Source organism: Spirochaetota bacterium, from assembly GCA_040756435.1.
GTDB lineage: Bacteria > Spirochaetota > UBA4802 > UBA4802 > UB4802 > UBA4802.
The window spans coordinates 1-57,671 of sequence record JBFLZD010000002.1; the positions used below are offsets into that span (position 1 = coordinate 1).

50 protein-coding genes (1 of these 50 running past the window's edge) are annotated in these 57,671 nt (G+C 38.1%); 14 read left to right on the top strand and 36 right to left on the bottom strand.

Going from position 1 to position 57,671, the window contains the following annotated elements; all coding sequences use genetic code 11:
* On the top strand, positions 1-886 hold an 886-nt coding region (locus AB1444_00870), incomplete at its 5' end, for an RluA family pseudouridine synthase (GenBank protein MEW6525200.1).
* Positions 855-1,379 (top strand): DUF4416 family protein, encoded by a 525-nt coding sequence (locus AB1444_00875; GenBank protein ID MEW6525201.1) that lies wholly within the window; start codon positions 855-857, stop codon positions 1,377-1,379. The genes AB1444_00870 and AB1444_00875, both read left to right, overlap by 32 nt.
* A 3-nt stretch (positions 1,380-1,382) precedes the next feature.
* Here the strand turns inward: AB1444_00875 and AB1444_00880 are convergent, their stop codons facing one another.
* The 4 genes from AB1444_00880 to AB1444_00895 all read right to left on the bottom strand — a co-directional run bounded on the left by AB1444_00880 (position 1,383) and on the right by AB1444_00895 (position 7,312).
* Complete coding sequence (locus AB1444_00880; GenBank protein ID MEW6525202.1) at positions 1,383-2,447, bottom strand: tetratricopeptide repeat protein; 1,065 nt, start codon at positions 2,445-2,447, stop codon at positions 1,383-1,385.
* A gap of 461 nt (positions 2,448-2,908) precedes the next feature.
* Positions 2,909-4,450, bottom strand: a complete 1,542-nt coding sequence (locus AB1444_00885; GenBank protein MEW6525203.1) for an ATP-binding protein — start codon at positions 4,448-4,450, stop codon at positions 2,909-2,911.
* Positions 4,451-4,947: 497 nt separating this feature from the next.
* Positions 4,948-6,147, bottom strand: coding sequence for a hypothetical protein (locus tag AB1444_00890; protein ID MEW6525204.1), 1,200 nt, complete (start codon positions 6,145-6,147; stop codon positions 4,948-4,950).
* A gap of 535 nt (positions 6,148-6,682) precedes the next feature.
* Positions 6,683-7,312, bottom strand: a complete 630-nt coding sequence (locus AB1444_00895; GenBank protein ID MEW6525205.1) for a TetR/AcrR family transcriptional regulator — start codon at positions 7,310-7,312, stop codon at positions 6,683-6,685.
* A gap of 485 nt (positions 7,313-7,797) precedes the next feature.
* Between AB1444_00895 and AB1444_00900 the strand changes: the two genes are divergently transcribed.
* Complete coding sequence (locus AB1444_00900) at positions 7,798-10,368, top strand: PQQ-binding-like beta-propeller repeat protein (GenBank protein ID MEW6525206.1); 2,571 nt, start codon at positions 7,798-7,800, stop codon at positions 10,366-10,368.
* Positions 10,369-10,381: 13 nt separating this feature from the next.
* Complete coding sequence (locus AB1444_00905; protein ID MEW6525207.1) at positions 10,382-13,033, top strand: cation-translocating P-type ATPase; 2,652 nt, start codon at positions 10,382-10,384, stop codon at positions 13,031-13,033.
* A 27-nt stretch (positions 13,034-13,060) separates the two neighbouring features.
* Here AB1444_00905 and AB1444_00910 read toward each other — a convergent pair whose 3' ends face one another.
* Complete coding sequence (locus tag AB1444_00910; protein MEW6525208.1) at positions 13,061-13,711, bottom strand: response regulator transcription factor; 651 nt, start codon at positions 13,709-13,711, stop codon at positions 13,061-13,063.
* Positions 13,712-14,109: 398 nt separating this feature from the next.
* On the opposite strand from AB1444_00910, the gene AB1444_00915 reads away from it, so the two are divergent.
* Entirely contained in the window at positions 14,110-15,486 is a 1,377-nt protein-coding gene (locus AB1444_00915; protein MEW6525209.1) for an MFS transporter, read from the top strand.
* Between the two features lie 174 nt (positions 15,487-15,660).
* The gene (locus tag AB1444_00920; protein MEW6525210.1) at positions 15,661-16,776 is read left to right on the top strand and encodes a TIGR00341 family protein; all 1,116 of its coding nucleotides are present in this window, start codon (positions 15,661-15,663) and stop codon (positions 16,774-16,776) included.
* 389 nt (positions 16,777-17,165) lie between these two features.
* Here the strand turns inward: AB1444_00920 and AB1444_00925 are convergent, their stop codons facing one another.
* Complete coding sequence (locus AB1444_00925) at positions 17,166-18,341, bottom strand: acetyl-CoA C-acetyltransferase (protein MEW6525211.1); 1,176 nt, start codon at positions 18,339-18,341, stop codon at positions 17,166-17,168.
* A 268-nt stretch (positions 18,342-18,609) separates the two neighbouring features.
* Here AB1444_00925 and AB1444_00930 point away from each other — a divergent pair, with 268 nt between their 5' ends.
* Together AB1444_00930 and AB1444_00935 are read left to right on the top strand one after the other, a co-directional pair.
* Entirely contained in the window at positions 18,610-19,737 is a 1,128-nt protein-coding gene (locus AB1444_00930) for a sialidase family protein (protein MEW6525212.1), read from the top strand.
* Between the two features lie 144 nt (positions 19,738-19,881).
* The gene (locus AB1444_00935; GenBank protein ID MEW6525213.1) at positions 19,882-21,186 is read left to right on the top strand and encodes a DUF5982 domain-containing protein; all 1,305 of its coding nucleotides are present in this window, start codon (positions 19,882-19,884) and stop codon (positions 21,184-21,186) included.
* A gap of 273 nt (positions 21,187-21,459) precedes the next feature.
* On the opposite strand, the gene AB1444_00940 is transcribed toward AB1444_00935, so the two are convergent.
* Positions 21,460-22,311, bottom strand: coding sequence for an SGNH/GDSL hydrolase family protein (locus AB1444_00940; protein ID MEW6525214.1), 852 nt, complete (start codon positions 22,309-22,311; stop codon positions 21,460-21,462).
* 190 nt (positions 22,312-22,501) lie between these two features.
* Between AB1444_00940 and AB1444_00945 the strand changes: the two genes are divergently transcribed.
* A complete protein-coding gene (locus tag AB1444_00945) occupies positions 22,502-22,951 on the top strand; it encodes a hypothetical protein (protein MEW6525215.1) in 450 nt (149 codons plus the stop codon).
* A gap of 26 nt (positions 22,952-22,977) precedes the next feature.
* Here AB1444_00945 and AB1444_00950 read toward each other — a convergent pair whose 3' ends face one another.
* The 5 genes from AB1444_00950 to AB1444_00970 form a co-directional block, all read right to left on the bottom strand.
* On the bottom strand, positions 22,978-24,252 hold the full coding sequence (locus AB1444_00950) for an O-acetylhomoserine aminocarboxypropyltransferase/cysteine synthase family protein (protein ID MEW6525216.1): 1,275 nt from the start codon (positions 24,250-24,252) through the stop codon (positions 22,978-22,980).
* Between the two features lie 13 nt (positions 24,253-24,265).
* On the bottom strand, positions 24,266-25,180 hold the full coding sequence (gene cysK, locus AB1444_00955; protein ID MEW6525217.1) for a cysteine synthase A: 915 nt from the start codon (positions 25,178-25,180) through the stop codon (positions 24,266-24,268).
* A gap of 23 nt (positions 25,181-25,203) precedes the next feature.
* A complete protein-coding gene (locus tag AB1444_00960; protein ID MEW6525218.1) occupies positions 25,204-25,638 on the bottom strand; it encodes an Rrf2 family transcriptional regulator in 435 nt (144 codons plus the stop codon).
* Positions 25,639-25,827: 189 nt separating this feature from the next.
* Positions 25,828-26,259, bottom strand: coding sequence for a PaaI family thioesterase (locus AB1444_00965; protein ID MEW6525219.1), 432 nt, complete (start codon positions 26,257-26,259; stop codon positions 25,828-25,830).
* A gap of 200 nt (positions 26,260-26,459) precedes the next feature.
* A complete protein-coding gene (locus tag AB1444_00970; GenBank protein ID MEW6525220.1) occupies positions 26,460-27,056 on the bottom strand; it encodes a transposase in 597 nt (198 codons plus the stop codon).
* A 578-nt stretch (positions 27,057-27,634) separates the two neighbouring features.
* Here AB1444_00970 and AB1444_00975 point away from each other — a divergent pair.
* Positions 27,635-28,750 (top strand): methyltransferase, encoded by a 1,116-nt coding sequence (locus tag AB1444_00975; GenBank protein MEW6525221.1) that lies wholly within the window; start codon positions 27,635-27,637, stop codon positions 28,748-28,750.
* A 1-nt stretch (position 28,751) separates the two neighbouring features.
* Here the strand turns inward: AB1444_00975 and AB1444_00980 are convergent, their stop codons facing one another.
* The 3 genes from AB1444_00980 to AB1444_00990 are packed head-to-tail and all read right to left on the bottom strand — an operon-like array spanning position 28,752 to position 30,323.
* A complete protein-coding gene (locus AB1444_00980) occupies positions 28,752-29,306 on the bottom strand; it encodes an energy transducer TonB (GenBank protein MEW6525222.1) in 555 nt (184 codons plus the stop codon).
* Positions 29,290-29,718: a biopolymer transporter ExbD gene (locus tag AB1444_00985; GenBank protein ID MEW6525223.1), complete on the bottom strand. Its 429-nt coding sequence runs from the start codon at positions 29,716-29,718 to the stop codon at positions 29,290-29,292. The genes AB1444_00980 and AB1444_00985 overlap by 17 nt, the downstream gene beginning before the upstream one ends.
* Positions 29,715-30,323: a MotA/TolQ/ExbB proton channel family protein gene (locus AB1444_00990; GenBank protein MEW6525224.1), complete on the bottom strand. Its 609-nt coding sequence runs from the start codon at positions 30,321-30,323 to the stop codon at positions 29,715-29,717. Before AB1444_00990 ends, AB1444_00985 begins: the two co-directional genes overlap by 4 nt.
* A gap of 581 nt (positions 30,324-30,904) precedes the next feature.
* Here AB1444_00990 and AB1444_00995 point away from each other — a divergent pair.
* Positions 30,905-31,147 carry a helix-turn-helix domain-containing protein gene (locus AB1444_00995; protein MEW6525225.1) on the top strand — a complete coding sequence of 81 codons (243 nt, stop codon included), beginning with the start codon at positions 30,905-30,907 and terminating at the stop codon, positions 31,145-31,147.
* 6 nt (positions 31,148-31,153) lie between these two features.
* On the opposite strand, the gene AB1444_01000 is transcribed toward AB1444_00995, so the two are convergent.
* The 4 genes from AB1444_01000 to AB1444_01015 form a co-directional block, all read right to left on the bottom strand.
* Complete coding sequence (locus AB1444_01000) at positions 31,154-32,167, bottom strand: hypothetical protein (protein MEW6525226.1); 1,014 nt, start codon at positions 32,165-32,167, stop codon at positions 31,154-31,156.
* Complete coding sequence (locus tag AB1444_01005; protein MEW6525227.1) at positions 32,168-32,632, bottom strand: hypothetical protein; 465 nt, start codon at positions 32,630-32,632, stop codon at positions 32,168-32,170.
* Positions 32,633-32,722: 90 nt separating this feature from the next.
* Entirely contained in the window at positions 32,723-33,277 is a 555-nt protein-coding gene (locus AB1444_01010) for a DUF4325 domain-containing protein (protein MEW6525228.1), read from the bottom strand.
* 4 nt (positions 33,278-33,281) lie between these two features.
* Complete coding sequence (locus AB1444_01015) at positions 33,282-34,163, bottom strand: ATP-binding protein (protein MEW6525229.1); 882 nt, start codon at positions 34,161-34,163, stop codon at positions 33,282-33,284.
* Positions 34,164-34,356: 193 nt separating this feature from the next.
* On the opposite strand from AB1444_01015, the gene AB1444_01020 reads away from it, so the two are divergent.
* Positions 34,357-35,136 (top strand): hypothetical protein, encoded by a 780-nt coding sequence (locus AB1444_01020; protein ID MEW6525230.1) that lies wholly within the window; start codon positions 34,357-34,359, stop codon positions 35,134-35,136.
* Here AB1444_01020 and AB1444_01025 read toward each other — a convergent pair.
* Positions 35,133-36,713: a SpoIIE family protein phosphatase gene (locus tag AB1444_01025; GenBank protein ID MEW6525231.1), complete on the bottom strand. Its 1,581-nt coding sequence runs from the start codon at positions 36,711-36,713 to the stop codon at positions 35,133-35,135. The genes AB1444_01020 and AB1444_01025 overlap by 4 nt on opposite strands.
* Before the next feature lie 625 nt (positions 36,714-37,338).
* Between AB1444_01025 and AB1444_01030 the strand changes: the two genes are divergently transcribed.
* The gene (locus AB1444_01030) at positions 37,339-37,818 is read left to right on the top strand and encodes an SPFH domain-containing protein (protein MEW6525232.1); all 480 of its coding nucleotides are present in this window, start codon (positions 37,339-37,341) and stop codon (positions 37,816-37,818) included.
* Positions 37,815-39,656 carry an ABC-F family ATP-binding cassette domain-containing protein gene (locus tag AB1444_01035; GenBank protein MEW6525233.1) on the top strand — a complete coding sequence of 614 codons (1,842 nt, stop codon included), beginning with the start codon at positions 37,815-37,817 and terminating at the stop codon, positions 39,654-39,656. Before AB1444_01030 ends, AB1444_01035 begins: the two co-directional genes overlap by 4 nt.
* Positions 39,657-39,821: 165 nt before the next feature.
* Here the strand turns inward: AB1444_01035 and AB1444_01040 are convergent, their stop codons facing one another.
* The 16 genes from AB1444_01040 to AB1444_01115 form a co-directional block, all read right to left on the bottom strand.
* Positions 39,822-40,211 carry a response regulator gene (locus AB1444_01040; GenBank protein MEW6525234.1) on the bottom strand — a complete coding sequence of 130 codons (390 nt, stop codon included), beginning with the start codon at positions 40,209-40,211 and terminating at the stop codon, positions 39,822-39,824.
* A gap of 12 nt (positions 40,212-40,223) precedes the next feature.
* Positions 40,224-42,173, bottom strand: a complete 1,950-nt coding sequence (locus AB1444_01045) for a cache domain-containing protein (protein MEW6525235.1) — start codon at positions 42,171-42,173, stop codon at positions 40,224-40,226.
* Positions 42,174-42,353: 180 nt separating this feature from the next.
* Complete coding sequence (locus AB1444_01050) at positions 42,354-42,755, bottom strand: response regulator (GenBank protein ID MEW6525236.1); 402 nt, start codon at positions 42,753-42,755, stop codon at positions 42,354-42,356.
* A 24-nt stretch (positions 42,756-42,779) separates the two neighbouring features.
* The gene (locus tag AB1444_01055) at positions 42,780-43,310 is read right to left on the bottom strand and encodes an NADH-quinone oxidoreductase subunit B family protein (GenBank protein ID MEW6525237.1); all 531 of its coding nucleotides are present in this window, start codon (positions 43,308-43,310) and stop codon (positions 42,780-42,782) included.
* Between the two features lie 2 nt (positions 43,311-43,312).
* Positions 43,313-43,858: a 4Fe-4S binding protein gene (locus tag AB1444_01060; GenBank protein MEW6525238.1), complete on the bottom strand. Its 546-nt coding sequence runs from the start codon at positions 43,856-43,858 to the stop codon at positions 43,313-43,315.
* A 24-nt stretch (positions 43,859-43,882) separates the two neighbouring features.
* Positions 43,883-44,782, bottom strand: a complete 900-nt coding sequence (locus tag AB1444_01065) for a complex I subunit 1 family protein (GenBank protein MEW6525239.1) — start codon at positions 44,780-44,782, stop codon at positions 43,883-43,885.
* Positions 44,783-44,794: 12 nt separating this feature from the next.
* On the bottom strand, positions 44,795-46,468 hold the full coding sequence (locus AB1444_01070) for an NADH-quinone oxidoreductase subunit C (protein ID MEW6525240.1): 1,674 nt from the start codon (positions 46,466-46,468) through the stop codon (positions 44,795-44,797).
* Between the two features lie 28 nt (positions 46,469-46,496).
* Entirely contained in the window at positions 46,497-48,356 is a 1,860-nt protein-coding gene (locus AB1444_01075) for a proton-conducting transporter membrane subunit (GenBank protein ID MEW6525241.1), read from the bottom strand.
* Positions 48,346-48,849, bottom strand: a complete 504-nt coding sequence (locus AB1444_01080) for a hydrogenase maturation protease (protein MEW6525242.1) — start codon at positions 48,847-48,849, stop codon at positions 48,346-48,348. Before AB1444_01080 ends, AB1444_01075 begins: the two co-directional genes overlap by 11 nt.
* Complete coding sequence (locus AB1444_01085) at positions 48,846-49,679, bottom strand: FAD/NAD(P)-binding protein (protein ID MEW6525243.1); 834 nt, start codon at positions 49,677-49,679, stop codon at positions 48,846-48,848. Before AB1444_01085 ends, AB1444_01080 begins: the two co-directional genes overlap by 4 nt.
* Before the next feature lie 9 nt (positions 49,680-49,688).
* Positions 49,689-50,741, bottom strand: a complete 1,053-nt coding sequence (locus AB1444_01090) for a 4Fe-4S dicluster domain-containing protein (GenBank protein MEW6525244.1) — start codon at positions 50,739-50,741, stop codon at positions 49,689-49,691.
* A gap of 1 nt (position 50,742) precedes the next feature.
* On the bottom strand, positions 50,743-52,713 hold the full coding sequence (locus tag AB1444_01095) for a molybdopterin-dependent oxidoreductase (protein ID MEW6525245.1): 1,971 nt from the start codon (positions 52,711-52,713) through the stop codon (positions 50,743-50,745).
* A 198-nt stretch (positions 52,714-52,911) separates the two neighbouring features.
* Positions 52,912-55,764 (bottom strand): PAS domain S-box protein, encoded by a 2,853-nt coding sequence (locus AB1444_01100; protein ID MEW6525246.1) that lies wholly within the window; start codon positions 55,762-55,764, stop codon positions 52,912-52,914.
* The gene (locus AB1444_01105) at positions 55,761-56,816 is read right to left on the bottom strand and encodes a hybrid sensor histidine kinase/response regulator (GenBank protein MEW6525247.1); all 1,056 of its coding nucleotides are present in this window, start codon (positions 56,814-56,816) and stop codon (positions 55,761-55,763) included. Before AB1444_01105 ends, AB1444_01100 begins: the two co-directional genes overlap by 4 nt.
* The gene (locus tag AB1444_01110) at positions 56,809-57,306 is read right to left on the bottom strand and encodes a hypothetical protein (GenBank protein MEW6525248.1); all 498 of its coding nucleotides are present in this window, start codon (positions 57,304-57,306) and stop codon (positions 56,809-56,811) included. The genes AB1444_01105 and AB1444_01110 overlap by 8 nt, the downstream gene beginning before the upstream one ends.
* Before the next feature lie 134 nt (positions 57,307-57,440).
* On the bottom strand, positions 57,441-57,671 hold the final stretch of the coding sequence (locus AB1444_01115) for a M23 family metallopeptidase (GenBank protein ID MEW6525249.1). 738 nt of this gene lie beyond the right edge of the window; only the last 231 of its 969 coding nucleotides appear in the window; its start codon lies beyond the right edge, outside the window — the gene reads right to left on this strand; its stop codon occupies positions 57,441-57,443.

A 57,671-nucleotide genomic window follows, 5' to 3' on the forward strand; every position in this document is an offset into this window, starting at 1 on the left:
AGGCCGTTTTACTTATCTTTCTCGCTCACGATGGCAAAAAGAAATCAAAAGCGGTAAAATATATGTTAATAATATACCGATAACTATCCCTCATTATATTGTATATCAGCACTATATCATTGAATACAAACGTCACTCCGTTGAAGAACCCACTGTTGACCCCACGTACACCATACTCTATGAAGATGACTACATCATCGCAGTTAATAAAAGCGGCAATCTTCCCACTCACCCTGCTGGCAAATATTTCCACAACACTCTTACCATGCTATTGTGGTCTAACACAGGCATTCAGTGCATGCCGCTCAACCGCTTAGATCGCGAAACATCGGGCGTGGTAGTGCTTGCCAAAAGTGGTCGCATTGCGTCAGCATTTTTACAATACTCAAATACTATCTCCAAAATATATTATGCGATAGTTATCGGTAATTGTTCCTTTTCCAGGCTAACAGTTGACACCCCAATAGGAATATCACAGGACTCACGTATCCGAAAAAAGCGCACAGCGTATACAAATGCACAGTGGCACGCAGTTACCCATTTCACCGTCATTAAGCACTATCATGATTACACACTCATTAAAGCAGAGCCCCAAACAGGCCGCACTCATCAGATACGTGTACATTGTGAACACATAGGCCACCCAATAGCTGGCGATACAATGTACTGTAGCCGTGATAATGATTTCATTGAATACATACAATCACAAGGCAACATAAAGCGCCCATTTCCTCGCTGTGCCCTCCATGCACGCATGTATCGCTTATACCATCCATTTTTGCAAAAGATGATTGCAATAAAAGCACCATTGCCCCAGGATATGCGTACATTTTTATTACAATTAGAGAGCGCCGATGGCTCAACCAACAATACCACCAAAAGCTAAACTGTTCATAGGGCTATTAACCGCCCGTGATGATGTTTTGTTTCATACCATAAACATACTACAAAAGAAATATGGCACCATTGATCTGCAATCAAACCCAATACCCTTTTCGCATACTGATTACTATAGTACAATTGGTAAAAATTTATTCAAGGTATTCATAAGCTTTGAAAAACTTATCAACAGGGAAGATATAGCAAAAATAAAATTATTTACCAATAAGGTAGAAAATAAATTTTTACACAATGGCAACCGCACCATAAATATTGACCCTGGCTATCTTACCCTTTCCAATGTTTTTTTAGCATCATGCAAGGATTATTTTCATCGAGTGTATATAGGCAAAGGTGTGTATGTGGAAAATGAATATCGTTATGTGGCAAAACATTACCAGCCCTGGGAATGGACATATCCCGATTACCGCAAAAAGGAATACCTCCAATTTTTTGAAACATTGCGTTCAATCTATTATGAACAGATTAAGCAACGATAATGTTTAGTATAACATAAAATCAACAGGCGGATCAATAATTGCATATTGAAAAAATTGTAAAAGCTGCATAGCAACATCTTCTACATTTTCTACAGTGCCAAGTGTTGCAGTAAGCATGTCTTTTCCTGCCTGTGCATTCTTTTTACCTGCACACAGTGCCCTGAGCACAGCAGCAAAGATATTATTATTTTGTATCTTCAACACACTGTTACATGCTGCTAGCGCTGCGTCGTAATCTTTTAGTGTAAAGTGTTCATATGCTAAAAGCATCAGGGCTTCAACATGTTTTTTGTTCTTCTGTAAAGCTTTAGTACAATCAGCAATACACCCATTATGGTTACTCAGAGCAAAATACGCACTGGCTCTGTTGTAGTACACTCTGTCTTCATCCAGCCCCAGTTGCAATGCCCTCCCCCAGTATTCCACAGCTTCATCATATTTTTGCTGCTGATACATGCTGCACGCATACACATCACATCCGCGGGCAAAGTTTGGCTTGTCGTCTATGGCTTTGTTAGCCCACGCTGCTGCATGTACATAATCCAGGTTATGATAGTACAAAAGCGCAATATTGTAACTTATAAACGCGTTATAGGTATTAGTTCTATGAGCCAATAAAAAGTGCGATAGTGCCTGCTGCCATTGCCTGCGCACAGCATACACATAGCCAATAGCATTCAGTGCGCGCGAATACGCTGGCTCCAACGCAAGTGCAATGTAGAGATTATTCAAAGCATCATCAGGTTTGTTTTGATTAATATTGTTTATGGCTGCAAAATAAAAAATTTCTTTAACTGGTGGATATTTTTTTGTATACTCATCAATATGTTTGTTCATAAAGCTATAGTACCCATTCAGATACAATGTGTTAATGGTTGCCAGAAGATCCGTCATGCCTATATAATCAACTGAAGCCTTAATCACTTCACCACGCGGTATAGCAAGCACCTCGTCCCTCCGTATGGCAAATGTATTGCTATCATTGCCTATGATTAACATAATTATTGTACAAAATAACCTGATCAACTTTGCATTAACTATTTTATACATCCTAATGTCATTATGCATTGAAAAAGAATCCCTCTTAAAAATACAATTTTAGCTTTTCATTTTCTGATCATTTATTACCAATGAATCTAAATACCACAATTAAAAATTCTTTATTTTATTTCAAACGATATTTATTACTTTAGCATTCCCACTGCATAATGTTTTCATTTCAATTGAACTACTATATTCTTTCTCTATAGACAACTCTTTTAAAAAACATTTTACACACAGTTTCCACTTACTTAAAAGTACTGGTAACACAAAATCATTATACAAAAAGGCAAATCTTACCATAGAGATCAAAAAGATTAAAGCTGAGTGGCATTTGGAGATTCAAAAAGTCCGGATTGAGATTCACATAGTAAAAATCTGATATTTTGAAGTGGCACCCTGGATTGCTCCTTACCCAGACTCTTACTATTGTTGGAATCATTGCCGGTTTGTTCCAGGTGTTAAAGTGAATCATTCATAAGAAATACCTACATCCTCTCCCACTGATAAAACACGATATTCCGTTGCTCTTTGCTAAACTCAATCCCTATGATATATATTTCACTGCTATTATTTTTATATTTCTCATAATATCGTTTCTCTTTTATCTGCTGTAAGGCTTTCCCTTCTCCCTTGTCTTCCACAACCTTAAATTCCACAATATATGCCCTATTGTTCCACAATACCGTTAAATCAATCCTCCCCGTAGTGGTGGTATCCTCCGCTACCACGGTTAATCCTGCTCCATTCAATAATGCATATACTACCGAGGCATAGTACCCTTCATACTCCTGTATGTTATTCTTACGGTACCAATCCACAGGAAAACTTGCAAAAAAACTATAGAGTATATCCTTTATTTTATCGATATTGCCCTCGCGTAAAGAAAGTAGCAAATCTATTTTTGTTCCATCTTTCTTAACAGGATCAGGAGTTAAATAGGTTAAAAAAGCATCATTGAAACTTTTCCGTACCTCCAAATTTGGATATGTTAACACATATATTGTGTTGCTATCTATCCGCAATACATCCTTTATGGTAAGATACCCCGATTGAAACAAAAGATTTTCTGGAAATATATAATCTATATCAAGATTGGATAGTAGTTCCTCACCTACTTTGAGCTCCTCCAATTTTGGCACATAATACGCATTCTTCTGAAATAGCTTTATCAAAAATGTTGGTGTCCCTGTCTCAAACCAGTACGGCCTAAACATCTTCTTGGAAAATAACAGCAATATGTCAAAAGGATTGTACACTCGTTCACCAAGCCAGCTATACCCGTTATACCACACCTTTAGGGCTTCTTTATCAAAATCCTTTACCCTGTTTTCAAAAACAGTCTCAAGCTCACTCTGAGTATACCCACAAAGCGTTGCAAAGTCAGGATCTAATGTGATGTCATTTAATTGATTTAATCCGCTGAATATCGACACCTTTGAAAATCGCGATACCCCTGTTAAAAATACAAGCTTTATATATGCATCCAGCGGCTTTATGACGCTATATAGATTCTTCAATACATCCCGTATGGCAATAGCCTTTTCTATATTATCTATCCTGTCAAGTATTGGCTTGTCATACTCATCTATTAAAATTACTACCTTATGCTTATAATGCGCTTGCGCTTTCAGTATCAAATCCTCAAACGCTGTCCTGTAATCATCATCAACATTTGCGCTTATCCCTAAATTTTCAAAATTACGTCCAATTTGAACCTTTATCCATTTCTCCAATGTACCAGCATCATCAACTAACCCGCCTCCAAAATCAATATTCAGTACAGGATAGGTTTGACTCCAATCCCAATTATCATACAAATACAGCCCTTTAAAAAGCTCACGCTTCCCAAGGAATGCTTGCTTTATGGTATCAAGAAACAGGGATTTACCAAAACGCCGGGGACGGGAAAGAAAATAATATTTGCCCTCATTTGAAAGTTTTGCCACAAAGTAAGTCTTGTCCACATAGTAATATCCACCAGTGGCTATCTCCTCAAAGCTCTGTATTCCAATGGGCAGTTTCTTCATATCTTCTTCCCTGGTAATTTTTGTCTATAGTATTATTAATTGCTATAATTGTCAATCGTAAAGAGTAACGGATTGTTGTTTTGAGATTGCTTCGTCACTTCGCTCCTCGCAATGACATGGTGGTCGGGATTGACACATGCTTTCGCCACTCGCAATAACAGTTTGCCGTAGTTTCATTGCGAGCATAGCACTTGTCCTGAGTGCTTCGACAAGCTCAGTAACCGATTGTTGAAGGGAAGCAATCCCAATACCATGAAAGGCAGGATTGCTTTGCCCCTATTGCTTGGGGACTGGCAATGACATGGGAGGGATAAGAACCATCCCTGGTCAGTGTGGTAATCCTTAAATACCGGTATTGCTGGTTTTAGTTGTTTTTTTATGCGACAATTTATTTCACATTAACATTAATTGTAATTGCCCATAAATTAATTTTTTTAAAAAAAAAGAGGTGTCTTTTATGACACCCCTTTTTAAGATCTCTGGTTTCTTTTAAATAATTAAATGAATATCTGGCACTGTACTGTTACCTGCTTATTTTTGAAATCATCGGTTTCATCTTTTAACTGCTGGGCGTATTCAACCTTAATATTGGCATTGTGGCCTTTAATGTAGTAGTTTAGTCCACCTGCAATCTCCGAAACCTTACCATCTACCCCACCAACTTCAATCTTTTTATAGTAATACCGAGCAACTGGCTGCCATGTGCCATTGATAAGGAATCCACCTTCAGCAAAATACATCTTCAGTTTTTCCGGATAAATTGTAGTACCACCAACTGTAACTGATGAAAATGGAGTGTTTTTTACATCAACGTATGCACCCTGCAGTGTTAACACATTATTTGCTGCAATAGGATGGTCAAAATAAAAATCCACTGTCCAAGCAGTATAGTCTTCATCTTTTTTATTCAGATCACCTGTATATGTAAAAGCATCGTAAGCATCCTTTTGATAATCCAAACCAAAGCCAAAGCTTATAATGCTCTTTTTGCCCAAATAGTTGCCACTGTAGAAAAAGCCATCCTCAGCATCTTTTAAGTTTATCTGTACTCTACCGGTTATTCGTGGCATATCATTTTTATTTAAGGTATACCGATACACATTTGGAGTTAATGGATTAGAGTCATCATCCCAGGTAATCTGTGTCCTATCCTTTCCATCCCATACACCAATGCGGTAATCAACAAGGCCATTTGCAAGCAATCCTCTGAATTCAATACCGGTATCACGCCATACATTGCCTCCAACAGGAACTACTGCAGCGGTATAATCAGCACACAATAATGTGGCAGCCGACTGCCTGTCATGATGCATAAAGGGAAGTAGTATGTGGCCAAAAGCAATCTTTAATTCTTTTGCAATGGTAAAATCAATGTAAGCATCCTGTGTATAAAGATTTTTACCAGTGTTATTATCTTCAAAATTTGGTGCATCAGTTTCCATGAAGAACTCAACACCCTGAGCAGCCTGACCCTTTACAATAACGCGTGAGCGGCGTATCTTTGCGTCTTTTGACCAGTAATCACTTTCAGGATTACCATCTTTGTAGAGTGAATATGCCTGTACCTGTAATAAATAGTGCAGCTCTAAATACTGATCGTCCCCAAAAGTAAACTTTGCAATGCTATCTGCCGCAAAAGTAGGCGCTGCCAGACCAACAACCAGCGCAATCGCAACCAAAAGTTTTGAAAGCTTCATAAAAAATCCTCCTAAAAATTTTTGTTAATGTTACCGTAAAAAGTAAGTATTTAAAACAAATTTTTGCTTATATATATTTAATATTTATTTTTTCAATAACTTTTTTTTAAAATATGCATGCATACAATCTTTTAAATATTCATATTTATGTAAATAAAAATCCCAAACTGCATTATTTTTCTTTGTTGCTTTGGGTTGTATTTTTTAACATTACCATTTTTTATTTAAAACATCTGAGTGTATGTACTTGCAAAATGTGTATACATCAAGCTCTTGTGCAACATAATAACAATTAAATATGCACTCATTATAATCCTGTTCACAATCATCTTTACAATACCCATAGTCCGGCGAACTTATATTATATTGTAGTTTACAATATTGCTCACATTCACCATAACGGTCAGCACATATCTTTGCACACCGCTCAGCATCAGGGTTGCTTTCACAGTGCAAAAGAACACTACACAATGAAATTACAAAGCATAACACTGCCAAGCGTCTCATATCTACCTTACCAAAAGTAAGTTGTATTTTAATGGATTATCCCCTTTACTACCGCGTCCATCATCTGTGTAATCAATTCATCCACAGTATACCCTGTGAATGCTGTACTCTTTTTTACCTCCAGAATTAGAACACCGTCAATCATTCCCCACAGCGTTACCGCTGTTTTTAATGGATCGATTTTTTTTAATTCACCTTTGTGTATTCCTTCTTCAATCACAAAAGCCACAATTTTTAATAAAGCTAAAGTGCGCTCTTTTAGCTCTTTTACCAAACGAGTGTCATAAAAAAATTCTGAATTCCCTAAATGCAAAATTTCGGTAATATAAAAATAATCGGTATAATCCTTAAAAAATGATACATACGCACGTGCCAGTGCATAGAGTCTATCAATGGAGCTTTTCCCTGCAGCCTGTAAGGCATCCTGCAATAGTTTTTCTAAAATATCGATGCCATCCTGATTCAACTGGCGGTATATAGCAATCTTATTGGCAAAATAAAGATAAAAAGCTGCTGGACTCAATTGTGCCTTTTTTGTTATCATTTCCACAGTAGTACCCTTAAATCCATTTTTTGAAAACAAATGCAATGCAGCTTTTTTTAGTTGCTCCTTCCGGTATTCTTTTTCACTTCCTGTTCGTGCACGCTGTTTTTTCATTTTATTTAACTATCGCAAAATTTAATCAAGTTATTTCCACCATGATTGGAAAACCATTGCATACCGTAAGTTTTAAAAAATTGAGCCAGTTATCATACCATGAGAATTCAGGATCTCTCAATGAAAATATTTAGATTGTGTTTATTATAGTGCAAATATGAAATACTCCCATAATGATATATACCATTATTAAATAAATAATATTATTAAAAAATTTTCCAAAAACTTCACTATTGTGCATTATTGTTACTATGTTCATAAATTCTACGAATGGGTATAAACAGCAAAAAAAATCAATAATAAAGCAAATTATCTATTGACAAAATAAATAAATGAATATTTAGTTATTTTGATAAGCGTTTAATTATTGAATAGCCATACCATTACTATTGTATTTTCAGAATGAAAGTTTTTGGGTATATTGTTCAGGTCGTGAGTATCAATAAATTTTTGATAATACACTTTATATTTAAAAAGGTTATCTCATGAAACTATCGTACACATTCAAAAAGCGTCATATTCTATACCTTCTTGTTTTTATGGCAATTCTCTACTACTTTTTTGCAACGTATCCTTTTGGCAGCTATCAGGTCTATCCTGAAAAACTATCGCCAAAAAATAAAGGCTACTATGACATTCCTCTTGACCCTAAAAGTCCCTGGCCAAAATTCAGGGCAAACAGCCTGCAAAATGGAAGAAGCGCTGTAAAACCAACGTATACCCATACACTGCGTCCATGGGTATTTAAAACAGGCAAAGGTATATTCAGCTCACCGGTTGTTGATGCTGACGGTACCGTATACATTGGCTCTGCCGATCATTACTTCTACGCTATACGTGAAAACGGCTCACTCAAATGGAAAATAAAAACAGGCGAGATCATTGATTCATCAGCGCTCCTTGATGACAGGGGATTTGTATATGTGGGCAGTGGCGATAGTTATGTGTATTGTATCAACAGTGAGACAGGCACCATTGTATGGAAACACAAAGCGCATACCGTACAGGAAGTGTGGGAAGAATTTAAGATAAAAACATACAACGTCAACTGGTTTGAAGGCAATATTGGCATGCTTCCTGATGGCAGCATCATTGCCCCTAACGATAACTATCTGGTATACCTGATTGACCGCCAAAACGGCAAACGAATAACACAATTCCCTGCCAATGAAATGATATGGTCGCTTCCTGCGGTAAACACAAAAACAGGGAAGATGTTTTTTGGCACTCAGTTTATGGCACTCAAGAATATCTATTGTTATAACTATCGCACACAAACCATAGAATGGACAAATGGTGGGCTTGGCTCTAACGCTGCATCACCGCTGCTTACCAACACTCACAAGAAAGGCCTTGTCATTGTAGGAGGTTATGATGGTTATGTGCGGGCATATGCGCAGGATAGTGGCAAACAGGTATGGAAACAGGGCCTGCGTGACCATATCTATGCAAGTGCTGCTCAGCTTTCAAACGGGCTTATCATTCAACCTTGCGCAGATGGCACCATCTATGCACTCAATCCGCAAAACGGTAGCATAGTGTGGGCATTTGACACATTGGAGCCCATACGTTCATCAGCAGCCATTGATGGCAATGACACAATATATGTTGGTTCGGGCGAAGGCAAGCTTTTCTGCCTTAATCCTGATGGTACATTGCGTTGGTCATACCTGTGCATTGATGAAGACCGCAATGATTTAAACAGCTCTCCTGCACTGGGACCAAACGGTGTATACATTGGTGGTGAAAACGGGGGCGTGTTTTTTATTCCCTATGATTATCCTTTGCACCATGCTAATAGCGATACAAACTGTTATACTGGTAAAAGTGAAGCACTCCCTGACGATGGCCCCTTTTTAGTATATACCACTAATTTTGGCAAACTGTTACCTCAACCGCCTGCTACCATTGATGCTAATCAGCCACTTGCTTTCACCCTCTTTGTGCGCAAAAACGGTGACACACTCAAATCAGCCATTGATAGGGATTCTTTAACAGTAGCAGTTACAGGAAAACCCAGATATCGCATTGATGTTTCTGCCAACAAACAGTTTTTTGTAATAACCCCACAGGAAACGTGGGTTAACCAGAATGGTGGCACCATAACCATTTCTATTAAAGGAAAATACATTACTGGCATGAACCGGTTTGGGCTCAAGTTTTTTGGAGGGAGTACAGCAGGCACTTTTGATGTTTCGTATTCATTTGCGATAGCTCCGTACAAAGGTGTTTTGCCATATAGGTATCCACAATTCATTGGCCAACCTCAGACAGTGTTTGAATTCAAACGATTAGCTGCTCCAAACCCTACCATGCTTCCTTCATGGAATCAGATTGGTTTTGATTCGCTCCATTATGTTGGCGGTATTGTCAGCAAAACCACCGGTGGGCTTATTGTGTGGGTAGTTGGTGGAAGACTCAAAGATGGCAAAACGGTGGTGGACCCCAGTCTTGAAGCACGCTATCCATTATATTTGCACAGTGAAGGAAGGTGTGTAACTCTCTACAACTACGATGGATTCAAGATTAATTTTATTGGTTCATGGGATATGCCCTTTGGGATGTATCGTTTATCAACAACAGCCAATCACTTAACAGGAACTATCGCACAATCCCCAGCATTAGTAGCTATAGCACTGGGTGATGAGATTGAATTTTATGGGCGCTTTCTTAAACTCATGGGCATGACCGAATTTGATACAGGCCACATGGCGGTATTTGGTGGCTGTAACATGAGTCTGCATGGCAGCGGTATTGCTACTATGCCACAGGGTGTTGGTACTGTACACTTTGAAGCAGGCAAAACGTATATAAAAGCATTATTGAAACATTCTGGCTTAAAGAAGAATGAGCACGTTTATAGCATTATGGTTGTTGATGTTAAAACGGGAAATCCACTACCACTGTATTACACCAAGCGCACCAACGTTAAGGATATAGACAATATTGTACAGGAAATTTCCGTTGAATTTGACAAAGGCCAGGTGAATGGGAAGGTGAAAGCATACTGTATTGTGGACACCTATCCGGTTGCCTGGCAAATATTGCAATTATAGAAAGGAAAGACGTATGAACTGGCACACAATGCCTGTTGAAGAAGTATTCACTTCCTTAAAAACTTCAGATAAAGGAATTACCCAAGAAGAGGCCCAATCCCGCCTTAGTACCTATGGCTTTAATGAATTAAAAGAAAAAAAGAAAATAACGCCGTTAATGATGCTCCTACACCAATTTACTGATTTCATGATACTGGTATTGATAGCAGCGGCTTTGCTTTCAGGGTTTTTAGGTGAGATTTCTGACACTATAGCCATTATAGTTATTGTAGTGCTCAATGCTATCATAGGTTTTGTGCAGGAATATCGTGCTGAAAAGGCCATGGAAGCATTGAAGAAAATGTCGGCTCCTATGGCAACCGTCATACGTGATGGAACCCCTGTAAATATCCCTGCCCGCCAAATCGTTCCTGGTGATATCGTTTTACTGGAAGCAGGTAAGATAGTCCCTGCTGATTTGCGGCTCATAGAAGCTGCCCAGTTAAAAATTGAAGAAGCAGCATTAACGGGTGAATCAGTTCCTATTGAAAAACAAATACAGCCAATAAATGAGATAAATCTACCATTGGGTGACCGAAAAAACATGGCATATAATGGCACAATTGTTACCTATGGAAGGGGAAGTGGTGTTGCCGTTGCCACAGGAATGAATACTGAATTAGGCAAAATTGCAACAATGCTGCAGGAAGAAGAAGAAGTAAAAACACCATTGCAAAAGCGGTTAGCAGTATTTGGCAAAAAACTTTCCATAGCAGTTCTGGTTATCTGTGCAGTTATTTTTGGGGTGGGACTTTTACGTGGCGAAGAACCACTGCGCATGCTTTTGACTGCAATTTCACTTGCCGTTGCAGCAATACCCGAAGCACTTCCTGCAGTAATCACCATTTCGCTTGCTCTGGGCGCTCGAAAGATGGTAAATCAAAACGCTCTTATCCGCAAACTTCCTGCTGTAGAAACTTTAGGTTCGGTCACATATATTTGTTCAGACAAGACAGGTACGCTTACACAAAACAAGATGACTGTTGAAACTATTTTTGTTAATAACACATTATTTACTACAACGCAATCACTTAAGGACAACCACAGCAAAAGTACACAGTTATTTTTCTTTGCCCTGGCTCTTAATAATGATGCCATACGCGATGCATCTGGCGCACTGTTAGGGGATCCAACCGAAACCGCACTGTATCACTTTGCCTATACCAATTTGTTTGATAAAGCTTTACTGTCGCAAACGCTTCCCCGTGTAGCAGAAATACCTTTTGATTCTGAAAGGAAGTGCATGACCACTATTCATCAAAACACAAGCAAGGAAGTAACCCAATCATCGTATATAGTATTTACCAAAGGAGCCATTGATACCATCATAGATATAACCAACACCATGATGATTCATTCAGAGATAGTACCCATCAATAAAGATGAAATTTTAAAAGTGGCTGAACAACTCTCTGAGCAAGGACTACGGGTGCTGGGAATTGCATCAAAATTTGTTGATACTCTTCCTTCTTCAATATCTCCGGACATCGTTGAATCAAATCTTACTTTGTTAGGGCTTGTTGGTATGATTGATCCTCCCCGACAGGAAGTACAACACGCTGTGTCTGAATGTAAATCAGCAGGTATCAAGCCAGTTATGATTACCGGTGACCATCCACTGACAGCAAAAGCCATAGCAGAGCGCCTTGGCATTATTGATGAAAATCGTCCGCATATTATAACAGGTAAGGAATTGCAGGAGCTATCGTTTGAAGAATTTGAACAAAAGGTAGAATATATAAGTGTTTATGCAAGGGTTGCCCCAGAACAAAAGCTAAAGATTGTAAAAGCATTACAGGATAAAGGTCAATTTATTGCCATGACTGGTGATGGTGTCAATGATGCACCCGCTTTGAAGCGCGCAGATATTGGTGTTGCAATGGGAATTACAGGAACTGATGTTTCAAAGCAGGCGGCACATATGATTTTGCTTGATGACAATTTTGCAACCATTGTGAAAGCAGTCAAAGAAGGTAGAAGGATATTTGACAACATCAGAAAATTTATAAAATACACTATGACAAGCAATTCAGGTGAAATATGGACAATATTTTTAGCTCCATTTTTTGGCTTACCCATACCACTGCTTCCTATACACATTTTATGGATAAATCTTGTTACCGATGGGCTGCCCGGGCTTGCTTTGGCTTCTGAACCTGAAGAAAAAGGAATCATGCAACGCCCACCACGTCATCCGCAGGAAAGCATTTTTGCTCATGGACTTGGTGCTCACATACTATGGGTGGGAATGCTCATGGGAATTGTTTCTATTATTACACAAGCACTTTCCATTAAATCATGGAATGCTCACTGGCAAACCATGGTATTTACAGTGCTCTGTTTAAACCAGATGGGACATGTGCTAGCTATACGCTCGGAAAAAGAGTCTTTATTTACGCTTGGCATTTTATCAAACAAACCACTGCTGGGCGCTTTTATACTTACTTTTGTGCTGCAAATGGCAACCATATACGTTCCCTATCTCAATGGGATTTTTAAAACACATCCATTAACTTTTGAGGAATTGAGCATAACACTTGCATTATCATCAGTGGTATTTATTGCCGTGGAAATTGAAAAAATTTTTAAACGTAAAAAAAGTACAAGGGGCGATAGAAACTTATAAAAAAATTACTGGTTTCATTATCTATAATTAAATCATTGCCATGTAGTACGCATACTTGATAAGACCAACATGGCTGGTGATACCCAATTTTGCCATGATGTTTGATTTGTGGTTGCGTACAGTTTTTTCGCTAATTCCAAGCATGTTAGCAATGTCTTTTGTTGAATACTCTTTTGCAATAAGCTGCAAAACTTCTTTTTCCCGCTTTAAAAGAGCACATAGTCTTTTTGATGTTTTGTTTTTTACCAATATATCTTCAAGCACTTCATCAGGCAACTGTGGTGCATAAAAACTATTATGAACCATAACATGAAATATTGCAGCCACCAGATGTGATATTGCAATGGATTTTGACAAAAAAGCTGAAGCTCCTGCTGCCAGGGCACTTGCAGCAAGCGAGTCATTAAAATAACCTGAAAGAATGATAATTTTTACAACAGGCATTACTTTTAATATATATTTACTGGCTTCAATGCCATTTTCATTTTTAAGTCGCACATCAATAATCAGCACATCAGGTTTTGTTGCTTTGATATTTTCAACAGAAGAGGATATGTTTTCAGATGTGCCAACAACACTAATATTATCAACAAGCTCTAAGCTCTGAGCCAGGGTATCCCGTACAAGGTTTTCATCTTCAATAATAAAAACCTTTATAAGCTCTGGTACAATTGCCATATAGTTAATCCATTTTTTCTATATATTGTGTTTTATTATACATCATAGCCTGTTTTAGTCAATAGGCAAATGTCCTAAATTATTGCTGTTTTTTTATCAAAATTAATCATTTTTAGTGTTATACGTCATTTTTTTATTTTTTCTACTTTAAAATGCTTATAATTCTGGTAAAAATCATAAAATCTATTCACTCAATAATTCATCAAAAGTAACCAATAATTATATATATTCTTTATGCTTCACGTAATTTTGCTATAATTTGATAAGATATAATAATACACTATTGGCACAAGGGTAGTTTTAAAATAGCTCATTTTTCTGTGATAGAATAATGACAAGCTATTTATAATGCTCTCAATATGTTTTAAAATTTTTAAAAAATTGATACAGGTAGATATATGGAACGTGTTGCTACTAATAGAAAAGCAGCATTAGCTGTTACCACCTTAGGATCATTTCTCACATCATTTATGGGTTCTTCAATAAATGTTGCTCTTCCTATTATAGGGAAAGAATTTGCCATAGATGCAATCGTGTTAAGCTGGATTGCAACATCATATCTTTTATCTGCAGCCATGTTTTTAGTACCTTTTGGGCGAATTGCCGATATCTACGGCAGGAAGAAAATCTTTACCTACGGCATCATTCTCTATACTTTTTCATCTTTCCTTACGGCAATTGCACAATCTGCCTTCATACTCATTCTATTTAGAGTACTTCAGGGAATAAGCGGTGCAATGATATTCAGCACAGGAGCTGCCATGCTCATATCAGTATTTCCTCCCCAGCAGCGTGGCCGGGTACTTGGTATTAATGTATCTGCCGTTTACATAGGGCTTTCAACAGGCCCTTTTTTAGGGGGCATTTTAACACAACATTTAGGATGGCGCAGCATATTTGCAATAAGTGTAGTAGTAGGTGTGGCGATAGTTATGTTACTATATTCAAAACTGGAAGGAGAATGGATCGAAGCTCATGGTGAAACATTTGATTTCACTGGATCGCTCATCTATGCTATTGCGTTAACCATGTTGATGTTTGGGTTTTCATCACTTCCGTCGGTATTTGGAATAATTATGATTGTAGCAAGTATTGCTTGCATTTTCCTTTTTATAAAATGGGAGATAAACACTCAACATCCTGTTATTGACATGAACCTTTTTAAGAATAATACTGTTTTTACATTTTCCAATTTTGCAGCGTTAATTAATTACAGTGCAACATTTGCTGTAACATTCATTGTCAGCCTTTATCTACAATACCTTAAAGGTATAAGCCCGCAAAGTGCAGGGATTATCCTTATTTCTCAGCCTGTTACCATGGCTCTGTTTTCACCTATAGCAGGGAGAATGTCTGATAAAATTCAGCCTCAGGTTATTGCTTCCTTTGGCATGGCATTTACCACCATTGGGCTTGGACTGTTAACACTGTTACACTCTGATACATCAATAGCATTTGTTATTATGAGCTTAATTTTCATAGGCTTTGGCATAGCCCTTTTTTCTTCTCCAAATACCAATGCTGTCATGAGTTCGGTACATAAAAAATATTACGGAGTTGCTTCTGGTATATTAGGAACAATGCGGCTAACGGGGCAAGCTTTCAGTATGGGCATTGTTACATTAATTCTGGCATTACATATGGGGAGAGTACAGATAACCCCACTCTACTTTGATAGGTTCTTGCAAAGTTCAAAAACAGCATTTATACTGTTTACAGTGCTATGCTTTGTTGGCATATTTGCATCACTTGCACGGGGTAAGATACACAGATAGCTATTGTAGCCTGCATCATGATATATTTTTTACACCAAAGCCTGTACTAAAAATTTGAATGATGCAATATCACAACACTCTTTATCTTTTTATTATTTGATTTAATCAATTGTTTTCAGCATTATTTGTTTTACATTATTTGTTAAACCTAATTCGAGCTTTCGGAGATGAATTATGAAAAAACAAAATAATGAATTAAATCCTGAAAAAGTTAAAGATTCACTTCCCCAGAAATTTAAAAGTATGGTTGATACGGTCATCAAACCCGAAGAACGTACCATGCGCAATTATGTTAACATTAATTTCTGGCGAACAAAATATGATGAATATAAAAAAATTCGTGAAAAAGAAAAAGAAGACTTTGATGTATATGAATCTCTTTCCCATGGTGCCCGACCAACCATTGAATACTATCTTTTAACAATTTTATCATGCCTTATTGCAACAGCCGGTTTGATGCAGAACTCTCCAGCCGTTATTATTGGTGCAATGATTGTTGCACCGCTTATGACACCAATATTATCTTTTTCATTGGGAGTTATTTGGGGTGACACACTGCTTATTAAAACATCCTTTGGTTCAATTGTAAAAGGTACACTATTGGCAATATTTATATCTGGCACATTGGCATTTTTTGTTCCTATTGCCGAATATACCAGTGAGATACTTGCACGCACAAAACCAAATCTTTTTGATATAGTAATTGCCATTTCATCAGGCCTTGTTGGTGCATATGGCAATGCAAATAGAAAAATCAGCAATACTCTTGTTGGAATAGCTATTGCTGTGGCCTTAATGCCGCCACTATGCACCATTGGCATTGGAATTGGAAATTTTGACTGGCATATTGCTCGTGGGGCACTCATTCTGTTTTCAATCAATTTGATATCAATCTCACTGGCTGGTGCAATTATATTCTGGATTATGAAAATACACCCAATATCCAAAGAGGAAAAGGCAAAAGTTACAAGAAGAGCTCTGTCACAGATAATTATTTCAGTTATACTGTTAACCATTATTTCAATTCCTGTAGGTATTTATACTTACAGGACATTTGTACTGGAACATGCAAAAAAGATGGTATGGGAAACAGCAAAAAAATATTTTGGCACAGACGTTTTTGCCGTTCAATTTGATGAAAACCAGGGAAAACTTGATGTAATTATTATAGTGCTTTCACAACAAGATGATGAATCGCTCAAACAGATGCAGAGAATAAAATCACTTTATCCCGATTTTGGTACAGTTAAAATCAAATTCATTAAAACTGCATCCAGTATCAACGATTAACCTTTTCAAGTAAATACAATGTACATTCATAGTTTTCACAGTTTTGCTTTCAACTAAAAAAGGGGGTCCTAAAAAACATCTCTTTGCGATGACTTTTGCCCTCCTGTCATTGCGAGGAATGTAGTGATGAAACAATCCAATACAACCTGATTGCGCGTGCCATATGCACGTGGTAGCATCACTTCCTGTCATTGCGAGGAGCCTCTTGGGCGACGAAGCAATCTCGTCTTTCATTATTTGGGATTGCTTCACTTCGACAAATGGTTGCTGAGCTCGTCGAAGCACTCAGTGCAAGCACTACGTTTGGAATGACTTTGCACCCGCGTCATTGAGATCCCCACTGTTTGTTTTGGGACACCCTCTTTTAATGTTAGAATTATCAACAGTTACTATCGCTCAACTGTTACTGCTACTCCCTGTCCACCACCTATACACAATGTGGCTATTCCCTTTTTAGCATTACGCTTAATCATTTCGTGAATGAGTGTAGTTAAAATGCGCGCACCGCTTGCCCCAATGGGATGACCAATGGCAATTGCACCACCATTGACATTAACCTTTGATACATCCCAACCCATTTCTTTATTAACCACAACAGCCTGTGCCGCAAAGGCTTCATTTGCCTCTATCAAATCTAAATCCTGAACTTTCCAGCCAGCTTTTTGAAGGGCTTTTTTACTTGCTGGTATTGGGCCCGTCCCCATAATGGATGGTTCCACACCAGCTGAAGCGTACGACGCAATTCTGCACAATGGGGTAATGCCAAGTTCCTTTGCTTTATCAGCCGACATGACAACCGCTGCTGCAGCACCATCGTTAATACCCGATGCATTGCCTGCTGTCACAACACCATCCTTTTTAAACGCTGGTTTTAATTTTGCCAGGGCATCCAGTGTTGTACCAAAGCGGGGATGTTCATCAGTATCAAAATATGTTTCTCCTTTTTTATCCTTGATTGGAACTGGAACTATCTCATCTTTAAAACGTCCTGATTTTATTGCTGCTTCAGCTTTTTGCTGACTACCCACTGCAAACTCATCCAATTCTTCACGGGTTAAGCCCCACTTTGCTGCTACATTTTCGGCTGTTATACCCATATGGTATTGATTGAATACATCCCATAACCCATCTTTTATCATGATGTCTATCAATACGCCATCATTCATGCGATATCCCCAGCGCGCCTTCTGAAGAGCAAATGGAGCATTGCTCATGCTCTCAATGCCACCTGCCACAATAATATCAGCATCACCTGCCTTTATAATTTGAGCAGCCAAACTAATAGCCCGTAATCCAGAACCACACACTTTATTAATGGTCATGGCAGGCACTTCCTGTGGAATACCTGAATAAATTAACACCTGTCGTGCAGGATTCATTCCCTGTGCAGCTTGCAACACATTTCCTAAAATAACGTTTTCTACCTGCGCTGGAGTAATACCTGCCCGTTTTATGGCTTCCTTAACTGCAACAACCCCCAATTCCACAGCAGTCACGTCTTTCAGTGCACCCCCAAACGTACCAACAGGAGTGCGAACTATTGATGCTATAACCACATCCTTCATACAGACCTCTCTTATAATAATTTTATCATATAAATTATACTATAATTTTAACAAATGATTGTTCATATGGTGTAATACTAATAAATAGCAGTTTACTTGTAAAGAAAAATAACATTGACAGTAGAACATTAGTATGTTAGAGTAAGCACTCACTCTTAAAAATGCCATGTCACCATGAAAAGCCAATGATAAGAATGTTTTATAGTTATTGCATAAACATACAATGTTTGATAAATGTATATAACTCTTTTTCTAAGGAGCTATCGCCATGAAAATAATTAAAATCATTGGATTGGCTGTGCTCAGCTTCATCATTGCTCTGACCCTTACCGTTGCTTTGTGGTTAATTCGGCCAAATACTTCACAGGTTGATCCATTTCTTAACCTTGAAATATGGGAAGCAGTTCGTGATGGGATGCACAACTCCAATACTGATATGACATATTTTAACAATTACTTTTACCTTGTTCATGCTTCATCTCCATATCATTTTGCAACACCAGAGTGCAATCTCATAGTATGGCGTTCAAAGGATTGTAAGCAGTGGGAAAATCTTTCCACGATTCAAATACCTGGTGAGGACATTCGGGACCCCAAGTTTTTAGCCATTGGCAATAGATTAATACTGTTTGTCCTTAAAAGCATTGAATTTACTGCTGAACCCTATTCAACAGCGTATTTAATTTCCAATGACGGCAAGAAGTGGAGCCCGTTACAGGAGATAGCTCATAAAGGATGGCTTTTCTGGAGGCCAAAGACTTTTGATGGTAAGCGATGGTATGTTCCTGCCTACTGGCATGAGCATGGAAAAGCAATGCTTTTTACATCAACTGATGGCACCAGCTGGGAACCTGTCTCTTTAATCTATGAAGGTGATCGCTGTGACGAAACCGCTATTGAATTTTTGCCTGACGGCACAATGATAAGCACCCAGCGACTGGAATATTCAGACTTGTGGTTAGGCGACAGTCGTGCATGTACGGGGATACGGGTAGCAAAACATCCCTATACACAATGGGTGGGAATAAAGGATTACAGCACCCGATTAGATGGCCCGGCACTCTTTTCATTCAATGGAAAGGTATATGCAATTGGCAGAAGAAATCCCTATACCCCGGGACTACTCAACAAATACGGCAGCATACTGTCAAAAAAGCGCACATCCCTGTGGCTTGTAACACCTGAAAAACTTCTATGGCTTTCTGATGTGCCCAGTGCAGGCGATACCAGTTATGCAGGGTATGTAACACGTGGCAATACATTGTATTTTAGTTATTACACCAGTGATATACACCATGATTATCCATGGATACTGGGGATGATAAAAGAAAGCCCCATCATGATGGGGAAACTTGATTTAAAATTACTTGAACAACTGGCTCTTGCTAAACAATAGGATGAATGTATAAATATTTTAAAGCACAATGAAATGCACATCTATGTTGGAAAAGATGGCAGGAATATGCGGTATCAGCTTTTTTAATTTCATACATGTAAGCTTTGTATTAGGCCGTTATACCATTTTATTACTGGAGGAACTATGAAAAAAACTGTAGTATGCTTTATTGTATTGTGTTTGTTTTTTGCATTACAAAATGCAATGGCTGCCCGTCTTTCGGATGAGGACCTTTCTAAAAAGATTGAAGGTTGGTATCCAACAGGATTACCACTGGTCAATTATGACAGCGACAATGGGTTTGGATATGGAGTCCGTGTATACCTGTATAACAATGGCACTCGCGATGACGAATATTTTGCCTATGCACCATATAAGATGCAGCTCTACGGGCAGTTTTACCAAACAACCAATGGGTATCAGTACCACGAAATAAATTTAGACATGCCCTATATCTTTGGTACCAAATTCAGAATTATTACTTCAATAGCGTATGACAAAAAGATTAATGCTAATTACTTTGGGCAGGGTGCTGATACTGCAAAAGGGAAATTAACACTTTACACTACATATCCAACAGCATATGAAACATTTAATAAATTCCAGGATTATTTAGATTATGCCAATAAAGATGAACGTTTTTTAAAGTACTACAATTACGAATACACAAAGCCAAGCTATTTTTTGAATGTTTACCGGGATATAACTCAGAGCCTTAAATTTCTTGCTGGCCTTGAAATAAAGAAAGTTACCATTGACACCTGGGATGGAGAAAAGTTTGATGGCACTCAACAGGGACCAACACTCCTGGAACAACTGCAACCCTTAGGGTATGATGGCGGATGGTCAAACTTTGCCCGTGCAGGCATCTACTATGACACCCGTGATTATGAACCTGATCCCAAAACAGGATACCTCATTGACTATGCCTTTGAAATATCTGATGATACAATAGGTTCAAATTATGATTTTACACGACACACTGTTCAGCTTCAATATTATTTTCCACTTGTGCAATCATTAACGCTGGCACTGCGCGCAGGTTACACTGACGCCAACGGCGATACCCCGTTCTTTGAAATGGGTTATTTTGGATTTTCACTCAACCGTCGCACAGGTCTTGGCAACAACCGTACACTGCGCGGTTACCGTGAGCAGCGTTTTGTTGGCCCAACCATGACTGTTGCAAATGCAGAACTGCGCTGGAAATTTGCTGAAGCCAATCCCTGGGGGCAGAATTTCCAGTTTAAGATCACCGTATTTTATGATGCGGGCAATGTTTATAACAGGGCAGCTGATCCATTTACCGATCCACGCTTCAGTGATTACCATCAGGGTTATGGTGGCGGGCTTGTTATTGCATGGAATATGGCCACAATTGTACATTTCTACTATGGGATGAGCAAGGAAGACTCTTCAGTATCTGTTGATTTCAGCCATACATTTTAGGGCGATAGTTACTGATAATCAGGGGGTGTCCCAAAGGATATCTCTTTGCAATTACTTTTGCCCTTCTGTCATTGCAAGGAACGAAGTGACGAAGCAATCTTGTCTTGTACAATTGAGATTGCCACAATCCGTCAAGTGGGCACTGAGTCCCGTCAAAGCACGGTTGCAGAGCTTGTCGAAGCACTCAGGACAAGCGCTACGCTCGCAATGACTTTGCACCCACTTCATTGATAGCCCTACTGTTTGTTTTAGGACACCCTCTGATTAAAGGCTTTATTTATTGTTGCTAACAAGTATTTCCTTAATGGCGGCAGCTAAAATTCTTCCGGCCTTGCCGTTTATATGGATATTATCGGTCATATAGGTCAGGCCGCGGCTATCTGAAATTGCATCCCAATCCCTGCCAAAAAGATAATGCTGCAAAATGGCACTGTACATAAACCACAGGCCAGTAGTGTAAGGGGCAACATCACGTTTGCCTTCACGTATCAAATCACGGGTAAGGATTTCATTTAAGCCAATATACCCCAATTTCTCTTTTTTAGCAATATCCCTGATAATGGCAGAGTAATCCATACTGAGTTTAAATGGGAGGCTGTCAATATTCTCACCCAGCGGGGGTAGCGATATCAGGACAATCTTTGCATTTGTTTTTGTTTTTAATATACTGACTAATTGACGGTAGTTTTGCTCAAACCATTCTTTTGTTGGCTTTTGCGGTAGATTCCACAGGTCATTATAACGCTGGTATTCCTTATCATTCAGCGAACCCTTAAGGTCGTTGGTCCCAATCCATACAAATACATACTGTGGTTTTAGAGCAATAACGCTGTCAACCACCTGAAGAAGATTATACACCAATCGTGAGTTGATCCCTTCATTTACAAATACATAGTTTTCCAAATCAGGATCGTTAGCCAGGTAACCAACATAATCAAAACTCACTGTTGCATGTGTTAAACTGTCGCCAAAGAATACAACAATCTTTTTATCGTGAGGCAATGTGGCTTTCAGCATAGCCTGTGCATTATTTGTAGGAACTTTTGATGCCATATAATACACATAGCCATATACCACACCAATGAGTAAAATAAGGATTCCAGTAATAATTAAAACTTTTTTCATACATGTAACCTCCATCATATTTATGTTATCCATTATTCATAATAATGGCATCATAGTACTATAGTCAAATCAGATTATTGCAATATTTGCAATTATAATAGTACAAAAAATGCTTCATGATTAATGAAAAGTAGTTGATTATTCTTATAAGTTAAACAAAACTATAAAAAAACAAAAAAAGAGGGATACTATGGAATTTGAAACAACAACCTGCATTTCAAACAAACACATTCAAATAATTAACTATTATGCAGAAATGTGCGACATGCCATTAAGTAAATTTCTTGTTTCATTAATTAATTATGCTGCAGTGCATGAAAAGAGAAAATTGAAACCATTTACGCATGTACAGTATAGAAAGCGCTCCGGTTTGACATGGCAACGGGTGCATCTTTACCTTTTGTATCATGAATATGAATTTTTGCTTGATATGAAGAAGCTCTGGAAGATGAGCGTGGCGCATCTTATTGAATATTGCATCGAGAATGTGCTTGTAGAATTTGTTGAAGCTCTTTCAAAGGAAGAACACAACTATAGTTATCGTTTTATGCACTACACGTTTGACTTTTCATATGTAAAAAATATGCCAGCATATCGATGTATATGGGGTGTACCCCCCGAAATGCTGGCAAAAACATAAAAAAACCATAAGAAAAACTTAAAACTTTACAAAGCCTGTTCAAGCGCTTCAATAATATCATCTACATGTTCTATCCCTACCGATAGACGTATCAAATCCGGTGTTATACCTGCCTGGCGCTGTTGTTCCTCCGATAGCTGTGAGTGTGATGTGCTTGCAGGATGTAACACCAAGCTCTTTGCATCACCCACATTTGCCAGATGGGAAAATAGCTTCACTGAATTTATAAACTTCACGGCGCTTTCATATCCACCTTTGATGCCAAAGACTACCATACCACCAAAGCCATTTTTAAAATAGCGGGAAGCCACCTTATAGGAACTATCGCCCGGTAAACCTGGATAGCGTACCCATGCCACATTTTTATGGCTTTGCAAAAATTGTGCAACTTTGAGTGCATTTTCGCTGTGCCGCTGCATCCTCAATGGGAATGTTTCAAGCCCCTGCAAAAAAATCCATGCATTGTCCGGCGAGATTGCAGCACCTAAATTACGCAGCGCAACAAGCCTCATACGCAGTATAAAGGCAATAGTATTTGCCTCCCCCAGATCATGGGCAAAGCGCATGCCATGGTAACCTGCATCTGGTTCGTTGTAGAGTGCAAACTTTTCGTCAGTCCAATCAAAGTTACCGGCATCAACTACTATACCGCCAATAGCAGTACCATGCCCCCCTAACCACTTAGTAAGCGAATGCACAACAACATTTGCTCCGTAATCAATGGGCCTGAAGTGATACGGCGTTGCAAAGGTATTATCAACTATGAGTGGCAGATGATATTTTTGTGCTATTGAAGCAACCCTTTCAAAATCAGGTACACCCAGGGTTGGATTGCCAATTGATTCAATAAAGATGGCGCGCGTTTTTTCGTTGACTTCTTTTTCATACGCATCGTAATCATTGTAGGGCACCATTTTGCAGGTTATACCAAACTGTGGCAGTATGGCATCAAACATGGTGTAGGTACCACCATATAGATTGCTTGCACTGATAAACTCATCCCCAGCTCTGCATACATTAATAATGGCATAAAATATTGCCGATGTGCCTGATGCAAGCGCCAGTGCAGCCCTACCACCCTCAAGCATGGCCACACGTTCTTCCAGCACATCCTGCGTTGGATTCATGATGCGCGTATAAATGTAGCCTTTTTGTTTCAGTGCAAAAAGGTCTGCCCCATGCTGTGTTGAATCAAACACATACGAACTTGTGCGATACACCGGAACAGCACGCGCTTTTGTAGCATCAATGCTCTGACCCCCATGAAGGGCAATGGTTTCAATGTGATTTTGTTTTGGCATAATTTTTCTCCCCTTAATCAAATAGCCATGTACTTACATAGCGTTCGCCAGAGTCTGGCAATAGTACAACTATTGTTTTTCCCTTGCTATCATGACGATGAGCAATTGTCAGTGCTGCCCACATGGCAGCACCGGCAGAAATACCGGCAAGGATACCCTCATCTTTTGCCAATTTTTTGGCGATAGTTCCGGCATCAGTCTCATCAACAGTTACTATCTCATCAATAACTGATTGGTTTAAGACTGCTGGTATAAAACCTGCTCCAATTCCCTGAATTTTATGAGGACCAGGTTTTCCTCCCGATAATACCGGTGATTTAGCTGGTTCCACAGCAACTATTCTTACCGATGGCTTTTGCTTTTTAAGCACCTCACCAACACCAGTGATAGTACCTCCTGTACCAACACCAGCTATAAAAATGTCAACCTCACCTTTTGTATCATTCCATATTTCCATTGCTGTAGTTTTACGATGTATCTCCGGGTTTGCCGGGTTGTTAAACTGCTGCGGCATAAAAGCATTTTTGGTTTTTGTAACTATCTCCTCCGCTTTTTCAACTGCACCACGCATACCAAGTGCACCATCAGTGAGTACAATTTCCGCACCAAGCATTGCAAGTAACTTACGGCGCTCTATGCTCATGGTATCAGGCATTGTCAATATAAGCCGATAACCCTTGACAGCTGCTACAAATGCAAGCGCAATTCCCGTGTTGCCACTGGTGGGTTCAACAATCACCGAATCAGGATTAAGTAAGCCCTTACTTTCAGCATCAGCTATCATAGCATAGCCAATACGGTCCTTGACGCTTGACAAAGGATTGCGCGACTCAACCTTTGCATAAAGATTAACGCCATCAGGTACTAGTTTATTAATCTTTACCAGTGGTGTATTGCCAATGGATTCTATAATTGTAGTGTATTGCATAGTACTATCTCCTTTTCATCATTTCAAATTTCGTATACACAACCAGAAGAATGCTTATATTCATCAACCATGTCCTGCAATGTAATGCCATCCAGAACCTGCATTATTGCTTCATCTGTCTTTTTCCAGATTGTGCGTGCTACACAATCGACATTTCGTTTGCACACTTGTGGGTTTTCAGCACATTCAACCAGAGATACATCGCCTTCTAATTTTTCCACAATCATGCGTATGGTTATCTGTGATGGGTGCTTTGCCAGCATGTAGCCACCATTGGCACCGCGCACTGACTGTAATAGCCCTGCAGATTTCAACGGGATTACCAGCTTACTTAAATATTTAAACGATATCCCCTGCATCTTTGCTACTTCTTTCAAAAAAACAGGACCCTGATTAAATTTAAGTGCAAATTCAAACATCATCCTGACACCATATCTGCTTCTTGTTGATAATCGCATTGTTTACTTCCTTACTTATTTGCTACTATTATGACCTTTTTGGTAGTATTTCACACAATATTAAATTGTCAAGAAATTTTATTATTTTTTTTACATTATTTTAGTTAGTTTATTGTTTTATTTTTTTTCATAGTGGATTTATAAAGTTAATGTTCATGCTTTGACCCTTAAATTTATATACGATAGTTATCACACATAACCTATTTGTGGGGTCAGAGGAATCCGGCTTTTTACAAAAATACCGCTACCTCTTGCCACTTCCTGATTTTGAGAATCATACAGAATTGCTTCAGCAATATATTGACTACTAGATGACATTACTACGTTGCCAACTGCCTTGACATATCCATCCATTACAGGGCGCTCAAGATATAGTGTAAATGATGTTGTGAGTACAAAAACATCTTCTACCAGGGAATTAACCGCAAAAAAAGCTGCATTATCAAGAGCAAGAAAATACATTGCCCCGTGGAGAGCATTGGCAGCATGATGGAGTTCTTTTTTGACTGGTAGAAATATTTCTGCCTTTCCTTTTTCAATATGTACTCGTGCACCTGTAAGCTGCACTATTGGAGCCGAATGCATTAAATTTTCTAATTTTCTAAAATGTTCATTTTTCATAGATACCATCTATTAATTATTTTTTAAAATCCAATAATATTCTAAAATATTTTCTGCATTTGCTATAGCATTTACATCACCATAGGGTTTTACCATTTTACATAAAAAATTGTTTAAACTGGTATATATTACGTATAAATATATTTCGTATACGTACTATGTCAAGTAAAAATTTATTACGCAATATTTCAATTCAACTTCTACACCCATCCCTCAATGGAATAACGCTTGCGGTATATTGCATCGTAGCTCATAAACTTTGCTACCCTTGTGGCAAAACTATCTCCTAACTGCATAAAATACTCATGATGATCTATTGGTACTCCTACATCGGCATTTTCATCTAAATTTGCCTGTATGCTGCTATAGTGGTATTTTGTAGGGTCAGAGCATAGGTTTTTCCGTACCGGATTATACGCCAAATACCACAACAACCACAATAAATAGTGAAACCCATCTTTGGCAAATTCTACAATACTATCCTTATACCGCTCATTCCAGAATGGTCCAGTCCTTCCGGTTAGCTTATTATACAATTCTGCAAACCGCGCTTTTATATACTGCATAATGCGCCCTATAGGTGCTCCATCATCTACCGTGTGGATGACTAAATGGATGTGATTGTCCATAATACAGTAGGCAATAAGCTTAAACGGGTATTTTTCTTTTGCTCTGCGTAAAATTTCCACAAAACAGGCTTTAAAGTAGTCTTCTTCTAACATATTTCGCCACTCTATGCTGCGGGAAGTAATGTGATAGGTAAGACCGGGCATCTGTACACGCAATTTCCGTGCCATACGTATTCCTCCTATAAGTATAGTAATATGCTATTACGCTTCTGCTGTATACAACGCTTTTGGTGGGAAAAATTAAAAGGAATTGGGAAAAATTTTGTACTTTTTGATAAAAAAATTTAAAAACATGGGGTCAGAGCGTCATAAAAGAGCTTAATAAACAGGATAGGTAATAAATATAGGGTCAAATCATACTATCTTCACAACCCCATCACAACTTCATGCAAACCCCGAAGGGGTGATATTATTGTAAGGGGTCAGAGCCTCACCCTCCCCATCTTTGCGATCTCTATGTGAAACAAAAATTAATCATCTTGCTGAGAATACAGAGTACACAGAGTGGTGGGGTCAGAGCATTATAAGTAGATCCTGAATCAAGATCAGGATGACTTGTTGCCTATACGTCATTCCGGGCTTGACCTGGAATCTCTTGTTCCCACTAATGAGTTCCTGAATCACGTTCAGGATAACCGCACTGAATCATTCCTGAAATAAATTCTGGACATGGTTCAGGATGACACGCTATTATTTACTACAAAATCTCTAAGGGGTGAAATTATTGTAAGGGGTCAGAGCTATTCATGAATATACTAACTATCCAACGATATGCAAACAACGGCTTTGGAATAGGATTTATTGATGGTAAAACCGTATTTGTTCCCTATAGCGCTGTGGGTGATACTGTTGCTGTTACTATCACTCGCCAAGCAAAAAACTACTGCTTTGCTTCAATTACCGATATCATAACCCCTTCACCCATTCGTATTAGGCCCCAATGTCCAGTATTTACTCACTGTGGCGGATGCGATTTTCTTCACATTCCGTATAAAGAAGAACTTTCAATAAAAAAAGACTTATTCCAGAATACCTTGACACACATTGGTGGTCTTCCACACCATATACTGCCAGAAATTGAGCTAATCTACAGTGAACGATTCCATTACAGAAGCCACGCCACCCTTCAATCAGATGGTACGCATATAGGCTTTTATAAGAAGGATTCTCATAATGTTGAGCCAATTCCAGCACAGGGTTGCTTACTTCTCCATGAAGAATTAAATACGTACATACTCAGCAAATCGTGGGATAGCTACACTAACAACTCCATCAAAATTGCTATCGATGCGCAGGGCATTCTATGCTCTGACCCCACTACAGTTATAACAGAACAGGAATGTGGCATCACCTATACACGAAGTGTTAATACATTCTTTCAGGCAAATAGATTTCTTAGAAGCAAGATGCTTCTTGTTGTTGACGAACTATCGCAAAGTTTTACATCATTTCTTGATGCAGGATGTGGTGTTGGCTTTTTCAGTATATATGTAGCCAAACGGATGCAAGGCACTGGTATTGATACTAATATCCAGAGCATTGAATGGGCAAAACACAATGCAAAACATAATAACGTAAATGTAGATTTTCACACAATTAGCATTGAGAACTATCACCCCTTTAAACATGACCATAAATGTGTTATCATTGACCCACCTCGTCAGGGCATATCAAAGAGGGGAAGAAAGACTATTGTTGCAATGAATCCTGCAGGCATTATATATGTTTCCTGCAATCCTGTAACCTTTGCCCGTGACGTCAAAAGCTTTATTGACAGTAACTATCGCTTACAAAAATTATTTATTATTGATATGTTCCCGTGCACTCATCACACCGAAGTAATTGGGTTTTTGACAAAATAGACTACTTCAAAGCGAACGTCAATCCCTGCACAAACGTCATGCGCTCTTTGCCAATAGTATCAGGAATGGGTGGGAAAGGTGAAGCGCTGTGTATTGCCTTAAGCGCAGCATCATCTAAAAGTGCTGAACCTGAAGAACGTATCATCATAGCCGATAGTAGATTGCCATTTTTATCTATGGTGAATTTAATATAGGTTTTTCCCTCAATACCGTCCTTGCGTGCTGTAGCTGGATATACTAATGCTTCCTGAATACGCTGCCGTATCATATCTGTATATCGCATGGTTATACTCTGGCTGTCCTCATTGGATACCATATACTGTGATGCCATGATACCACCCTGCTTAACAGGCTTTGTAGGATTATTCTTTAGCCTGGTTGTATCACCGGCATTTTCAACATGTGGCAGCATTGTATATGTATGCATGGTAACATTCAATGTGTGTTGTTGCATATCCACGGTGCTGCCTCCAAACGACACACAAAGAAAAAAACCATGCACAACAACTGAAATAAAGAATGCATAATATACAATGTTTCTATTTTTGTGAGGCATTATTTTCTTCCATGCTTGTTGCTATCACCAGGTCTTTAACCTGTGTTTGCTTTATGATATCAATTACCTGCACCACCATGCCAAGTTGTACCGTTTTATCGGCTTTCAGGATAATAGTCTTTGAAGCAGCCGATAGTGTGGAAAGCATTTCTTTAAGTGCTGAAAGCTCAACCTTTGTGGCATTGCAATAGATGGCATTACTACCAGTAATATATATCTCAATATTGTTTCTTTGCACAGTAACAGCCGAATTTGCTTTGGGCAACGACACTTCAATACCAGGATTGGTAACATAATATGACGTGAGTGCAAAAAAAAGTAATAGCTGGAACACAACATCAATAAGCGGTGCTATATTCAAATCAATCACCACCTTCTTTCTTCGTTCAATAAAAAGCCTTTCAGCACTCATTGCTTTATAACCTCTAACATATCGCTGATTAACTCCTTTAGCGCACCGGTAATATCATCAATCCTGTCTTCAAAATAATGGTAGGCAATAATGGTGGGAATAGCAACAATCAATCCAGCTGCTGTGGTTATCAGCGCTTCCCATATACCACCAGCCAGTGCTGATGGATTGACCTGTCCCTGCATATTCTGAATGCCCATGAACACCTTTATCATCCCGGTAACTGTCCCCAAAAGGCCCAAAAGTGGTGCAATATTGCCAATTATAGCAAGCCAGTTTAACCGCTGTTCTAAGTTGCGAACATAAAACGTGGCAAATCGTACTAACTTATGCTCAGCCTCATGCAATTCATAGTCTATGGTATAATCTTTTTCTAGATCCAGGACACAAGCCATATCCTTAACTATACCGGGGCATTCTGGAATAGTTTCTTTATTCAATGCATTCGCAATAAACTGCTGTTTAAAAATATTAATCGCATTCCATACATATGGTCGGGACTTTAGTAATACATATAACCGTTCTATAAATATTGCCAGTGACAAAACTGAACATAGCAAAATGGGCCACATTACCGGGCCACCCTTTTGGAATATAGCAAACATACCCGTTACTCTTTTTTACATTTTTGCTACTACATAAATAGTATAGTAAAATTTTGACAACTTATTTATAAATTTTTTAAAATTTTGTATTATTGTTATTATATATAATCCCTTATCACATGCATAATATTATAGTAAATAAGGGAACTTCTAAAAAAATGTTTTTTGGGGATTACCCCTTGTGGGCACAAATAATAGGATAAATCCGCTTTTTATTACATGAATAATTTCAGAAGAAAGCAGTTTTTTAAGGTGCCCATAATTTGTACTAGTAAACAATTTTTTTGTATCTAGTACATACATTTCTAATGCACCTTTTGTAATTATTGTGTTGGGCAATTGTATTTATGTAATATTTATTGCATTTTTAATGTTTTATTACTATTCATGGCAAGTATTCATTTTATATAAATAAGTATATTTTAATAAAAATATAAAAAAATGTATTGAAAAAATTACCAGTAATGATTTATATTGAATATGGTATAGGCAAGTGTAATGGGTGATATATTCTATACACCATATTCTGGAGTATGTATAAAAAACGCAAACATCTTTTAAGGTTTACTAAGGAGTTGCATATGGCAGCTATAAAGGAAAAAATTATTATAAAAAATACAACCAGGAAAGGGCGGAAAAAATCATCATATTTACCACCTGATTATAAAACATTGCAAGAAGTTATTGATGGAATTGAACGTGACTACATCCTGCATACCCTGGAACTAACTAACTGGAATCTTCAGAAAACCAGTAGGGTTTTGGATATTGCGCGTAACACACTGAAAGCTAAAATGAAGAAATATAATATTGATCTGCAATAGTTTCATCTACAATAAAGCAAAAACAATGAAACCTGAAATGATCAATAATCCCAAAAGTAGTGCGATGTAAACAAATAGCATATTTTCATTACTTTCTTCCTTTTTCTGTTCTTGTTTATCCGTTTCAATCTTTACATTTTCTTCTTCTATTATTTTAACCAGTACATTTTTTGCCACAAGAGCATATATTGCATAGCCACCAGTTGAAAGCGAGACCTTTTCTTTAATCCGAGCCTTCACCGGAAGGTATTGTCCATCACTGGTTATTGCGTTGAACATACGTGCAATCTTATCGGATACAGGGTCTTTGCCACTGAGCATCACTGTAATCTTTTCCCCCGCTTTTATATCATTGATATATTTACCTTTAACAGGGGACACAATAACAGAACCGGGAATAACATATTCTACCTGTGCTTCAATTTCGCGCATTTTTATCTCATCGGGGCTAAGCTCCTCTTGCTTTTGCTCCTGTTCTCCTGGCAATTCCATTGGTATATTTTCAACTTCCAGGGTTAAAGAAGATGTTTTGTCTATCTCAATCTGGCATTCTGCATTTTGTGAAAAATATTTACCTATAATTTCCTCAAATAATTCTGAAACAAGCTGGATATTTTGAGCTTTGGCTGGTTCATATATATCATACCCTTCTATTGCATCAGCTAAATGATTGGTAAACTTATACGAATCTTCTGTAGCTCCACCTAAATCACCAACAATATCACCAAATAAATTATAAAATTGCTTCCATGCATCAAAAATGCGAATTTTATTGTAAATATCACTATATGAGGTTACCAGTGAGTTAATATTAATTATATAATTATATTCAACATTCAGGAAAATATAAAAAGCACCTACTTTGCCCGCCTTAAACCTTCCCTTAATAACAGCAACATCCTGCAAAATTCCTGCAGCCATCTGGCGGGCTTTTTCCAGATTCCCATTTGTATATTTTAAAGCCTTGTTTATAAGCTGGGTCTGATCATTGAATGAATCATATTGGGTATTATCTGACATTTATACTTCAACCTCTTCGTCAGCTAAACTTTTTTCAATTATTTCATATTTTTTCTGGGGAGTTAATCCAATAATACGTTTAATGCACTGAGTAACCTGCTCTTTATAGTGAGAAGGAACCTCCAGTATGAAATAACCATTTTCCAGATTATTTATAATATGAACTTTATTCTCCGGAATTTTCAACCCCAAAAGTGGGCCATAAAATTTTATAATATATTCGGGTGATATGTATTTGACAAATAACCTGGAAACACCCATCTTTATTCTTCTAACTGGCTTGTACTGCTGGTATTTGGTTTTTATCAATTCATCAAATGATGAAGGGTTTTTGGCAATAATAACGGCAATGGTACCTTCCTGAGATTCAAGAACCTGCATATAGCTATAAAGATTCTTATATGAAGCTAAAAGCCCAAATAATGAATCATCTTCACTTTCTTTCTTTTTAATAATCTGTTTCATGGTAGTATAGATATTACCTGATTAAATTAATCCGGCATAATCACAATTTATTCAATTATACAGGAAGTTATTTATTTATCAAGTATTTTACTAAATAGCATGGAATACATTGTCATTATCTATCTTTCTTACTGCACGCATTTCATACAAACGCATCAGGCAATTTTGTGCTTCGGTTTCTGATACATGCAAAAATGACGCAATATCAACGCCAGTTGCCTGTTTGTTTATGACACAGTATTCAATGATATCCTTTTCCATTTCTGATACAGATCCCAACGCATGACATCCATTTTTACATAATCTATCGGTCATAACTATATACCGCTTTTGATCATGAGTCATTCTAATCACCTGATCAACAATATATTCCACATTATCAGTTATATTGACTAACTTGATATAAAATGGAAAAGTATTTGTTTGCGATAGTTCTAATAAAGGTACAATGCACTCATCAACAAATGAAGCATCAACTGAGCGTATGCCATCAAAATCAATGATTACCACTTCATGTTGGGCAAGATGTTTTAGCTTTTCTTGAATTTTCTGAAATAACAATTTGCCAATATACCGTGTAAACAAATCAGTGCTTTTACGCGTTATGGCAACTGCTGTTGCTAATTTTTTTATTTCAATTACCATTATTTCATCCAATAAGTGTGATTGAAAACTGTGTACCTGGAAAAGATGGGCAATCATCTTTCAGAAATATATAACTCCCTCTTGATGAACGGCGATGATGTAAAACACTGATATACGCATTTTCTGAACGTAAAAAAATTGAACCTTTCAGTTGTTCCATAATGGCATTAACCTGGCACAAACCATATCCATAGCGGCGTTTACTTGAAAGTGGTGTTGTTAAAACAGTTTGCAGCAACTTTGCATTGGACAATGTTTTAATTTCAGGCATATATTCAAATGTTCCCGGTATTCCAATACCTGAATCAACAATAGCTATTCGGAATATGCGCTCATTTAAATACATATAGCTCTGAATGGCAATAAACCCTGAATCTAAACTGTGTTCAAAAATATTCTGGCATATTTCTGAAATGACGGTAACAAGATAATCCACCATGGTTAACGTCAACCAGTGTTTTAAAATGACAAGGGCTCGCTTTCTGAAAGTAGCTATAACTTTTGCAATAACTTTAACACTTTCCTTTTCTTTCCCCGGTATTTCAATAACCTCAAGCAACCGTGAGGAAGCCATGCTTCGCCTCAGCTGTTTGTGCTTATCCAGTGTTTCTTCACAATCAAATATAGTATGAGCAAAGAAATCCATCCTTGCCATATACTGCAATATTTGTGACGGGATGCGATGCAAAGTCAACTTGTTCCCTGTTAATCGCAGGTAATTTCGACCAATAAGAAGCAAACATAATAATGAATAAGGGTCAATAAAAGTCACATGAGACAAATCAAGCCCTTTAGCTTTCTGATTGATTATATGCTGGTACAGGGCAATAACCGATTCAAAGCTGAAAGGGTCCTTACATTGATCAGGAAGTTGAATGATAGCCACTGATCATCCTTTACGTAAAATTTAAGAAAATGAGGACGTAACTATTCCTTATGTATAATAATCGACATTTTATCATCATTTTTCACTATTTATTCCCAAATGATGCTTGCATGGATATATTAATGAGTGTATTGGTATACTAATCGCAAACTATCTGAAGCGTATTAAAAAAGAATAAAAGTGGGTAATGCATATGTTACAGGATAATGAGATAGAAATTTTAATTGCCAAACTACGAAATAAATACGATGAATATGCACATAAATATAACCCCCGCTGGTTTAACAAAGAGGCATTTGAAGAGCGCTTACAGTCTGCACTGCGAAACAAAATTGATCTAGAAGCTTTTATTATAGCTGAAATTGCCCATTTTGAAACAATACGAAAGCGTTATGAGGAGAAAAAAAGTGAAAGCAGTTTCAGTAAAAAAGTTGATGTGCTCATTGAAGAATTGACCGCAAAAATTAAAAAATATCCAAAGATTGAATTCCACCCAAAAGCACATTTTGAGATTATGCATATGTATGGTGCATGTAATGAGTTGCTTGAGCTTTATTTCCCTGTTTTATGGATTATCCTTGATGACCATAGCAAACTGTATGAATTTGAGCAGCAGTTACAGTATGTATCTTCATATAATCCAAAACGTTTTTCAAAACGAATTGAAGACCATATAGCACTTTTACGGAGACCATCTGTTACGTATATAGAAATTGAAAAAGACAAAAATGAATATTTAAAAGAATGTGCTTTCCTCCTGCACCAGATATTCCAATGGCTATCTGATATCCTGTTATATGTTAGCAATGGTAATCACATATCATTTTCAAAGCTTTACGTAAGCCAGGAAAAACGAAAAAAAATTATAGCACAATTTCAGGGTGACACAGCCCCATCAGCAATAAGAAAAATTCAAGCATATATAGCTGGTATAATAGAAGACTTTAGACTACAGGCTTTTAAGAAAAGTTAAATTTTTTTAAAGCAAATTAACGTGACGTCATCTTCTAATGGTGCATACTCAGTGAACTCATACATACTTCCACATATCGAGTGTAACAATTCTACCAGGTTTTCATGTGCATTTGTAACTATTGTATCTTTTAACCGTTGATCTCCATACAGAGTTTTTAAGGCAGGATTCATGGATTCGGTTAAACCATCAGTATATAAAAACAACATATCGCCACTTTGCATCGTAATTGTATTATCCTGGTAATCCATGTCATCAAAAACCCCTAACAACCCACCGGTATTGGGTAACTCTTCAATGGTGTGGGAATTATGCTTATAATAGTATAGTGGAGGATGACCACCAGATGTATAAAATATTCTACCATCGGGATATAGTCTGCAAATTACTGCTGTTCCAAAGTAATATAACCCTTTGCCATCAGCAATCATCTGCCGGTTAACCTTATACAACACTTTAGCCGGGGATTGTTCATTGAAGCTGAATGTGCGGATAAGTGTACGCATTGCATTACCAATGTAAGACGATGCTATCCCATGGCCGGATACATCACAAAGGACAATCTGGTAAACACCTTTTTCAATATAAAATCCATCAAAAAAATCACCTGAGATATCTTCCGCTGGCAGAAATGTTGAGGCTATTTCATATCCATTTATGTTTCTGAATTTTGGTAATTGTGCAACTTGTATCTGCCGTACTTTTGATATTTCATCACGATATATTTTATTTTGCTTCTGAACATACTCGTAAATCTCAGTTCTGCTTATTATGACTCTTATGATTTCTGCTAATAATCCAATAAGATTTTTTTCATCCGGAGTGTAAGGAACATTACTGACAAAAAATACATATCCATACTGCTGCAGGGATATGCTGGCAATATATACTTGAGTAGTGGATTCAAAGAAAAATGAAACAGGTTCAATAGCATTTTGAGTAATAACCCTGTGAAGTTTAGGAATAAGGGATTGCCAGGATTCATGTGAAATTAATTTTAATACTGTATATTTCCCTGTCTTAAGCTTATTAAATATAAATAATCCATCTAGTTGAATAATATATTTAATATGGAGGAACAATGCTACAAGAGTATCAATGTCATCAATTTTAATACACTTTTTAATAAAATCATTCAGTTGTAATAATCGATTTTTTATATCTTTTTGATATTCCAATGAATGCTCAAGCTTTCGCTTAATCTCAATCATCAGAGCACATCGGCGTAATTTTGAAAATAGTATAAACTTGTTAAAAGGCTTTATGATATAATCCATAACGCCAATGCTGTATGCCCTGATCAAAGTTTGTTCATCGTTTGTAGCTGTCAATATATACAGGATAACATCTTCATACTGATTCTGGCTTCTGATCCATTTACACACATCAAGGCCATGTGCATCTGGCAAATGTAAATCTATAATTGCAATATCAGGGTTAAATTCTTCTATAACTTCCTGGAACTGGCCAAACGATGTTGTAGTTTTAACATTATAGCCAGCTAACATTGAAGCAAGCATCTTGCCAATGAAGGGGTCATCATCCAGAACAAGAATTCGTATTGGTTCAACATCCATATCATTTCCCTTAAATTATACAATGAATTGTATATCCTCAATACAGTTTTTTCAAGTGTATTTTTTAGGTTACATATTTAACAAATAATCAGCAATAATTCCTTAAAAAATTTCATAATGAATATAGTGTACACCCCAGCCGCCGAAGGCGGCGGGGGTGTACACTATTTTATATTTTATTCAAATTTCCACATTTAGGAATAATTAGTGACAAATAATCATCATTTTCTTTGTGTGCTCATTAAAGCTTTTTACTATGGACTAAAACTTCCCACAGTATTCTTAAATAGAACATATTGAGCAAATTGTGCCCATTGTTTGAAGGCGGGGTAATCTATACTTTTCATGAATACTTTGATAGGGAAGTTTCATAAAAGTTAGATTCCATACATCCATCTACAAATATCATATTAAAAGCAATTCTTTTCCATGAAATACATTATATTACCTGCAACGGTATATATGGCAGCCTGAGATATAATAGCATGAACTATCGCCAAAATACAAAAAGTTTTGTTGAAAATATTTACTGGCTGATGTACATAGTATTATAGACTTGTCCTTAGCAATTTTCTACACCACATAAAATGCAGTAAGTATTTATTATTTTTGTGGAGGTAACACTATGGTGTATGTGTACAGCATTATTATAATTATTATTGTAATTCTTTTCAAGAGGATGATAAAGATTGTCCCTCGTGATTCTATCTGCATTATTGAAAAAAAACTCAAATATCATAAAACGTTACTGCCGGGATTACATATTATCAGCCCGTTTGTTTCTGCGCGGATTGTTCCCGTTGAAAAAAGGGAGGGGGTACCGGTATCACAGGAAATAGAATTTGGCGATAGCTCCAAACAAAAACTAACAGTCAGGACAACATTCTTGTTATGGGATCCCTATACACCGTTTTTTACCTTTGAGAAGTTAGACCAGGAAATGAGCAATAAGGCATTCCAAGAACTGTCAAAATGTGCCGCTGGTTATACCAAACAGGAATTTGAAAAAAATTTTGATGTCGTAAAACAAAAATGTCTTGAATCATTAAATCAGTTTGGAAAAGAGTACGGTATTGAATTTACAAGCTTAGATATTTCAGAATGATTTCAGTTCAAAATTTAGCTAAACGATTTGGCAGCACACTTCTTTTTGAAGATGTCACCTTTACAATCGGCAGTAAAGAAAAGGTAGGGCTTGTTGGTCGCAACGGACTGGGAAAGACAACGTTGCTTAAAATCATTGCTGGCATTGAACAGCCTGATGAAGGCAGTGTGTCTGTACCACGCCATTACACCATTGGCTATATGTCACAGCAGCTTTATTGTACAAAACCGCTGGTCCGCGATGAAGCGCTATCGCTTTTGCCTGAATCCGAGCAGCATGAATACTGGCGTGCTGAAAAAATTTTATCGGGGCTGGGATTTACCACCAGTGACATGCTAAAAAGGGTGGATGAACTTTCAGGTGGATTTCAGGTACGCCTGCAGCTAGCAAAAACCCTTATACTGAACCCTGATATGCTGCTACTGGATGAGCCAACCAACTACCTTGATATTACTTCTATCCGCTGGTTAGCTAGTTTTTTACAAAACTGGTCAGGTGAGCTTCTATTTATTACGCATGACAGAGGTTTCATGGATTCCATTGTTACCCACACTCTTGGGATTCATCGCAACCGGATAAAAAAAATAAAGGGCAATACCCAGCAATTCTATGAGCAAATTGCACTTGAAGAAGAAATATATGAAAAAACCCGCATCAACGATGAGCGCAGAAAAAAAGAAATAGAAGAATTTATTTCACGATTCAGGGCAAAAGCACGGCTTGCCAACCTGGTACAGTCTAGAATCAAGACTATAGAAAAGATGCAAAAAAGAGAAAAGCTAATACCATTAAAAAATCTGGATTTTGAATTCAGGTACAAGCCCATAACAGCAAAATATGTTGTGCAGGTTGATTCTATTTCATTTGGTTATGATGAAACACCTTTAATACACAACCTTTCATTTTCGGTAGCTTCCGGCGATAGAATCTGCATAATAGGCCCAAATGGCAAAGGGAAAACCACACTGTGCAAACTCCTTGCAGGCAGCCTGCAGCCTCAATCAGGAACTATCACCAAAGCATTAGGTGTTGAAACAGGATATTTTGAGCAAACAAATATTTCAACATTAAACCCCAATGCTACCATAGAAGATGAGATTTTCTACAGCGATCCTGATAACAACAAACAGCTTGCACGCAATATATGCGGCTCTCTTCTTTTTGAAGGTGATGATGCATTAAAACCTGTGTCGGTTCTTTCAGGCGGTGAAAAGAGCCGGGTTCTGTTGGGGAAAATTCTGGTTAAGCCAATAAATCTTCTTATACTGGATGAGCCGTCTAATCACTTAGACATGGAAGCCTGCGATGCATTGCTTACGGCTATCGACAGCTTTGAAGGCGCTGTGATACTGGTTACCCATAATGAACTTTTCCTTCGAGCTATCGCACAGCGATTAATCGTTTTTCAAAATAATACCATAAGCATTTTTGAAGGCGATTACGAACGCTTTCTGGAAAAAGTAGGCTGGATTTCAGAATCAGATACATCAAAGGCAGATAATACAGAACAGTCTGAAGGCAAGCTCAACAAAAAAGAATTACGAAGGATTCGTTCACAATTACTGCAGCAAAAGCAGAGTGAATGCAGACCATTGCAGCAGCGCATTGAGCATATTGAAAATGAAATCATGCATTACGATAATCTTTTAAAACAATATAATGCTGATATTATCATTGCATCACAATCACAGAAGAGCAGTGAAATTCAGCGTTTATCCATTGAAATTAATAAACTGGAAAAAACATTGAGCAGCTTGTATGATGAACTTGAAGAACTTATGGAATTGCATGAAGAAAAGAACCGCCACTATGATAGATTAATTCAGGAATATGCATAATAAAGGAGTAAAAATTTTTCAGTAATAATTCCTTAAAAAATTTCATAATGAATATAGTGTACCCCCCCGCCGCCGAAGGCGGCGGGGGGGGTACACTATTTAATATTTTATTCAAATTTCTACATTTAGGAATAATTAGTGAAATTTTTTCACTAATTTTACTTACTATTGCTTTTTGTTTTTTAAGCTTTTAACTGCATTTTCAATAACATTGCGCAACTCATCAGGAGTGAATGGCTTGGGGATATAATCAAAAGCTCCTGCCTTCAATGCCTGCCGTGCTGTTTCAACCGTTGCATAACCGGTAAATATAATGACAATTACCTCCGGGTACCTTTTTTTTATTTCCTCTAATAGCTGCATGCCATCCATGCCCGGCATCATGAGATCGGTAACAACAATATCATATTTCTTTTTTTCAAGATTATCCAGCGCAGTTTGCCCTGAATATGCGGTTTCAATTTCATAGTCCAGTTTCTGCAGCACTCTGAGGCAGCTTTTGAGTACTATATCCTCATCATCTACTATCAGAATTTTAGCAAGAATATCTTTCATGGTTCACACCTTTCATGTTTTTTGAAATACTGCATATTCTTCCTTATTTTTAGACAGTGGGAATGTAATGGTAAAAATTGTGCCCTTCCCTATCTCACTTTGCACATCAATATTACCATGGTATCGTTTAATAATACCATAGGTTACAGCAAGACCAAGCCCGGTACCCTTCCCCTGTTCCTTTGTTGTGAAGAACGGATCAAATATTTTATCTAAATGATCCTCCTTGATGCCTATTCCAGTATCCGAAACAATGATGGTGATACTATCGTTATGTAAATTATATTGTGTCTTCACTGTCAATGTGCCTCCCTGTGGCATTGCATCCGCTGCATTCATTGCTAAGTTATTAATAACCGACTTAAACTGATTTTCATCTATATACATATCAGGCACATCAGGATCCAGTTCTTTATTAATGACAATATTGTGGAAGTTAACATGCTTCTCAAGAATCAGAAGAACTTCATTTATAAGAATATTTATATTAGTCCGTTTGATATCAGGTTTTGTTGAACGAGCAAAATCTAAAATATTACGCACTATATCCCTGCATCGTAATGTTTCCTTAATAATTACTCTTAAGTCTTCCTCAAAATCAGTATCCTTCAAATCTTCCAGTAACAGTGAGCTGTAGGTAAGAATGGCCGTAAGGGGGTTATTTATTTCATGAGCAATGCCTGATGCAAGTCTTCCAAGTGAGGCTAACTTTTCAGATTGCAATATCTGGTTTTGCGTTTGTTCTTTCAGCTTTCTATCTCTTTCTTTGATTGCATCAATCATCTGGTTAAATGTATAACACAAATATCCTATCTCATCTTCGCTTTCTATCTCAATGTGTGCGTCATAGTTTCCATTTATAACCGATTCTGAAGCCTTCACCAAAGTGCGTACAGGCTGAATTATCATGTTTAAAAGATACAGTGAAATCCCCACAGCAACAATTGCAATTAAAATTGTTATCACCGCAAAATTAACCGTTGAACTTGTCTTAATCTCATCAAATTTTTTTTCAAGTATCCCAACATAAAGAATACCAATGGGCTTATGATATACATTTAATAGTGGCTTATACGCAGATATATACCAGTTATTAACCACAAATGCTTTATCCCACCAGACCTTTCCCTGCAAAATGACCTTATTGTATACTTCCTCTGAAAGCAGTGTTCCAATTGCTCGTGAACCATCAGGCTTTTTTACATTGGTGCATACTCTGACATCATCCAGGAATATTGTTGAAGTACCAACCTCAAGTCCCCCAATCTTTTCATCTTTGAATACCAGTTCTTTTATCTGGTCTACTATCCCGTTATAATTATTTAAAATCCTTACGCCATAAATAATACCAATAAAATTATTATTATAAAATATGGGGATAGTTGCTCGTATTGCCAGTGCATCAACAACCTTTGTCCGTTCAACTTTTCTTGATTTAGGAGTTGGTACAATATCAATAATTACTTTTTTGGCTATTACTTCTCCTTCACGCTCAAGATGTTTATGGGTAACAATATCTGTTCCCTCACATGGTGCCTTATTTTTTAATACATACGAAATATGGTTATCATCGGAAACATCATCACCAAATGAATAATTATTTGCTCGGGCAATCACCTTCCCATGAGCATCCGTAATATTGACAATATCAATTCCCAATTCCTTCTGCACTTCTTTGCATTTATTTATTAATACCTGCCGGTTATTATGCATAATTGCCAATTGAATATATTCTAACAGAGCAATATGCTTGAGCATCTTGCTTTTAAGAGCAACTCTGCTATTATAAATAAAATCAGCTGTGTCTAAATCCTTCAGTACAGTATCAAATGCCTGCCCAACAACATGTTTTTCAATTGTCCGTATGCCAACAAAGGTTGATGCAATTCCTGATAAAAGCACAATGGAAAGTATGCTAATAAATAATTTAAACCGTATCTGTGTGGCAAATCGCTTTTTCATATTAATATGCTATCATTCATTTAATTCTATTTAATATAATAAATCATATTGCACATATTTTGCAACCTTTTTATTGATACGTAAGTAAAAATAGAAAATAGCCGGAACATCAGATCCTGACATTCCGGCTTTGCGATTGTAAACAGGTTGTTGTGATACTATATGCACATCACGGTAAACTCATACATATTTTTTGATTTTATCCAGCAACTCATCTATGCGTACCGGTTTTGTCAAAAAATCATTAATGCCGGGTAGAAATGATTGTTCTTCATTCAGCGAAAATCGTGAGTTGGTTACCTGATTAATTGCAGTCAGCATGATTATAGGCACATTTTTTACGTCTTTGTATTTTGAATCCTCCCTGTTGCTTCGTATCTGATATGATATCTCAAAGCCTGCAGTATCAGTCTCCATCATGACGTCTAAAATCATAAGATCAGGATGATACGATAGTAACTTTTTTAAGCCTTCAGCGCCACTATAGGCAACTTCCACCTCATATCCATTCATGGTCAAAGCCTGTTTCAGGCTTTCAACCAGGTCTCTATCGTCATCAACTAATAATATTTTTTTTGCCATTGTGTATACTCCATCTACCAAATTTTAATCATAGAGCAGCTGATAAATGACATTTCTTTCTTCCCATGCCTTCGTTCGCTGATAGATATCTATTGGGAATTCAATCTGCTTCAATTCAATAGGAGCTGCCTTCTTATCCACCAGACCTAACGCTAATGCAACACCATAAATAATTGCTTCAGGCCTTGGAGGACAGCCAGGGATAAAATAATTAACCGGTATTGCCTTATCGGCACCACCTGTCACATTATAGGTATCAAACCAGCAACCGCCGCCTGTTGCACATGAACCAATCCCAAATACAAGTTTTGGTGATGGCATTGCATCATATGCTTTTTTTACCAAAGGAAATGTTGGTCTGGTAACAGCACCTGAAATAAGCATTACATCAGCATGCCTGGGTGATGCAACCAGTTTGATACCAAACCGTTCCACATCATAGTAAGGAGTTAATACATTTAATATTTCTATATCACACCCATTGCACGCACCAGAATTGCAGTGATACACCCACAATGATTTTGGAAATGCCTTCTTTGCTATTTTACCCAACATGGCTATTCTCCTATCTTTTCAGGCCTTTTATAGGTCTTAGTTTTTTCATACAATTCTTTGTCAAATGTTTGTGAAGAAACAGGAATGACTGCCCTCATCACCAAATTATCATACCGGTATCCTAAATATGACAGTTTATCGATAGCATTCTTTATTTCATGATCAAAACATCTCCCACAGCGCTGACATGTCAGCATAAATAGTTCCATTGTTTCATTAATGTCACGTTTGTCATCAGTTGCCAGTTCATACTGTGATGTCATTGTTATTGCTTTTTCAGGGCACAGGTCCGCACAACGCCCACAATAGGTACAACGTGAACCATCATACATCATTACCCTGAGTTCATTGCAAAGATCGCGCACAAGTATGGTACGGGCAGGGCAGTGATTAGCACATCCGCCACATCCAATACATTTATGATGATCCCAGTATGGCTGACCCCTGTAATTTTCTGGCACAGGATGCGGTTCAAATGGATAGGGCAATGTTACCGTACCGGGCTTAGTAACTACAAATAGCTGTTTTATTTTACTTGTAAGCCACACGATCGTTCTCCTTAACGTTAAGATTTATATTCCATAAACACTCAATGCAATGGTACATAATGATATGACAATTAACACTGCATAGTATTTCACTGCCTGGTCAATGCGTAACCGTGGGTTGGTGGATCCCAGTAACGCAATCAGCACAAAAATCACTGCAACTGCTAAAAGCTGCAAAATTAGGTCAGCAACAAAAATCCCCGTATAGAGAAAAGGCATAAATACCGTTACAAAAAGCACCGCATAGAACATCTGCTTTAACATCATTGAATATTTAAATAGTGCATAGTTGGGACCGCTGTATTCAATAAACGGGCCCTCCAGTATTTCAACTTCAGCTTCAGAAATATCAAATGGTTGACGGGCAACAAATGCCTGCAATGCCATAAGATATACTACAAGCATAAGCACCACCGACCATGAATAGCCAGTAGAAAGAATGCTAAACATGCTGGCATCGATAGCCAGGCTTTTCATCCTTACTGCACCCAGTATAAAAGTCATGGCCAGTATTGGTTCCACCATAATCATGGTTATCATCTCACGGCTTGCACCAATCATTGCATATGCATTCTTGCTTGATAATGCGCCCAACAATATAGAAATACCTGCTAATGTCAAAAGATATACGATAGTGATGACATCAGCATACTGTGTGAGCATATTAGGCTTGAATCCAATAGGAACTATCGTAACCACTGCTGTTACTGCTGCAAAGGCCATCATTGGTGCCAGCTTGAATGCCCAGTTATCACTTACTAAATTATTCTTACCCAAAAGTTTAAGCAAATCCAGGTACGGCTGATAGATAGGTGGGCCCTGCCGTGACTGCACTTTTGCAGTCAGTTTTCGAATTATACCTTCATATAAGGGTGCTAACCCCAAAAACACTACAATATTGAGTACTATCATGAGAATATCCATATGCCACCTGCCTTATACTTTTTTGCTTCGTGACAGACGTTCAAGCTCTTCATTGTTAAGTATTGATTGTCTGCCTGTCTTTACGTCAACCAGTGCCATCCTGTCAGTACATGAGAAACACGGGTCTATGCTACCAATGATTATTGGTGCATCGGCTAACTGATTATTCAGTAACATCAACGGTACGCCCTGTAAGTTGGGATACGTGGGGGCACGTACTCGCCATCGGTCTGCTCTGTTCTCTTCACCAGTAATAAGGTAATGAACGACTTCCCCACGTGGTGCTTCAACAGCAGATATTGAATGAACCAGTGGCTTAATGGGCTCATCAAATTCATATAACAATGGTTCATCAACAGGCATGTCACGTAACACTTGCCGTATAATCTTTATTGATTCAAATGTTTCAAGGATACGTACCAGCACCGTTCCCCATACATCGCAGGTATCAACAACCGGCACATCAAATTGCACTGCATCGTATGCTGCATAGGGATGGTCACGTCGTGTATCAATATCCACACCTCGTGCGCGGGCAACTGGCCCAACCAAACTCCATTTTATTGTATCTTCTTTTGAAACATACCCCACACCCTTAGTTCTTCGGTGGATAGCAGTATCGCCAACGATTGCATTTTTTATTGCTACAAGCTCTTTCTCCACCTTATCCATGACATTTAAAATATCTTCCTTGTGTGGCAAAATATCACGGCGTACGCCACCAATAATTATCATCCCATAGGTTTTGCGGTTGCCAGTAATCTTTTCTGCTAACCACATTACCGGTTCACGAACACGCCATGAATGCATGAACACCGTATCAAATCCAATAAGGTGGCCAGCAACACCTAACCACAATAGATGGGAATGTACCCTTTCAAGCTCTAACATAAATGTACGAATATACTCTGCCTTCCGGGAAATCTTTATTCCTGCAGCAAGCTCCACCGATTGTGAATACGAGGTAGCATGAACCGATCCACAGATACCACAAATACGCTCTGCAATAAACGGCACTTCATTATAGGTTACCTGTGTGGTACACAATTTCTCAATGCCACGATGTGTCATAAAACCACGGTAATCACATCCTTTTATTGTTTCACCATCAACATACACTGCAAAATGTGCTGGCTCATGTAATGTGGGATGGAATGGTCCAATAGGAACGGTAGTGCACCCTTCAGGAGCTTTATCTAATTGATATGCCACATCTTCGGCTGCTGGAGGCATTAAATTCCATGGGACTTCCTTACGCAGTGGATAGATACCTTGTGGCCAGTCATCAGCAAGGATGAGCCGTTTTGGCTTTGGATGTCCTTCAAACTGCATACCAAGTAAGTCCATGTACTCACGCTCCGACCACCCTGCATTAGGGATGTCCGGTGTAATAGAATCAAGAACTGGTTTGTCAGCAGGAACTTTTGTCCTTAAACAACAGAAGATGTTGTCTTTATCAAAACTGAAAGTATGTACTAACCCCAATGTATTATCACGGGCTATATTATCATATCCTATACTCACCATATAACGGGCGCCCATTGCAATGACTGCATTACATATAGCCCGTATATTCTTTTTATCCACATCAACAAACAACCGTGTTTCAAGTGGTGTTTCAAAGCCCTTGACAGCGCTTTTAAACTTTTCTTTCAAATCTTTTTTTACTTGGTCTATCGATGGCATATCTTACCTCTTATTCCAAAATGTTGTATTATTTCACATTACCACCTGTCCACCATAGCATGGACTTTAATGCTGCAAACATGTGTCTGTCCTTATATCTGTTATTATTATTAAGGTCCTGATACCCACACAACCATGTTGGCATAACTTTTTCCTGAGAACCCGCACTCTTTTTCACACTATACGCAACTATAAATCCAATAATAACTATTACGATCACCACAAGTGGAACAGCAATAGCATTTGCATACTGCATGCCAGGAACATTTATTGTTACACCCATAGCAGATGTAAACACAGCATTGTGTGCCGATAGCTCATTGAATGAAGTCTGCACTATGGAACCAGTTGAGAACTTAAAAATATTCATTATTGTTTCATAATAAATGAAAGGAACTACCCCCTGAACTATGCAAAGCAGCGCCAGAATGACCTTAGGCACAAGCATCTTCCAGGTTACTTCATGAGGTTTGTGTTCAACATTCCATTCTACACCGGCTGAAGCAAATGACATCCCAAAAAATTTTACATAACATGCCAGTGTCAATGCGCTGGTAAACAGGGCAATGATGCCAAAGAGGGCAAGGAAGAAAACCTGGCTGCCGCCAAGTAGTGTAGCAGAGATTATTGTCCACTTACTTGCAAACCCACTGAAAGGAGGAACGCCTGCTATAGACAGTGAAGCAATTCCTGCAATCACTGCGCTGACAGGCATGAATGTAAGCAAACCACCTAATTTATTAAGATCCTTTGTACCTGTTTCATATACTATACTGCCTGCGGTAAGAAAGAGTAGTCCTTTAAAGATAGCATGGTTTAATACATGATACAATATTCCAATAATGACCAGAAACGACAGCATCTGTACAAACATATTACTGCTGTGGTACATGTACAGGCCAGCTCCAATAGCCAGAACAATGTATCCAATCTGGCCAATGGAGCTGTAAGCAAGCAGGCGTTTAGCATCGCTCTGCTTTAAAGACTGGGAGGTGCCAATAAATAACGTCACTACACCAAACGTCGCAATTATACTTCCCCATATTAAAGGATTAACAGTATGACCTTCATGTGGAATCATCCAGAAGAATGTTCTAACTATGCCATAAATACCCGTTTTAATCATGACACCACTCAACAGTGCACTCACCGGTGAAGGAGCAATAGAGTGCGCGTCAGGCAACCATAACTGCCCAAACGGGAATACGCCAGCTTTAAAGCTGAAACCAAGCAAAAGCAGGGCATACACCACCGGAATCATTCCTCCAGTAGCGCCAAGTTTTTGCGTTAATGTATGAATTGAATCACCCATAACCGAACCACTGATAAGGAATGCACCAACAACTATAAAAAGCCATGCCAATTCCATAAGGATTAAATATTTATTTGCATTGCGCACATTCTGCTTTTCTTTATATTCAAATCGAATCAGAAAATATGATGCTATTGTCATAAGCTGCCATGCTACTGTGAATCCAATACTCAAATCATCAACGGTTACTATGCCAATCATACCCAGAATGAACAGTGGGAAGTTTATGTAATAGGGTTTAAGTGAGTAGTCCTTATAATGTTCCATATAATCAATAGAATACAGTGCGCTCATTACTGCCATAAAGGAAATAATGGCAATGAAGAATCCTGAAAACGCATCTATAAGAAAATAGACTGGCACAGTACCAAAATATATTGCCTGTGTTTCTGCTGCCTTTTGTACAAAGATTGCCACATATGCAATATACAACAATAATCCTGCTGCAATTGCCACTGCAATCGTGTTTATCCAGCCTGCTAATTTTCTTTTTGAAGCTAAAAGCGGTACAATGATACTTGCACCAAGCAATATAGCAAAAGCCTGTAATAACATTCCATAAAGATCAATGTTCATACACACACTCCTTTTGGTTGCTCATAATTGAGGATTGAACCATACTAACTATTGAATCAACTTTATCCAGTATTATGGGCGATAGTCCCTTTCCAAAATCATTATGCTTGATAACTATCCCAAGCATGTATACATCTTTACCAGATGCTTCCAGTATTTTACATGACATCCGTAATGCCAATTTATGCGTTGATACATCTAATCCCGTTTCAACAAAATCACTGAGTTTTCCAAAAACAACCGTGCCTTCTTCTGCGTCAGCTTCTATAGCATCAATGATCAACACATTTTTACAATTTGACTGGGCAATCGCAAACACATAACTTTCAATGACATCTTCTACATTAAATATGACCACATGAGACTGCACAACTTTAGCTGCCAGAGTATCAACAATGTACAGCCCTACTGCATCATCACCTCTATAGTAATTGCCTACTCCAACAATGCAGGTTGTATCCTTAAAAATATTTTCCAGCGTCGCCAACCTCATATCTGCTCACCTAAGGTTTTAATCTGCCTGTAAGTATATACTGGGCCATCAGTGCACACCAGGGTTCTCCCGATGGCACAGTGCTGACACTTTCCCACGCCGCACTTCATATGCCTCTCTAACGTTGAGATTATCATGTCATCCTTAATTCCACGCTGCATAAGTTCTTTTATAACAGCATTAAACATCACCGGTGGGCCACACACAAATGCCACGGTATTTTCTACAGGTATCTCTACCTTATCAAACAGTGTTGTGATAATACCCACGTTGCCTTTCCATTCAGGCGTGCCATTATCAACTGTAATAAATGTTTCAAACCCTTCAATTTTCTGCCACTGTTCTAACATATACTGATACATTAAATCCTGTGGTGAACGTGATCCATATAAAAGCAGTATACGACCAAAATCATTACGGTGCTGCAATACATGGACTATTGATGACCGTAAAGGAATAAGTCCAATACCACCAGCAACATAGATAACATTTTTTCCTTTTATTTCTTCAAATGGGAACCCATTGCCAAATGGTCCACGTATTCCCACTTTATCACCAACCTGAAGATCATGTAACGCATTGGTTACCTTACCTATTCGCCGCACAGTTATATGAAAACGGTCATTTTCAGGGCTGGGTGGAAGCGATACTGCAAATTCACCTGCACCAAATACCGTACACATAATAAACTGACCTGATTTAAACGTAAAATTGCCATCAATTTCCTTATTATCAAACCTCAGATAAAAGGTTTTTACATCAACAATCTCATCTTTAATTTCTTCAATTGTGGCAATTTCTGGGACTGTTACTATCTTCTGTTCGCTCATAGTTATCACCTATTCATGAATTTCTCTTCGGATATATGTAACCACATTGGGTAACCCTATATCGCCAGGACATACCCATGCGCAGCGCCCGCATCCAACACATCCTGGCCGCAGGTATTTCTTTGACTGTGAGTATGACAGTTTACAGAAAAATCGCTTGTTTCTTCGGTCTTCTATTGGTTTCCGTGGATTATGACCTCCTGCCATTCTGGAATATCCTTCGTATGAACATGAATCCCATGTTCGCAAGCGCTCAGTATTCCCTGCTATAGTATTGGCGTCATTTATGTTAAAACAGGTACAGGTGGGACACACATACGAACATGCACCACACTCAATACACTGGTTTCCAATATACTCCCATACTTCTTCTTTGATGAATCCTGTTGTTACACGGTTCATCACCCGTGATACCCATGCCTTTGACTCAGTTGCAATATCCTCAAACATGGTGATCGATTTTTCTACAAGCTTCTGTTTTTGCGTTACATGTTCTTGTGTGGCTTTGGGGAAGTTGAATGATTCAATAAATGCCTTGCCTTTTTCACTGCCAACTTCAAGCAAGTAACTATCGCCCAAATCCGTAAGATTTAAATCATACCCTTCCTGTGCAGCAGGACCGCTGTCAGTACATACACAAAAACACTGCTTGAACGGAACAACACAGGTATTGGCTACTATGAACATGCGGCTTCGGTGATGGCGATAGACCTCATCAACAAATTCTTGACCTAAGAAAAACCTATCAATACACTGTAAGCCCGTTAAATCACATGAACGCAATCCAAACAGTGCCTTTGGCACATCATCAAAGACCATTGCGATGTCCGCCTTCTTCGCATTTTTATCATATTTATACTGCATGATTGTTTCTAAATGAGGAAACACCACATGCTTTGGTGGATTGGCAGGGATAGGTGCATTCAGATCAATGTTGTCTGCACTTACTTTATCAAAGAAACACTGCCCAAATGCCTCATCTAAATAGGGTCCATACAACGTATACTTTTCTTCTAAGGCCTTTGCAATTTTTTTTACATCATTTTTTTTAATCAGATACATATCACACCTTCTCAATTCGTACTGGGATAGTTGCTTCTTCGCCCTGTGACACAATGTCACTATATGCTAATAAAAATGATGCAATCCCCTCTCTGATAAAATAGGGGACATACGCTGTGCCAGGTGCCACATCATCTGAAATCATAACCATTGCTTTCATGCTTGCTTTTTCGGCTACAACCTTTACCGGCCAGCGGTCACGCACTCCTATCTGCTTTGCATCTTCAGGTGCTATGGCCACATACCCATCTGGATACAACAGCAACGTGGCATTATATTCACGCAGTGGAATAAACGTCTTATGCATGATATTGTTCTGATGCCAGTAATGCTGTGCTTTACCCAGCATAAGTAGATACGGATATTCCTGTGTTGCCTGCACAGCTGCATAGGGCTTGTGTGGGAGCACAAATGAAACTTTTTCAGGCACACAGTATTTTGTACCATCATGATTTTTTTTGGTGCACGGCCACTGCACCCCATGTTTTTTGGAAAGCAATGTATAGCTTATTCCTTCATAAGCAGGAGTAAGGGAAGCTATCTCATCCATTACATCTGATGCACTCTTATAATTAAATGGAATGCTCTTTGCCTCTGCAATTGCATCTATAAGCTTCCACATTGGCATCACATCAAATGCAGGAGCGCACTTCTGGGATGCAAGCTGAACACGTCGCTCAGTATTGGTAAATGTGCCATCAGTTTCAATATATGTTGTGATGGGCAATACAACATGAGCAAAATCTACAACCTTATTGGTAAATGCCCCAATATAAGCAACAAAAGGCAATGACTTCAAACGGTCTGCATATTTGACAATGCCATCATCATGATCAACAATCACCAGAGCTTTGAGTGGTGATGAGCTATCGGACAGAAGTTGTTCAACGGTCTTCCCTTTAAATGTAGGTAATTCCTGTCCCCATTTTTTTTCAAATTTCTTTTTACTGGTTGCATCATCAATGCTCTGGTAACCTGTCAGTAAATCCGGAGCACATCCCATATCAAAGCTCCCCTGTAAATTGTTTATACCAGCAATAGGATTTACTCCACAACCTTCTTTGCCAATCTTGCCTGCAAGCGCAAACAGGTTATAAATTGATGCAACAGTATCATAGCTTAATCCTGAAATACCTGAGGAAAAAAATACCGCAGCACTTTTTGCCTTAATCAGCCGCTCTGCTACAAAAGCTACCTCAGCTGGCAATACCCCTGTTTCCTTTTCTATTGAATCAAACGGTACAGTTGCTAAATACTTTTTATATTCTTCATAATGTGCCGATTTTGTATCTCCCCACTGTTGTTTATCTATATAGTACGCAATTGCATCAAAAACCATCCGCATTGTTCCAGGCTTACAATTAATAAACTTTTTGGAAAGCTTTGCAATCTTTGTCATGCGGCTGTCGATAGTAATTAGCAGCGATCCACTCCGTGCAGCATAATGCAACTCACTACCAATGATAGGATTCTGAGTGGTTATATCCATCCCTGCTACAATAAGCACTTCAGCTTTTCGTATGTCCTCAAGCGATCCCAACATACCTGCAAATCCTGTGCCGTTATACAAAACATCTAAGCTGTTACGATGACCTGATTCTGCTTGAAGGCTTATGTTGTTTGTTTTAAAAACTAAACGGGCCAATTTCATCAGTGCAAAATTGTCCTCATTGGATGAACGTGGCGAGGCATAAAATGCAATCTCTTCAGGCTTATACAGCGATAATGCCGAAACAAGCTTGGCAATAGCATCTTTATAACTAACCTGGCCACTATCTTTAACATACGGCCTGATAATCCGTTCCTGTGTACTCAATAACTCATGGATATTCCATCCTCGTACACATAACCTGCCCTTACTTACTGGATGTACCCGCGATGGGAAAACTCCCTGTACAGATGTGCCATCTACTTTGAGATAGTGGCCACATCCTGTTCCACAAAAGGTGCATACACCTGGCATATAACTCATAGATTATCCTCACTAACCATAATGAAATTCAAAATCATACAGTACTGTGCTACCATAATGTTTTCTTATTCAATTACTATGATGAATATGGCACATTATAAGGATATTGTAAATAGGGGATTTTCTTATTTTTGTTATAGGGGAATTTACTTATGCGATTATGTATATATTGTTTATTTTATTTTTTATATTTTACTATCATTCAGTCCGATTTTGTTTTACCCACTCTATTGCATATTGCAAAAGTTCCTGTGATGATTCTACGTGTAGTTTCATCTTAATCTTTTCTCGTACATTTTCAACAGTTTTAACACTAATATGTAATTTTTGAGCAATGTGCTTGTTGCCCAGACCATGCCCTATTAACTGAAATATCTCAAATTCACGATTTGTAAGCGCTTCCACCGGACTCTCTATTTTTCCCTTTTCTGATAAGGATTGCACCATCTGTTCCTTCATTTCAGTAGAAAGATACACATCCCCCTTTAACACCGTATAGATGGCCTGTATAATCTTATCCGGTGCTTCCTGCTTCATGAGATACCCACGCGCACCAGCTTTAATAGCTCGCTCTGCATATAACTTTTCATCATACATGGAAAGCACAAGTGCTGGCAGTTTAGGGAAACGCTGTTTCAACGCTTTAACCAGTTCAATGCCACTTGTCCCGTTTAATGAAATATCCACAATAATGCAATCAGGAACTTTACGGTTAACTACATCTATTGCTTCATCCGCTGATGTAGCCTGGCCTATTACCTCTAGATTTTTCTGCGTATTAATAAGCTGTTGCAAACCCTGTCGCACAATAGGATGGTCATCAACAATAACAACCGTATATTTTTTACCTGTCTTAGGTTTTTCTATAATGGACTTCTGAGGCCCTTTCTGAATAATACATTGCACCAGCGTTCCGCCACTTTTGTTATTCTGCACCTGAAACGACGCATTAATAATCCATGCTCTGTACTGCATGATATGCATTCCCATTCCTTTTGCCAGATCAACTTCATCCGGGATGCCTTTGCCATCATCCATAATCTTTACATAATAATATGCATTATCTTCAGATATTGTGATAGCAATGTTTTTTGGACTGGCATGTTTCACAGCATTGTTTAATGCTTCACGGATAATGTAATACACATGTACTGTATCGATTGCTTCGTCAATGTTACTTGTAATATTCCATTCTAAGATGGCTTTGATAGCAAAGTTTTTATTAATATCAGCAATCATTTCCTGCAACGATGAATACAATCCTTTGTTGGTTAAATCCACCGGGCTTAAACCTCGTGCAATGAGCCGCGTCTGCTCAATAGCCTGATGTACCATGTTCTGTATCTCAACAATTTCATCAGCTTCCTGAGGATAATCATTTTTTATCTTAAGCCTGAGCATTTCTGTTTTGAATATTAACCCTGCCAGATGCTGACCCAATCCATCATGTAAATCGCGTGCTATGCGGTTTCGTTCTTCCAAGTTTGCCTGAAGTATCTTTCTTTCAAGCTGCTTTTTTTCAGTTATATCAATTCCTATAAACATGAAATAATCAAATTCATTATTGCTGTATACCGGCCGTGCATGCCACTGAACAATTTTTTCTTCACCACTCTTTGTATTGATAGGGCTTTCAAAAATGCGTGTTGTTCTGGTCCTCTTCATTGTTGACAACTGATTACGGAATGACTTTTGCCCAACATCTGGAATAAAAATATCACAGCATGTTTTACCCAGTACCTGACTTAGCAAGTACCCTGTAGCCTGTAACATGGCTTTATTGCAGGTGAGAATGTTCCCTTCCTCATTTAACGTGATAAAATATGCAGGAGCAATATCCTCTAAATTCTGGATAATATCCAGGCCTTTTTTTAGTTTTTCCTTTGTGCGCTTCACATCGGTGAGATCTCGCGCAATAATTGAACAGCCAATAACACTATCGTGCTCATCAAGAAGCGGGGAGATAGTCATTGATAGATTGTGTATCGTACCCTTTTTATCCAGCCCTTCTGTTTCATAATGATCTATCGCCTCATTGTTTTTAATTAGTAGTAGCAATTGGTCAAATTCATCAGGCCTGTATGGGGGCGATAGTATACTGATATCACATCCTACCACCTCATCAAGTGCATAGCCAAAAATATGCTGCGCAGCTTTGTTCCAGCTAGCAATTTTGCCATCAAGTGTAATACCAATTATTGCATCATCAGAGTTGTCCAGTACAATTGATAATTGATTGCGCACATGTTCAATGTGTTTTCGCTCAGTGATATCTCGGGCAACACTCAGTACAGCATTTTCATTTAAATAATAAATGATAGTGCTCACAATCTCCACAGGGATGGTGTTGCCGTTTCTATCAACAAATGAGGTTTCATAGGAATCAGTATTTTCATCAATTGAACGCAAATAGTGATGTATCCTGTCACTATCCCCTTCTGCCGTTAACTGTTGTAGTGTCATTAGCATCATGGCATCATATGAAAAACCTAAACGTTCACAGGTAGTATTATTTACTTCCAATATTTTCCCATCACGTTTATGAATAATAACCATATCCGAAATGCTATTAAACAAAGATTTGTAGCGCATCTGCGACGCCAAAAGTTCACTGGTGCGCTGTAATACAATATCCTCAAGCAGGTCTTTTTCTTTGCGCAGCATATCCTCGGCATGTTTTATGCGCATCATTGCATTAATCTGCGCAATGAGTTCAGCCTGATCAACAGGCTTGGTTAAAAATGCATCGGCCCCTAATTTTAAACCTTTGACTTTGCTCTGGGTATCAGTATGGATAGCGGTAAGAAATATAACAGGGATATGGCGCGTCTTAGGATTGTTTTTTAAAATCTGGCATACTTCATAGCCATCCATCTCGGGCATCTTAATATCAAGTATAATAACATCAGGATTGTGCTCTTCTGCTTTTTCTATACCTTCCTTTCCGGATTGTGCAGTAACAACCTCACAGTTGGCAATCAGGTTCTTCAGAAGTGCGGTAATACTTACCAGATTATCTTTTTTATCATCTATGACTAAAATTGTGTTCATTCCGTAACCCAACGCTGAACTTTTAACACAAATTCTTCAATGGCAAACGGTTTTTGAATAAAATCATCACAGCCGGATGCCATGATGATTCCTCTTTCATCTTTTAATGAAGAAGCTGATACAATAATCACCGGTATATGGCCAGTTTGTTGATTCCCTTTTAGTTGCTTGACCACCTCCAACCCATACACATCAGGTAGTGATAAATCAAGCAATATACATGCTGGTTTTATATCCTGGGCAAGTTTCAATCCTTCATGACCGCTATGTGTTTCAACTATGTCATACAATTTGGACAAAAGAGCCTTAACCACCACTATGCTATCAGGATCATCATCAATAACAAGAATTGTTTTACGTTGCCGCTTGGTTACTTCATGTTCTTTTTGTAACGGTAGCCGCACGGTAAACGTTGACCCCTTGCCAAGCTGGCTTTCAACAGCTATGGTACCCCCTAATAGTGTAACAAGCCTGGCAACGATGGTAAGTCCAAGTCCGGTGCCAGGATATTTTGACGATAGTGACCCCGAAGCCCTGGTAAATCCGGTAAACAACGTATCTAAATACTCACTGCGGATTCCAATGCCGGTATCAGCAATACTGACTACACCGTGTCCATCTTTTTTATATGCCGATATTGTTATACTTCCTTCTTCAGTGAATTTAACCGCATTATCAATGAGATTTTCACATACCTGATACAGGCGAGACTCATCAGTAGCCAGTATAATATCATCGCAGTGCATATGCAATTGCAATCCCTTTTTGCGGATGACTCCTTCATAGCGTTCACACACATCATGTAACACGGAAGCTATCGATACATTTGTTACAGACAATTGTATACCACTATCAATTTCAAACACTTCAATAAGATCATTAATAAGGGCCAGAAGTTTTTGACCATTACGTTCAATAATTTCTAAATACTCTTTTTCTTCAAGGGTAAGGCGGCTATCAGCCTGCATAAGCAAAACTTTTGATAGCGTTAAAATTGAGTTTAACGGTGATTTCAATTCATGGCTTATGCTGTGTAAAAACTCTTTATTCATGAGCCTTTTGCGCTACATTCATTTTTAATAGATACGCAATATTAAAAAGATTGGTAATGCCCCCTACAAAGCGTTCCTTGATCATGCCTTTAGGCAAACTATCAACTTTAAGGTGATATTCCTCTAATCGGTTCTGTATTGTGGCAACAATGTTTGATAGCTCATCATGGGGTAATTTTTGCTTTAAATACTCCATTTGCTCATTGACAGCCTGGGCACTGAAAAACATCTTTCTAAAAGCATCTTTAATATCATGAGGAAAACCTATAATCAATTTTTCTACTAAACAGATCCTTGCCAACTGATATCCCAGCTGAACATCCTGGCAGCTCCTATTTGAAAAGCAATCAGGAAAACGCTCCAAATATGCGCTGCCTAATGCTATCATCTCTTCAATATCAAAATCAAAGTTGCCATCACAGGCAATGATATCGTTTCTAAATTCGTCTAAATTCTTTGATTTGATAAAATACTCAGCTGGCTTTGCCATATGTTCATTCCAGTTTATTCACAGTAACTATCGCATAAAAACTATAGCACATCATTACTATTTTATATAGTTAAAATAGTATATCAATTTTGTAAAGTAGATTATGGAAGGGAATGTATACAAATATGGTATTGTTAATCTCGTATAGGTAGCATCACAATACTCAGAGGATTTACCTGCACACCATTAACCATAAGTGATACATGCAGATGTGGACCTGTTGACATGCCTGTGCTTCCCACCGTTCCTATAAGCTGCCCTGCCACCACCGTATCCCCGCTTGTAACATACAGCGTATCCATGTGCATATAGTAACTGAACATGCCATTGCCGTGATTTATAATAACCATATTGCCTTCATAGAA

What these genes read in the sequence shown, in the direction of transcription:
- AB1444_01075 (MEW6525241.1), bottom strand. Translation starts at nt 48,356, where the DNA reads ATGAACATTGATCTTTATGGAATGTTATTACAGGCTTTTGCTATATTG.
- AB1444_00875 (MEW6525201.1), top strand. Translation starts at nt 855, where the DNA reads ATGGCTCAACCAACAATACCACCAAAAGCTAAACTGTTCATAGGGCTA.
- AB1444_00980 (MEW6525222.1), bottom strand. Translation starts at nt 29,306, where the DNA reads ATGCCTCACAAAAATAGAAACATTGTATATTATGCATTCTTTATTTCA.
- AB1444_01095 (MEW6525245.1), bottom strand. Translation starts at nt 52,713, where the DNA reads ATGAGTTATATGCCAGGTGTATGCACCTTTTGTGGAACAGGATGTGGC.
- AB1444_01035 (MEW6525233.1), top strand. Translation starts at nt 37,815, where the DNA reads ATGATTTCAGTTCAAAATTTAGCTAAACGATTTGGCAGCACACTTCTT.
- AB1444_00915 (MEW6525209.1), top strand. Translation starts at nt 14,110, where the DNA reads ATGGAACGTGTTGCTACTAATAGAAAAGCAGCATTAGCTGTTACCACC.
- AB1444_01040 (MEW6525234.1), bottom strand. Translation starts at nt 40,211, where the DNA reads ATGAAAGATATTCTTGCTAAAATTCTGATAGTAGATGATGAGGATATA.
- AB1444_01090 (MEW6525244.1), bottom strand. Translation starts at nt 50,741, where the DNA reads ATGTATCTGATTAAAAAAAATGATGTAAAAAAAATTGCAAAGGCCTTA.
- AB1444_00985 (MEW6525223.1), bottom strand. Translation starts at nt 29,718, where the DNA reads ATGAGTGCTGAAAGGCTTTTTATTGAACGAAGAAAGAAGGTGGTGATT.
- AB1444_00910 (MEW6525208.1), bottom strand. Translation starts at nt 13,711, where the DNA reads ATGGCAATTGTACCAGAGCTTATAAAGGTTTTTATTATTGAAGATGAA.
- AB1444_00930 (MEW6525212.1), top strand. Translation starts at nt 18,610, where the DNA reads ATGAAAATAATTAAAATCATTGGATTGGCTGTGCTCAGCTTCATCATT.
- AB1444_00920 (MEW6525210.1), top strand. Translation starts at nt 15,661, where the DNA reads ATGAAAAAACAAAATAATGAATTAAATCCTGAAAAAGTTAAAGATTCA.
- AB1444_01085 (MEW6525243.1), bottom strand. Translation starts at nt 49,679, where the DNA reads ATGAGCGAACAGAAGATAGTAACAGTCCCAGAAATTGCCACAATTGAA.
- cysK (MEW6525217.1), bottom strand. Translation starts at nt 25,180, where the DNA reads ATGCAATACACTACAATTATAGAATCCATTGGCAATACACCACTGGTA.
- AB1444_01000 (MEW6525226.1), bottom strand. Translation starts at nt 32,167, where the DNA reads ATGTCAGATAATACCCAATATGATTCATTCAATGATCAGACCCAGCTT.
- AB1444_01080 (MEW6525242.1), bottom strand. Translation starts at nt 48,849, where the DNA reads ATGAGGTTGGCGACGCTGGAAAATATTTTTAAGGATACAACCTGCATT.
- AB1444_01055 (MEW6525237.1), bottom strand. Translation starts at nt 43,310, where the DNA reads ATGTTGGGTAAAATAGCAAAGAAGGCATTTCCAAAATCATTGTGGGTG.
- AB1444_00935 (MEW6525213.1), top strand. Translation starts at nt 19,882, where the DNA reads ATGAAAAAAACTGTAGTATGCTTTATTGTATTGTGTTTGTTTTTTGCA.
- AB1444_01025 (MEW6525231.1), bottom strand. Translation starts at nt 36,713, where the DNA reads ATGGATGTTGAACCAATACGAATTCTTGTTCTGGATGATGACCCCTTC.
- AB1444_01110 (MEW6525248.1), bottom strand. Translation starts at nt 57,306, where the DNA reads ATGGCAAAGCCAGCTGAGTATTTTATCAAATCAAAGAATTTAGACGAA.
- AB1444_00905 (MEW6525207.1), top strand. Translation starts at nt 10,382, where the DNA reads ATGAACTGGCACACAATGCCTGTTGAAGAAGTATTCACTTCCTTAAAA.
- AB1444_01050 (MEW6525236.1), bottom strand. Translation starts at nt 42,755, where the DNA reads ATGGCAAAAAAAATATTATTAGTTGATGACGATAGAGACCTGGTTGAA.
- AB1444_00990 (MEW6525224.1), bottom strand. Translation starts at nt 30,323, where the DNA reads ATGTTTGCTATATTCCAAAAGGGTGGCCCGGTAATGTGGCCCATTTTG.
- AB1444_00885 (MEW6525203.1), bottom strand. Translation starts at nt 4,450, where the DNA reads ATGAAGAAACTGCCCATTGGAATACAGAGCTTTGAGGAGATAGCCACT.
- AB1444_00995 (MEW6525225.1), top strand. Translation starts at nt 30,905, where the DNA reads ATGGCAGCTATAAAGGAAAAAATTATTATAAAAAATACAACCAGGAAA.
- AB1444_00900 (MEW6525206.1), top strand. Translation starts at nt 7,798, where the DNA reads ATGAAACTATCGTACACATTCAAAAAGCGTCATATTCTATACCTTCTT.
- AB1444_00965 (MEW6525219.1), bottom strand. Translation starts at nt 26,259, where the DNA reads ATGAAAAATGAACATTTTAGAAAATTAGAAAATTTAATGCATTCGGCT.
- AB1444_00960 (MEW6525218.1), bottom strand. Translation starts at nt 25,638, where the DNA reads ATGCGATTATCAACAAGAAGCAGATATGGTGTCAGGATGATGTTTGAA.
- AB1444_01020 (MEW6525230.1), top strand. Translation starts at nt 34,357, where the DNA reads ATGTTACAGGATAATGAGATAGAAATTTTAATTGCCAAACTACGAAAT.
- AB1444_01065 (MEW6525239.1), bottom strand. Translation starts at nt 44,782, where the DNA reads ATGGATATTCTCATGATAGTACTCAATATTGTAGTGTTTTTGGGGTTA.
- AB1444_00950 (MEW6525216.1), bottom strand. Translation starts at nt 24,252, where the DNA reads ATGCCAAAACAAAATCACATTGAAACCATTGCCCTTCATGGGGGTCAG.
- AB1444_00890 (MEW6525204.1), bottom strand. Translation starts at nt 6,147, where the DNA reads ATGAAGCTTTCAAAACTTTTGGTTGCGATTGCGCTGGTTGTTGGTCTG.
- AB1444_00880 (MEW6525202.1), bottom strand. Translation starts at nt 2,447, where the DNA reads ATGCATAATGACATTAGGATGTATAAAATAGTTAATGCAAAGTTGATC.
- AB1444_01010 (MEW6525228.1), bottom strand. Translation starts at nt 33,277, where the DNA reads ATGGTAATTGAAATAAAAAAATTAGCAACAGCAGTTGCCATAACGCGT.
- AB1444_01105 (MEW6525247.1), bottom strand. Translation starts at nt 56,816, where the DNA reads ATGAATAAAGAGTTTTTACACAGCATAAGCCATGAATTGAAATCACCG.
- AB1444_00940 (MEW6525214.1), bottom strand. Translation starts at nt 22,311, where the DNA reads ATGAAAAAAGTTTTAATTATTACTGGAATCCTTATTTTACTCATTGGT.
- AB1444_00895 (MEW6525205.1), bottom strand. Translation starts at nt 7,312, where the DNA reads ATGAAAAAACAGCGTGCACGAACAGGAAGTGAAAAAGAATACCGGAAG.
- AB1444_01030 (MEW6525232.1), top strand. Translation starts at nt 37,339, where the DNA reads ATGGTGTATGTGTACAGCATTATTATAATTATTATTGTAATTCTTTTC.
- AB1444_00945 (MEW6525215.1), top strand. Translation starts at nt 22,502, where the DNA reads ATGGAATTTGAAACAACAACCTGCATTTCAAACAAACACATTCAAATA.
- AB1444_01070 (MEW6525240.1), bottom strand. Translation starts at nt 46,468, where the DNA reads ATGCCATCGATAGACCAAGTAAAAAAAGATTTGAAAGAAAAGTTTAAA.
- AB1444_00970 (MEW6525220.1), bottom strand. Translation starts at nt 27,056, where the DNA reads ATGGCACGGAAATTGCGTGTACAGATGCCCGGTCTTACCTATCACATT.
- AB1444_01045 (MEW6525235.1), bottom strand. Translation starts at nt 42,173, where the DNA reads ATGAAAAAGCGATTTGCCACACAGATACGGTTTAAATTATTTATTAGC.
- AB1444_01005 (MEW6525227.1), bottom strand. Translation starts at nt 32,632, where the DNA reads ATGAAACAGATTATTAAAAAGAAAGAAAGTGAAGATGATTCATTATTT.
- AB1444_00925 (MEW6525211.1), bottom strand. Translation starts at nt 18,341, where the DNA reads ATGAAGGATGTGGTTATAGCATCAATAGTTCGCACTCCTGTTGGTACG.
- AB1444_00975 (MEW6525221.1), top strand. Translation starts at nt 27,635, where the DNA reads ATGAATATACTAACTATCCAACGATATGCAAACAACGGCTTTGGAATA.
- AB1444_01100 (MEW6525246.1), bottom strand. Translation starts at nt 55,764, where the DNA reads ATGAACACAATTTTAGTCATAGATGATAAAAAAGATAATCTGGTAAGT.